Annotated in this window: 43 protein-coding genes, 2 rRNA genes and 1 pseudogene (1 of these 46 only partly in view); 21 read left to right on the plus strand and 25 right to left on the minus strand. The window is 70.5% G+C overall.

Annotated features, from left to right (window positions below):
• The 4 genes from smpB to ftsE all read right to left on the minus strand — a co-directional run.
• Positions 1 to 146 carry the beginning of an SsrA-binding protein SmpB gene (gene smpB, locus RNB18_RS32890; protein ID WP_311717787.1) on the minus strand. 403 nt of this gene lie to the left of the window's left edge, so 146 of the gene's 549 nt are visible here — the first part of the coding sequence; its start codon is at positions 144 to 146; the stop codon falls past the left edge of the window.
• 78 nt (positions 147 to 224) lie between these two features.
• Positions 225 to 1,397, minus strand: coding sequence for a S41 family peptidase (locus tag RNB18_RS32895; protein WP_311717752.1), 1,173 nt, complete (start codon positions 1,395 to 1,397; stop codon positions 225 to 227).
• A gap of 68 nt (positions 1,398 to 1,465) precedes the next feature.
• Positions 1,466 to 2,383: a permease-like cell division protein FtsX gene (ftsX, locus tag RNB18_RS32900; RefSeq protein WP_057610799.1), complete on the minus strand. Its 918-nt coding sequence runs from the start codon at positions 2,381 to 2,383 to the stop codon at positions 1,466 to 1,468.
• A gap of 42 nt (positions 2,384 to 2,425) precedes the next feature.
• Positions 2,426 to 3,115: a cell division ATP-binding protein FtsE gene (ftsE, locus tag RNB18_RS32905; protein ID WP_057610798.1), complete on the minus strand. Its 690-nt coding sequence runs from the start codon at positions 3,113 to 3,115 to the stop codon at positions 2,426 to 2,428.
• Between the two features lie 236 nt (positions 3,116 to 3,351).
• On the opposite strand from ftsE, the gene RNB18_RS32910 reads away from it, so the two are divergent.
• On the plus strand, positions 3,352 to 3,543 hold the full coding sequence (locus RNB18_RS32910) for a hypothetical protein (RefSeq protein WP_057610797.1): 192 nt from the start codon (positions 3,352 to 3,354) through the stop codon (positions 3,541 to 3,543).
• 131 nt (positions 3,544 to 3,674) lie between these two features.
• Here RNB18_RS32910 and RNB18_RS32915 read toward each other — a convergent pair whose 3' ends face one another.
• The 4 genes from RNB18_RS32915 to RNB18_RS32930 form a co-directional block, all read right to left on the minus strand.
• On the minus strand, positions 3,675 to 4,346 hold the full coding sequence (locus RNB18_RS32915; RefSeq protein ID WP_311717753.1) for a hypothetical protein: 672 nt from the start codon (positions 4,344 to 4,346) through the stop codon (positions 3,675 to 3,677).
• A 291-nt stretch (positions 4,347 to 4,637) separates the two neighbouring features.
• A complete protein-coding gene (gene prfB, locus RNB18_RS32920) occupies positions 4,638 to 5,744 on the minus strand; it encodes a peptide chain release factor 2 (protein WP_266528543.1) in 1,107 nt (368 codons plus the stop codon).
• Positions 5,745 to 5,820: 76 nt separating this feature from the next.
• Positions 5,821 to 7,077 carry a serine/threonine-protein kinase gene (locus RNB18_RS32925; RefSeq protein WP_311717754.1) on the minus strand — a complete coding sequence of 419 codons (1,257 nt, stop codon included), beginning with the start codon at positions 7,075 to 7,077 and terminating at the stop codon, positions 5,821 to 5,823.
• A gap of 141 nt (positions 7,078 to 7,218) precedes the next feature.
• Positions 7,219 to 8,940: a serine/threonine-protein kinase gene (locus RNB18_RS32930; RefSeq protein ID WP_311717755.1), complete on the minus strand. Its 1,722-nt coding sequence runs from the start codon at positions 8,938 to 8,940 to the stop codon at positions 7,219 to 7,221.
• 331 nt (positions 8,941 to 9,271) lie between these two features.
• Between RNB18_RS32930 and RNB18_RS32935 the strand changes: the two genes are divergently transcribed.
• The 5 genes from RNB18_RS32935 to RNB18_RS32955 all read left to right on the plus strand — a co-directional run bounded on the left by RNB18_RS32935 (position 9,272) and on the right by RNB18_RS32955 (position 19,337).
• Positions 9,272 to 13,105, plus strand: a complete 3,834-nt coding sequence (locus RNB18_RS32935) for an FHA domain-containing protein (RefSeq protein WP_311717788.1) — start codon at positions 9,272 to 9,274, stop codon at positions 13,103 to 13,105.
• Positions 13,106 to 13,293: 188 nt separating this feature from the next.
• Entirely contained in the window at positions 13,294 to 14,688 is a 1,395-nt protein-coding gene (locus tag RNB18_RS32940) for an ABC transporter substrate-binding protein (protein ID WP_311717756.1), read from the plus strand.
• 4 nt (positions 14,689 to 14,692) lie between these two features.
• Positions 14,693 to 16,036 (plus strand): carbohydrate ABC transporter permease, encoded by a 1,344-nt coding sequence (locus RNB18_RS32945; protein WP_311717757.1) that lies wholly within the window; start codon positions 14,693 to 14,695, stop codon positions 16,034 to 16,036.
• Positions 16,033 to 16,941 (plus strand): carbohydrate ABC transporter permease, encoded by a 909-nt coding sequence (locus RNB18_RS32950; protein WP_311717758.1) that lies wholly within the window; start codon positions 16,033 to 16,035, stop codon positions 16,939 to 16,941. The genes RNB18_RS32945 and RNB18_RS32950 overlap by 4 nt, the downstream gene beginning before the upstream one ends.
• 140 nt (positions 16,942 to 17,081) lie before the next feature.
• Positions 17,082 to 19,337 (plus strand): bifunctional glycosyltransferase/CDP-glycerol:glycerophosphate glycerophosphotransferase, encoded by a 2,256-nt coding sequence (locus RNB18_RS32955; RefSeq protein WP_311717759.1) that lies wholly within the window; start codon positions 17,082 to 17,084, stop codon positions 19,335 to 19,337.
• Between the two features lie 142 nt (positions 19,338 to 19,479).
• Here the strand turns inward: RNB18_RS32955 and galE are convergent, their stop codons facing one another.
• Positions 19,480 to 20,460, minus strand: a complete 981-nt coding sequence (gene galE, locus RNB18_RS32960) for a UDP-glucose 4-epimerase GalE (RefSeq protein ID WP_311717760.1) — start codon at positions 20,458 to 20,460, stop codon at positions 19,480 to 19,482.
• Between the two features lie 135 nt (positions 20,461 to 20,595).
• Positions 20,596 to 21,072: a MarR family winged helix-turn-helix transcriptional regulator gene (locus RNB18_RS32965; RefSeq protein WP_311717761.1), complete on the minus strand. Its 477-nt coding sequence runs from the start codon at positions 21,070 to 21,072 to the stop codon at positions 20,596 to 20,598.
• Positions 21,073 to 21,194: 122 nt separating this feature from the next.
• On the opposite strand from RNB18_RS32965, the gene RNB18_RS32970 reads away from it, so the two are divergent.
• The gene (locus RNB18_RS32970) at positions 21,195 to 21,608 is read left to right on the plus strand and encodes an organic hydroperoxide resistance protein (RefSeq protein ID WP_311717762.1); all 414 of its coding nucleotides are present in this window, start codon (positions 21,195 to 21,197) and stop codon (positions 21,606 to 21,608) included.
• Positions 21,609 to 21,711: 103 nt separating this feature from the next.
• Entirely contained in the window at positions 21,712 to 22,644 is a 933-nt protein-coding gene (locus RNB18_RS32975; RefSeq protein WP_311717763.1) for an ADP-ribosylglycohydrolase family protein, read from the plus strand.
• Positions 22,645 to 22,702: 58 nt separating this feature from the next.
• Here the strand turns inward: RNB18_RS32975 and RNB18_RS32980 are convergent, their stop codons facing one another.
• Positions 22,703 to 22,966, minus strand: a complete 264-nt coding sequence (locus RNB18_RS32980) for a YciI family protein (RefSeq protein ID WP_311717764.1) — start codon at positions 22,964 to 22,966, stop codon at positions 22,703 to 22,705.
• Between the two features lie 99 nt (positions 22,967 to 23,065).
• Between RNB18_RS32980 and RNB18_RS32985 the strand changes: the two genes are divergently transcribed.
• The gene (locus RNB18_RS32985; RefSeq protein ID WP_311717765.1) at positions 23,066 to 23,770 is read left to right on the plus strand and encodes a Crp/Fnr family transcriptional regulator; all 705 of its coding nucleotides are present in this window, start codon (positions 23,066 to 23,068) and stop codon (positions 23,768 to 23,770) included.
• Positions 23,771 to 23,777: 7 nt separating this feature from the next.
• Here the strand turns inward: RNB18_RS32985 and RNB18_RS32990 are convergent, their stop codons facing one another.
• Positions 23,778 to 24,416, minus strand: a complete 639-nt coding sequence (locus tag RNB18_RS32990; RefSeq protein WP_199873722.1) for a TetR/AcrR family transcriptional regulator — start codon at positions 24,414 to 24,416, stop codon at positions 23,778 to 23,780.
• Between the two features lie 280 nt (positions 24,417 to 24,696).
• Here RNB18_RS32990 and RNB18_RS32995 point away from each other — a divergent pair, with 280 nt between their 5' ends.
• A complete protein-coding gene (locus tag RNB18_RS32995) occupies positions 24,697 to 25,614 on the plus strand; it encodes an ABC transporter permease (RefSeq protein WP_311717766.1) in 918 nt (305 codons plus the stop codon).
• Positions 25,607 to 26,422 (plus strand): ABC transporter ATP-binding protein, encoded by an 816-nt coding sequence (locus RNB18_RS33000; RefSeq protein ID WP_311717767.1) that lies wholly within the window; start codon positions 25,607 to 25,609, stop codon positions 26,420 to 26,422. The genes RNB18_RS32995 and RNB18_RS33000 overlap by 8 nt, the downstream gene beginning before the upstream one ends.
• A gap of 73 nt (positions 26,423 to 26,495) precedes the next feature.
• Here the strand turns inward: RNB18_RS33000 and RNB18_RS33005 are convergent, their stop codons facing one another.
• Positions 26,496 to 31,445, minus strand: coding sequence for an NAD-glutamate dehydrogenase (locus tag RNB18_RS33005; protein WP_311717768.1), 4,950 nt, complete (start codon positions 31,443 to 31,445; stop codon positions 26,496 to 26,498).
• Between the two features lie 515 nt (positions 31,446 to 31,960).
• Here RNB18_RS33005 and RNB18_RS33010 point away from each other — a divergent pair.
• Positions 31,961 to 32,527: a DJ-1/PfpI family protein gene (locus tag RNB18_RS33010; RefSeq protein ID WP_266528590.1), complete on the plus strand. Its 567-nt coding sequence runs from the start codon at positions 31,961 to 31,963 to the stop codon at positions 32,525 to 32,527.
• 49 nt (positions 32,528 to 32,576) lie between these two features.
• Here RNB18_RS33010 and RNB18_RS33015 read toward each other — a convergent pair whose 3' ends face one another.
• Together RNB18_RS33015 and RNB18_RS33020 are read right to left on the minus strand one after the other, a co-directional pair.
• On the minus strand, positions 32,577 to 33,242 hold the full coding sequence (locus RNB18_RS33015; RefSeq protein WP_311717769.1) for an HAD family hydrolase: 666 nt from the start codon (positions 33,240 to 33,242) through the stop codon (positions 32,577 to 32,579).
• A gap of 88 nt (positions 33,243 to 33,330) precedes the next feature.
• Positions 33,331 to 33,846 (minus strand): DUF6912 family protein, encoded by a 516-nt coding sequence (locus RNB18_RS33020; RefSeq protein ID WP_311717770.1) that lies wholly within the window; start codon positions 33,844 to 33,846, stop codon positions 33,331 to 33,333.
• A 306-nt stretch (positions 33,847 to 34,152) separates the two neighbouring features.
• On the opposite strand from RNB18_RS33020, the gene RNB18_RS33025 reads away from it, so the two are divergent.
• Positions 34,153 to 34,905 (plus strand): Rv3235 family protein, encoded by a 753-nt coding sequence (locus RNB18_RS33025; RefSeq protein WP_311717771.1) that lies wholly within the window; start codon positions 34,153 to 34,155, stop codon positions 34,903 to 34,905.
• A gap of 137 nt (positions 34,906 to 35,042) precedes the next feature.
• Here RNB18_RS33025 and secA read toward each other — a convergent pair whose 3' ends face one another.
• Positions 35,043 to 37,883, minus strand: a complete 2,841-nt coding sequence (gene secA, locus RNB18_RS33030) for a preprotein translocase subunit SecA (protein WP_311717772.1) — start codon at positions 37,881 to 37,883, stop codon at positions 35,043 to 35,045.
• Positions 37,884 to 38,154: 271 nt separating this feature from the next.
• On the opposite strand from secA, the gene RNB18_RS33035 reads away from it, so the two are divergent.
• The gene (locus tag RNB18_RS33035) at positions 38,155 to 38,727 is read left to right on the plus strand and encodes a GNAT family N-acetyltransferase (RefSeq protein ID WP_311717773.1); all 573 of its coding nucleotides are present in this window, start codon (positions 38,155 to 38,157) and stop codon (positions 38,725 to 38,727) included.
• A gap of 50 nt (positions 38,728 to 38,777) precedes the next feature.
• Complete coding sequence (locus tag RNB18_RS33040; protein ID WP_311717774.1) at positions 38,778 to 39,962, plus strand: winged helix-turn-helix domain-containing protein; 1,185 nt, start codon at positions 38,778 to 38,780, stop codon at positions 39,960 to 39,962.
• A gap of 12 nt (positions 39,963 to 39,974) precedes the next feature.
• Here RNB18_RS33040 and RNB18_RS33045 read toward each other — a convergent pair whose 3' ends face one another.
• On the minus strand, positions 39,975 to 40,727 hold the full coding sequence (locus RNB18_RS33045) for a response regulator transcription factor (RefSeq protein ID WP_311717775.1): 753 nt from the start codon (positions 40,725 to 40,727) through the stop codon (positions 39,975 to 39,977).
• Between the two features lie 202 nt (positions 40,728 to 40,929).
• Positions 40,930 to 41,622, minus strand: a complete 693-nt coding sequence (gene hpf, locus RNB18_RS33050; protein WP_057610773.1) for a ribosome hibernation-promoting factor, HPF/YfiA family — start codon at positions 41,620 to 41,622, stop codon at positions 40,930 to 40,932.
• Between the two features lie 658 nt (positions 41,623 to 42,280).
• On the opposite strand from hpf, the gene RNB18_RS53835 reads away from it, so the two are divergent.
• Positions 42,281 to 42,847 carry a hypothetical protein gene (locus RNB18_RS53835; RefSeq protein ID WP_394817709.1) on the plus strand — a complete coding sequence of 189 codons (567 nt, stop codon included), beginning with the start codon at positions 42,281 to 42,283 and terminating at the stop codon, positions 42,845 to 42,847.
• 600 nt (positions 42,848 to 43,447) lie between these two features.
• Here RNB18_RS53835 and RNB18_RS54170 read toward each other — a convergent pair.
• From RNB18_RS54170 to mtnA, 5 genes and pseudogenes are all read right to left on the minus strand, one after another.
• A pseudogene (locus RNB18_RS54170) lies at positions 43,448 to 43,759 on the minus strand (ComF family protein); the annotation flags it as partial.
• A 318-nt stretch (positions 43,760 to 44,077) separates the two neighbouring features.
• On the minus strand, positions 44,078 to 45,922 hold the full coding sequence (locus tag RNB18_RS33065; RefSeq protein ID WP_311717776.1) for an LpqB family beta-propeller domain-containing protein: 1,845 nt from the start codon (positions 45,920 to 45,922) through the stop codon (positions 44,078 to 44,080).
• On the minus strand, positions 45,912 to 47,978 hold the full coding sequence (gene mtrB / locus RNB18_RS33070; protein ID WP_311717777.1) for an MtrAB system histidine kinase MtrB: 2,067 nt from the start codon (positions 47,976 to 47,978) through the stop codon (positions 45,912 to 45,914). The genes RNB18_RS33065 and mtrB overlap by 11 nt, the downstream gene beginning before the upstream one ends.
• Position 47,979: 1 nt before the next feature.
• Entirely contained in the window at positions 47,980 to 48,657 is a 678-nt protein-coding gene (gene mtrA, locus RNB18_RS33075; RefSeq protein ID WP_009333493.1) for a two-component system response regulator MtrA, read from the minus strand.
• A gap of 158 nt (positions 48,658 to 48,815) precedes the next feature.
• Positions 48,816 to 49,964 (minus strand): S-methyl-5-thioribose-1-phosphate isomerase, encoded by a 1,149-nt coding sequence (gene mtnA / locus RNB18_RS33080; protein ID WP_311717778.1) that lies wholly within the window; start codon positions 49,962 to 49,964, stop codon positions 48,816 to 48,818.
• 140 nt (positions 49,965 to 50,104) lie between these two features.
• On the opposite strand from mtnA, the gene RNB18_RS33085 reads away from it, so the two are divergent.
• From RNB18_RS33085 to RNB18_RS33105, 5 genes are read left to right on the plus strand one after another with little or no spacing between them, the layout of a single operon-like run.
• On the plus strand, positions 50,105 to 51,427 hold the full coding sequence (locus RNB18_RS33085; protein ID WP_311717779.1) for a glycerophosphoryl diester phosphodiesterase membrane domain-containing protein: 1,323 nt from the start codon (positions 50,105 to 50,107) through the stop codon (positions 51,425 to 51,427).
• A gap of 31 nt (positions 51,428 to 51,458) precedes the next feature.
• Positions 51,459 to 52,175 (plus strand): DUF4129 domain-containing protein, encoded by a 717-nt coding sequence (locus tag RNB18_RS33090; protein WP_311717789.1) that lies wholly within the window; start codon positions 51,459 to 51,461, stop codon positions 52,173 to 52,175.
• Positions 52,172 to 53,374: a DUF4350 domain-containing protein gene (locus RNB18_RS33095; protein WP_311717780.1), complete on the plus strand. Its 1,203-nt coding sequence runs from the start codon at positions 52,172 to 52,174 to the stop codon at positions 53,372 to 53,374. Before RNB18_RS33090 ends, RNB18_RS33095 begins: the two co-directional genes overlap by 4 nt.
• Positions 53,374 to 54,363 (plus strand): AAA family ATPase, encoded by a 990-nt coding sequence (locus tag RNB18_RS33100; RefSeq protein WP_311717781.1) that lies wholly within the window; start codon positions 53,374 to 53,376, stop codon positions 54,361 to 54,363. Before RNB18_RS33095 ends, RNB18_RS33100 begins: the two co-directional genes overlap by 1 nt.
• Positions 54,363 to 55,673 (plus strand): DUF58 domain-containing protein, encoded by a 1,311-nt coding sequence (locus RNB18_RS33105; RefSeq protein WP_311717782.1) that lies wholly within the window; start codon positions 54,363 to 54,365, stop codon positions 55,671 to 55,673. Before RNB18_RS33100 ends, RNB18_RS33105 begins: the two co-directional genes overlap by 1 nt.
• 100 nt (positions 55,674 to 55,773) lie before the next feature.
• Here the strand turns inward: RNB18_RS33105 and rrf are convergent.
• Positions 55,774 to 55,890 (minus strand): 5S ribosomal RNA (gene rrf / locus RNB18_RS33110).
• Positions 55,891 to 55,961: 71 nt separating this feature from the next.
• Positions 55,962 to 56,046: ribosomal RNA gene (locus RNB18_RS33115) — 23S ribosomal RNA — on the minus strand; the annotation flags it as partial.

Below are 56,046 nucleotides of genomic sequence, written 5' to 3' on the forward strand. Positions count from 1 at the left end.
CCGGCCTCGAAGGTGTCGATGATCGCGTAGTCGTGCCGGGCCTTCTTGTTCTGGGCGACGATCTTGCGCTTGCCGCCCTTCTCGCCGTCCTGGGCCTTGCCGCCCCCGCCACCCTGCTTCGGCTGGGACTCCTTCGGTACGTACATTCCCTTGCTCATAGTGCTGCCCATTTTCGCACTAGTAGGGGGCATGGAGACCAGTGCTTATCGGCGGGCGGGCAATCTCTAGTCGCCCAGCCCTCCCAGCACCGTCTCCGCCTGCCGAAGAGCCCCCTCATCGGCCTCGAGGTCAGGCGTGATCCCCCGCCCGTCGACCCCCCGCCCCGACGGAGTCCGATAGTGCCCCACGGTCAGTTCGGCCACCGCCCCGTCCGGCAGCCGGCTGGGCATCTGCACCGAACCCTTGCCGAAGGTGCGGGACCCCACGACCACCGCCCGCCCCCGGTCCTGCAGCGCCCCGGTCAGGAGCTCCGCCGCACTCATCGTCCCGCCGTCGACAAGAGCGACGAGCGCCCGGGTCGTATCCCCTCCGGGCTCCGCGTGCAGCGCCTGCTGCGACCCGTCGACGTCGTACGTCGCGACCAGCCCCCCGTCGAGAAAGACGGACGCCGTGGTCACGGCCTCGGTGACCAGCCCACCGGAGTTCCCCCGCAGGTCGAGAACGATCCCCCCGTCGGCCGGGGCCTCCCGCACGGCGTCCCGGACCTGGTCCCCGACACCCTTCGTGAACGAGTCGATCTTGATGACGGTGATCCCGCCGGCGAGCTCTCGAACGGTGACCGAGTCCGTGGACAGACGGGCACGCCGTACGGTCTTCGTCCACGCGCGCGTGCCGCGCTCGAGGCCCAGCCGGACCGTCGTACCGGCGGCCGCGTCCGTGGCGTCACCGCGCAGCAGGGAGACCACCTCGGTGACCGGATGCCCGTCGACCTTCTCCCCGTCGACGCTGCGCAGCCGGTCGCCCTTGCGGATCCCGGCGGACGCCGCGGGCGAGTCCGAGCTCACCTTGGTCACTTCGATCCGGCCGTCCCGCTCGCGCCGCGCCCACAGCCCGACGCCGGTGTACTGGCCGTCGAGGGCTTCCTCGAACTCCTCGTACTCGCCCCGGGAGTAGACGGCCCCCCAGCGGTCCCCGCTGCGGCTGACGGCACGCTCGGCGGCCTCCATGGGGGACGCGCCGTCCGCCTTGGCCTCCTCGGCCGCCTCGGCCACGTCCTCATGATGACTCGCGGGGGCGGCTGAACGGGCCGAGTCCGACGAGGACTTCCGGTCGCCGCGGTCGGCCTCGGGAAAGGAACCGGTCGCCGCACCGGCCACCAGCACGCTCGCGAACACCAATGTCAGGGCCGCCCCGCGGCGGATGCGGCGGGGCTGACAGAACAGGTTTCGACCTGACATGCCGGTGAGTCTAGGACAACGCAAGAGGGCCGCACGGCCGGTTGACCGTACGGCCCTCTTGGCATGCGTCACACCTTCAGGTACTTGCGCAGCGCGAAGAACGCGGCCAACGCGGGCATCAGCACACTCGCCGCGAGGATCAGCGGCAGCTTCGTCAGTACGGCGTCCCAGCCCACGAAGTTGATCAGGTTGAGCTTCGAGGACAGGGCCATGCCGTGATCGATGGTGAAGTACCGGCCGACGACCAGGAAGACACAGGCGAGCCCACCGCCGATCGCGCCGGCGACGGCGGCCTCCATGATGAACGGCGCCTGGATGTAGAAGCCCGAGGCGCCCACGAGCCGCATGATCCCGGTCTCCCGCCGACGGCTGAACGCCGAGACCCGCACCGTGTTGACGATCAGCAGCAGGGCGACGATCAGCATGAGCGCCATGACGCCCAGCGCGGCCCGGTTCATCAGGTTCAGCATCGTGAAGAGGTTGTCCAGGATGCCCTTCTGGTCCTGCACGGACTGCACACCGTCGCGCCCGTTGAACGCGGTCGCGATGACCTGGTACTTCTCCGGGTCCTTCAGCTTGATCCGGTACGACTCCTGCATCTGGTCCGGCGTGAGGGAGGCGGCCAGCGGGGAGTCGCCGAACTGCTCCTTGTAGTGCTTGTACGCCTCGTCCTGGGACTCGTGGGCGACCGTCTCGACGACCGACATCTTCTTCAGGTCGGAGAGGATGTCCTTCTTCTGGTCGTCGGTCACCGCGCCCTTGGCGCAGTTGGGGTCCGACTCGGCGTCGCTCTTGTTGCAGAGGAAGATCGAGACGTTGACCTTGTCGTACCAGTAGCCCTTCATGGCGCCGACCTGATCGCTCATCAGGAGCGAACCGCCGAACAGGGCGAGCGACAGGGCGACGGAGACGATGACGGCGAACGTCATCGTGAGGTTGCGACGGAGACCGACACCGATCTCGGAGAGTACGAACTGGGCGCGCATGGCGTCTTCTTCAGGCCTTTCCGGGGACTCTTCGAACGGCGGTCAGTGCTGGTAGCCGTAGACGCCGCGTGCCTGGTCGCGGACGAGACGGCCCTTCTCCAGCTCGATGACGCGCTTGCGCATCTGGTCCACGATGTTCTGGTCGTGGGTCGCCATCAGCACCGTCGTGCCCGTCCGGTTGATGCGGTCGAGCAGCTTCATGATGCCGACGGAGGTCTGCGGGTCGAGGTTGCCGGTGGGCTCGTCGGCGATCAGCAGCTTGGGCCGGTTGACGAAGGCCCGCGCGATGGCCACGCGCTGCTGCTCACCACCGGAGAGCTCGCCGGGCATCCGGTCCTCCTTGCCGCCCAGGCCGACGAGGTCGAGCACCTGGGGCACGGACTTGCGGATCTCGCCCTTCGACTTGCCGATGACCTCCTGCGCGAAGGCGACGTTCTCCGCCACCGTCTTGTTCGGCAGCAGCCGGAAGTCCTGGAAGACCGTCCCCAGCTGGCGGCGCATCTGCGGCACCTTCCAGTTGGAGAGGCGCGCGAGGTCCTTGCCCAGGACGTGCACCTGGCCCTGGCTGGTCCGCTCCTCGCGGAGCACCAGCCGCAGGAAGGTGGACTTTCCGGAGCCGGAGGACCCGACGAGGAACACGAACTCGCCCTTCTCCACTTCCAGGGAGACATCCCTGAGTGCGGGGCGGGTCTGCTTGGGGTAGACCTTGGATACGTTGTCGAATCGGATCACGGATGCACCACGGTAGGCCGGGGGTAGATGAGCGTGACCATACGCGAACCGGGTGCGGGAGCGCAGGCGCCGGTTCGGGTCGGGTATGGGATGGGTGGTTTTGTGCCGACCTGGAAACCCTCGCTTCGGCAGCGCCCAGGCGACCCTCGGTGGAACCTGGCACAGTAGGGAAGGGAACGTTCTGCTACCCGCGAGCGTTGTCCTGTATGGAACCGACAGCAAGAAGGGTGACGCGCATGACGTACGACCGCCTGGTGTGCGCAAACTGCGCGGCGCCCGTGAACGAGGGCCGGTGCCCCGTGTGCCGCGCCAACCGCGAGCGGCTGCAGCAGGACAACCTCTTCGCGGGCATGAACCCGATGGCCCTGATCGCCCTGCTCGCTGTGCTGATCGCGGCGGTGGCTCTGCTGGCACATCAGACCGCGTAGGCGGGCACCCCGAAGACATAACCTCGAAGACATACGCAGACATACGAAGGGCCCGGAGCGACACCCGCTCCGGGCCCTTCGTCGTAGCACACGCACACATCAAGCGAACGCGTGACTATCGAGAGTCACCTTCAGGCGGCAGCGCCACCGCGACCGCCCGCCAGGCGCGGCAGCAGGCGGAAGCCGACACCGCCGGCGATCATCGTGGCGGCACCGATGACCAGGAAGGCGGTCTGCCCGGCACCGGTCTCGGCGAGCTGCGCACCGCCCGTGCCCTGGGCCGCGGTGTCGGACGTGGTGTCCGTGCCGGTCTCGGTGAGGGCCGAGGAGCCCTCCTCCTGGGTGGAGGCGTTGGAGCCGCCGTCGGGGTCGGTGTTGCTGTTGCCGCCCCCGGCGTTGCCGTTCCCGTTGCCGTTGCCGTTTCCGTTGCCGTTCCCGTTGCCATTGCCGTTCCCGTTACCCGGGTCGGTCGGGTCCTCGGTGGGCTCGGTCGGCTCGTCGGTCGGGTCCTCGGTGACCGGCGGCTCCTCCGGGATCGTCGGGTCCTGGGTGACCGGCGGCTCCTCGGTGACCGGCGGCGAGTTGGGCGCGGTCGGGATGCCTCCGTCCGGAGGGGTCGGAGTGCCGTCGCCCGGGCCGTCGTCGCCGAGGCCGGTGTCGACGTTCACGCCGACCCCGCTCTCGTCCACGCTCACACCGATCTCCAGCGCGGAAGCAGCGCCGGCAGCAGTCAGCGAGGCACCGGCCGCGATCACGGCACCGGCTGCTATGCGCGCGATCCGGATGCGCGTCTTCTTCGTCATGTGGTTGCTACCCCCAGTAGCTCATCGTCAATGAGGCGGCGCTCGGGGCCGTGATCGACGGGAGAAGGTAGCTGTACTTGAGTCCCCCGGTTCACATGCGCCCCAGAGATACGCATGCCACGCTTTACCCTTCCCATTTTTCAAAGCAACGTCAAGGCCGTTGAGTGTGCGATGTCCTGGTAAGCGCCCTATGCCGGGGAAAGCGGTCTGTGAGTGTGATGTAAAACCCAGACATAAAGCAAACTGCCGCCCGGGGGCGGCAGTTGCGGAAGGATTACCAAGTCGACAAAGTTACTTCTCCTGCTGCTTGCGCCAGCGAATCCCGGCCTCCAGGAAGCCGTCGATCTCGCCGTTGAACACAGCCTCGGGGTTGCCGACTTCGAACTCGGTGCGCAGGTCCTTGACCATCTGGTACGGGTGCAGGACGTATGAACGCATCTGGTTGCCCCAGGAGTTGCCGCCGTCGCCCTTGAGGGCGTCCATCGCGGCCTGCTCCTCCTGGCGGCGCCGCTCGAGCAGCTTGGCCTGGAGGACGTTCATCGCGCTCGCCTTGTTCTGGATCTGCGAGCGTTCGTTCTGGCAGGAGACGACGATGCCGGTGGGGAGGTGGGTGAGGCGCACCGCGGAGTCGGTGGTGTTCACGCCCTGGCCGCCGGGCCCGGAGGAGCGGTAGACGTCCACCCGCAGTTCGGACTCGTCGATCTCGATGTGGTCGGTCTGCTCGACCACGGGGAGGATCTCGACGCCCGCGAAGGAGGTCTGGCGGCGCCCCTGGTTGTCGAAGGGCGAGATGCGCACGAGGCGGTGGGTGCCCTGCTCGACGGAGAGGGTGCCGTAGGCGTAGGGGATCTGCACGGCGAAGGTGGTCGACTTGATGCCGGCCTCTTCGGCGTACGACGTCTCGTAGATCTCGGTCTTGTAGCCGTGCTGCTCCGCCCAGCGCAGGTACATCCGCTGGAGCTTCTCGGCGAAGTCTGCCGCGTCGACGCCACCGGCCTCGGCGCGGATGTTGACGAGCGCCTCGCGGGAGTCGTACTCACCGCTGAGCAGCGTACGGACCTCCATCTCGTCGAGCGCCTTCTTGACGGAGGTGAGCTCCGCCTCGGCCTCGGCGAGGGTGTCGGGGTCGTCCTCCTCCTCGGCCATCTCGAACAGCACGGAGAGATCGTCGATCCGGCTGCGCAGCGCGTCGGCCTTCCTGACCTCGGCCTGGAGGTGGGACAGCTTGCTGGTGATCTTCTGCGCCTCGTCCGGGTTGTCCCACAGGGACGGCGCGGCCGCCTGCTCCTCGAGCACGGCGATGTCTGCCCTCAGCTTGTCGAGGTCCAGAACGGCCTCGATCGACTCCATGGTCGAGGAGAGGGACTTGAGCTCTTCGGATACATCGACGACTGCCACGCCCTCCAGCCTAACGGCTGTGGCAACCGACCTCGCCCGACCACCACCGTCACCGGGGGCCGCCGCCCCGGCTCCGTCATGGCGAGGCGGGCGCCGAGTTCTTCGTGTCCTGCGGTGACGCCCCCGCGTCGTCCCCCGACGTGGCCGCCCACACCCCGACCCCCGCCGCGGCCACCAGCACCACGGCGGCGGCCCCCACGGCCAGCCGACGCCGCCGCGTGGTCGCCCGATGCCGGGCCGAACCCGGACGGGGCGCACCAGCGGCCCGAGGCACCCGGGCGGTCCCCCGCGCGCCCCCGGCCAGCTCATCGGGCGCCGGCACCCTCATCGACGTGTGCGTGTCCCGGTTGGAGTCGGCGGGCTTCGCGCCCGGTACCAACGGCACGGCTCCGCGCCGCACCGGCCGGCCGGAGGACGCCGCGTCCCCGTCGGAAGCCGCCGTCGGCGCCTCCCCGTCCGGCTCCTCCTCTTCCTCCGCGTCCGGCTCGTCCACGTCCAGCGGTGGCATCCCGGCCAGCAACGGCAACAGCTCCCGCAGTCGCACCCCCAGCTCGGACGCCCGCAACCGAGAGGCCGGTGCCTTCGCCAGGCACTGCACGATCAGCTGCCACAGCTCGTCGGGGATACCCGGAAGCGGAACCACCGTCTCCGTGACATGCCGCCGCAGCACCGCCCCCGGATGCCCGCCGCCGAACGGCGTGAACCCGGCCAGCAGCTCGTACAGGACGGTAGCGAGCGCGTAGATGTCCACGGACGCCCGCGGCGGCAGCCCCTCGACAATCTCCGGCGCCAGATAGTCCGGCGTCCCGATGATCTTCGTGGCGCGGGTCCGCCGCGGCGAGTCGATCAGCTTCGCCACACCGAAATCGGTCAGGAGAGCGGGGTGCGAGCCCCCGGGGCCCAGCGGTCCCTGCATGTCCAGCAGGATGTTCTCCGGCTTCACGTCCCGGTGCACGACCCCCTTGGCGTGCGCCGCGGCCAGCCCGTCCGCGACATCGGCCACGATCGCCACCGCCGCCTCGGGCGCGAGCCGCTTCTCCCGGTCGAGCCGGGTGCGCAGATCCGTCCCCCGGACCAGGTCCATGACGAGCGCGAGGTCGTTGCCGTCGACCACGAGGTCGCGTACGGAGACCACGTGGGGGTGCTCCAGGCCGAGCAGCGCCGTGCGCTCCTGGACGAAGCGGCCCACGAGCTCCTGGTCGGACGCGAGATCCTCGCGCAGCAGCTTGACGGCGACGGGCCCCTCGGGTCCCTCGCCCAGCCACACCGTGCCGGCGCTGCCCCGCCCCAGGATCTGGTTGGCGGTGTACCGGCTGCCGATCTTCCGTGCCAAGACTGCTCCTACAGACGCGTGTTGTCGCTGCTGCGCCATCTGGGGGACGACCCCCAGCCGACAAAACTACGCGCCCGGAGAGGTCATGCTCACCGCGGAGACGGAAATCACCCGCCGGGTGTCGACAAATCTCCTGAGTCGCTACTGACCTGAGGAGTTACCGCCCAGATCGCTGATCCACCCGCTCACCGTGTCGATCATGTCGCCGAGCTGCTGCCAGTAGCTCTTGCCGGTGCCGATCCAGTCCTGGAGCGGGCTCAGCTCCCAGATCAGCCAGCTCGCGACGAACAGGATGACGATCGTGAACAGACAGCCCTTGAGGCAGCCCAGACCTGGGATCTTCATCGGGTTGGCGCTGCGCTGCCGCGGCTGCCGGGGTTCGCGCGCGGGGCGCTCGGGCTGCGGCGGGGGCGCGTACCGCTGCGGCTGCTGCTGCGGGGCGTGCTGCTGGGGCTGGGGCTGCTGCCGACGGCCGTAACCGCCGTCCTGCGGCGGCCGCTGCGGAGGCCGCTGCTGTCGCTGCGGCGGCTGTTGCTCCGGCCTGGCGACCTGCCGCTGCGGACGGCGGCGCAGCGGATCCTCGTTGGGATCGAGGTACTGGACCTGTGTCTGTTCGTTGCGGTCCCGGGCCGCGCGCAGCTGGTTCTGCCAGGGGTGCGGCTCCTCGGGGCCTCCGGGCTGCTGCCCTTGCTGCCCCTGCTGTCCTTGCTGCCCGTACTGCCCCTGTCCCGGCCGGCCGGGCGGTACCGGCGGCATGACGGCGGTCGGATCGGGCGCGCCACGGCTGGGGAGTACGGCGGTGGGGTCGGCGGCGCCGACGGAGTTCCCGGGGCCGGTGTGCGGCAGGAAGCTGGTCGCGGCGTTCGGGTCGAAGGCGCCCTGGGCGCCCGCGCCGTGCGGCAGCACCTGCGTCGGGTCGGCGGCGCCGGGCGCGTCCGGGACAGCCGCCGGCGCCGGGTCGGGCAGCAACAGTGCGCCGACGTTGTCCGCGGCGGCGATCTGCGCGGAGGTCGCGTGCACACCGATGCCCTCGGCGACGACCCGCAGCCCGCGCGCGAGGTTCTCGGCACTGGGACGCCGGTCGGGGTTCTTGCTCAGGCAGCGCTCTATGACCGTCCACAACGGGTCGGGGACCGTGGAGGGGCGGCGCGGTTCGGCGCTCAGGTGCTGGTGCAGGACTTCCAGGGCGGAGCCGCCGGAAAACGGCGGACGGCCGGTGACCAGCTCGTACAGCAGGATGCCGGCGCCGTAGATGTCGACCGCGGAGGTCTGCGGGCGGCCCTCGGCGGACTCGGGAGCGACGTACGCGGGCGTGCCGACGAATTCCTGCGTCCGGGTCAGGCCCGGGGAGTCCGCGAGACGCGCGATGCCGAAGTCGGTCAGGAGAGGGTGCATCTGGCCGCCGTACTGCCGCAGCAGCACGTTGGCGGGCTTGAGGTCGCGGTGGACCACCCCGTCGGCGTGGCTGGCGGCGAGGGCGTCGGCGATCTGGGCGGTGATCAGGGCGGCGCCGACGGGGCTGAAGGGGCCGTTCTCGCGCAGATAGCGGTGCAGGTCGGGGCCCTCGACGAGGTCCATGACCAGGGCGAGCAGATCGCCTTCGACGACCAGGTCACGCACCCGCACGATGTTCGGGTGGGTCAGCCGCAGCAGGACGGAGCGCTCGCGCAGAAACCGCATCACGATGTCCGGATCGCTCGCGAGCTCCTCCTTGAGGACCTTGATCGCGACGGTCTCGCCGGGCTGTCCCGGTACGGCGGCCTCGGCGCCCGCGGTCTCCCGCTGGCGGGCTCGCCACACGGTCCCCGTGGCACCGCGTCCGAGCGGCTCCTCGAGGAAGTACTTGCTGCCTACCGGCCGCACGTCATGCACTCCCTGCTGCTTGCTGTCGTTCCGACCCACTGTAGTGCCGCTCCCCAAGGCACTACGTAAGCGTTCCCGAGCGCGTTCGAAGGAAAGACGCTCCGGCCGGGTCCGCTGGTTGCGGGACATGGACGTGACCGATCTCAAGTGATCGTCGGCGCTGCACTGGTCAGGCACTTTTGGGGGCAGAGCTGACCAATCAAGATCACTTGCCCTCGGGCGGCGGGCGTGTTGTCAGTGGCAGGTGCGAGGATGCCTATCGTCAAGGCCGACGAACTTGGGCGCGTGCTTGTCCGCGAACTCGTCCGCGCAGAAGGGACCGCTGACGGCGATGCAGATCCGGCTGACCGTCGTAGACCCGCTGGGCCCGCCCGACCGCGCCCGGGGCCGCGCCGCGAGCTGCGACGTGCTGGTCACGGCTCCCGTCGGCACAGCGCTGGCCGCGGTGGCGACGGCGCTCGCCTCGGCGGTCCCGGCGGACGGGGGCACCTCCCGCGCGGGCGAAGCCGAGCGTGGGGGCGGCCCGGTCGTGCTGTACGCGGACGGGGAGCGGCTGGACACCCAGCGAGCCACCCTGGGCGAGCCACCGCTGATCGACGGCGCCGTGCTGTCCCTGGGCGCCCCTGCGGCTCCCGAGCCCCACCCCGAGCTCGACGACGCCCCCACCCAGCTCCACGTGGTCGCCGGCCCCGACGCCGGCGGCGTCCATCTGCTGCACGGCGGCCAGATCCACATCGGCCGCTCCGCCGACGCCGACGTCCCTCTGGACGACCCCGACGTCTCCCGGCTGCACTGCGCGATCACGGTCGCCGCCGACGGCCGCGTCTCGGTGGCCGACCTCGACTCCACGAACGGCACGACCCTGGACGGCACCCGCGTGGGCACCCGCCCGGTCCGGTTCCCTCCGGGGGCACTGCTGAGGATCGGCGAGTCGGTGCTCCGGCTGTCACCGAGCGCGGGGCGACGGCTCGGGACGGAACCTGACGGCGAGGGCCACGTGCGGGTGCCTTCCGGCGAGGCCGGGCTCGTGGCGGGCGCGGGCCGGGGCTCGGAGACCACTGCGGAGTCCGGCTCGGCCCCCGGACAGGCCGAGCGCTCGCCACGCGCGCGTGGCAGGGTGTCGGCGCGCGCCGCAGGGGCCGGGTCCGGCAGGTCCGTGCCGTCCTCGGACGCGGGGCCGGCCGAGGGCTCGGCACGCACGCGTGAAGGCCGTGGCAGTAGCGACACCTCACCCCGGTCGCCCACCGACCGGACCCACCACACCTACGGCTCCGCGGGCTGGGGCGCCTCGGGCGGAGGCCCCGAGGGCACCGGAGCGCAGGGCCACGGCCCCGCAGAGCCGCCGGTCGTCGTGCCGGAGCAGGGCGGTGCGCCTCGGATCGAGCGCCGGGACGGAACCGACGTCGGACGTCCTGACATCGACGACGACCTCCGGGGCAGGGACCCCGCCAGGGACACCCACGGCGGCCGGTCCGGAATGGGCTCCTTCGAAGTGACCCGCACCACCGCCGTCCCCCCGGCTCCCGCAACCGACCAGGACCTGCCCTCGGCACCCGACGCCCCCGCGACCGGCCGCCGCAAGGGAACCCCCCTGCGCGGAACCGACGTACCGCAAGGCGTGCGGCGCCGTGGTGGGCTGTCCGCGTGGGCCCGGCGGCTGGCCGGGGGGCGGAGCGAGCAGGAGACGCCCGGGCGGGACGAGGCGTACGACGAGGAGACCGCGCCCGTCACCGCGGTTCCGTCGCCCGCCGCGACCCAGGCGCCCGAGGCCTGGCCCGACCCGGCGGCCCTGCTGCTGACGGCGCTGGGTCCCGGCGCGCGTCTGTGGGAGCGCGGGCCCGGGCATCCGGAGGCCCTCACCGTGCGGCTCGGCACCGCCGACCGTGCGGCGCCCGACGGCTCGGGGCTGCTGCCGGCCGTTCCGGTCACCGCGGATCTGCGCGAGGCCGGTGCGCTGGGCCTCGCCGGTCCGCGCGCGCGGCTCGCCGGGCTGGCCCGCGCGGTGGTGGCCCAGCTCGCCACCCTGCACGCGCCCGAGACCCTGGAGATCGTCCTGATCAGCGCGGACCGCTCCCGGCCCGCGCGGGAGCGCACCGCCGAGTGGTCCTGGCTCGGCTGGCTCCCCCATGTCCGCCCGGGGCACGGCCAGGACTGCCGCCTCCTGCTCGCCCATGACCGCGAGCAGGCAGCGGCCCGCACCGACGAACTTCTGCGGCGCCTGGACGACCACCTGTCCGACGCGGAGGCCGCACCGGCCCGCAGGACGGTCCCGGCCGCCCGCTCCGCCGCCCCGCAGGACCGCCTCCGCAACACCGCCCACAGGCCCTCCTGGGCCCGGGACGACGCGGAGGACGAGACGAGCGGCGGTTTCCCGGGGCCGTACACCGTGGTCGTGGTGGACGGCGACCCCGGCGGCGCTGACCTGCGCAAGGCGGTGGCGCGGCTGGCGGCGGAGGGCCCCCGGGCCGGCATCCACGTCGTGTGCCTGGCCGAGACGGCCCCGGCCTCCCCGGCGTCCCCGGTGACGGACACGTACGAGGCGGCGTGCGCGGTGGCCCCGACGTTCCGCGAGTGCGGCGCGGTCGGCCTGCTCAGCGGGGACGTGGCGACGGCACTGCGGCTGGTGCGGGTGGCGCGGGCGGGGGTTCCGGCGCAGGCGGGCACCGGGCCCGACGGCACCGGTGCGGCCGCTTCCCGCAACCGCCCCGAGTCCGGACGCCCGGCCACCGGCACGCCCCACCCCGCAACCACCGCGTCCCCGGCCGACGCCCGCCGGGCGGACGCGTCCGGCACGGGCACTCGCACGGGCGCCGACGCCGACACCATCCACCTCACCGCCGACCCGACCCCCGCCCCCGTCGGCCACGGCACGGTCGCCGTCGTGGACGCCGTATCCGCGGCCTGGGCCGAGCGGTTCGCACGCGCGCTGGCGCCGTTGCGTACGGACGGCACCGCCGGTGGGGGGCACGCGCGTGTGTCCTCGCCGTTGCCCCAGGCGGCGCGGCTGCTGGACGAGTTGGGGCTGGCCCGGGCCACCCCGCCGTCGCTGATGACGCGCTGGGCGGACGCGGCCGACGACCCGGAGTCGCTCGGCGGCCGGGCGTGGGCGGTGCTGGGGGCCGGACCGCGCGGCCCGGTCTGCGCCGACCTCGTGGCCGAGGGCCCGCACCTGCTGATAGAGGGCGCCGCGGGCAGCGGCCGTACGGAACTGCTGCGGGCGGTCGTCGCCTCGCTCGCCGCGGCCGAGCGCCCCGACCGCCTGAGCATCGTCCTTATGGATGGCCGGGACAGCGTGAGCGCCGGGGGTACCTCCTCCGGGGGAGGCGGACACGGCGAAGGCCTGCGTGTGTGCACGGACGTGCCGCATGTGACCACCCACCTCACCGCCAACGACCCGGTCCGCATGCGGGAGTTCGCCCAGTCCCTGAGCGCCGAGCTGAAGCGGCGCGCGGAGCTGCTCGGCCGCTCCGACTTCGCGGAGTGGCACACCGGCCGGGAGCTGTCGGGCCGTATGGTCGCCCAGCGCACGGCATCCACGCGGGGCGCGACAGGCACCCCCGGCGACTCGGCCGCCGGTGACCTGGACTCCCCGCCCAGCTCCACCATCCGGCTGCGCCCGGCGGCGGCCCGCCGTCGGACGGAGACGGCACCCCCGCTCCCCCGTCTCGTCGTGATCGTGGACGACCTGGACGCCCTGGTCTCGCCGCCCCTGGGCTCCCCCGGCAGGCCGGCCGCCGGCTCCGTCATACGCGCGCTGGAGGCGGTGTCCCGCGAGGGCGAGCGCCTGGGCGTTCACCTGGTGGCCTCGACCGGCCCGGGCGGCCGTACGGCGGAGTCGGAAGCGGCCCGCCGGGCCACCCTCCGCGTCACCCTGGACACCCCGGTCACCGGGCCGGACGAACCGGCTCCCGGCCGCGGCCGGCTGACCTGGTCCGACGGCCGGGTCACGGCCTTCCAGGCCGGCCGGGTCACCGGCCGCATCCCCCGCACGGCCACCCTCCGCCCCACGGTCGTCCCCCTGGAATGGGAACGCATGGGCGACCCCCCGGCCCGCCGCCCGGTCCGGGAACTGGGCAACGGCCCGACGGATCTTGCCCTGCTGGCGAGTGCATTGGAACGGGCAGCGAGGGAAGTCGCAGCAGCAGAGGTCCCGTCGCTGCTCTAAGACGTGAAGGGATCCGGGGGCACCGCCCCGGGCGACGCGTGCCCCGACGCACCGGCACTGGTCACGACGGCATCACGATCTTCCGGTTGACAGCGGACGCCCACTTGCCGACCTCGTTCCCCCGGCGTAGACCAGTTCGCACGGGACAGCCCTCGAACGTTCGACGAGGAACGAAGAACGGGGTCGTGATGCGCAGCACGAGCAGCACCTACCGGAAGCCCAGGTCAGCGAACAGGGCTTCCGCGAAAACGGCGGCCGCCGCCCTCGCGGCAGCCCTCGCCCTGTCGCTCACCGCATGCGGCGGAGACGACGACAAGAGCAGCGACACGGGCGCGACAGGTGGCAAGGAGACGGGTACCAGCCTCACCCTGCCCAAGCTGAACGGTCAGAGCCTCCAGGTCGCCGCCGTCTGGAGCGGCGAGGAGCAGGCCAACTTCAAGAAGGTCCTCGCGGAGTTCGAGAAGCGCACCGGCGCAAAGGTGACCTTCGTGCCCGCCCAGGACCCGATCGTCAACTTCCTGGGTTCGAAGGTCGCGGGCGGCCAGCCGCCGGACATCGCGATGCTTCCGCAGCCGGGTGCCATCAAGCAGGCCGTGGACAAGAAGTGGGCCAAGCCCCTCGGCACCGAGGCCAAGGCCGAGCTCGCCAAGAACTACTCGCAGGGCTGGCAGGACATCGGCAAGATCGGCGGCACCCAGTACGGCGTCTACTACAAGGCCGCCAACAAGTCCCTGATCTGGTACAACGCCAAGGTCTTCGAGAACGCTGGCGCCACCGAGCCGAAGACCTGGGACGAACTGCTCACCACCGCCCAGACGGTCTACGACTCGGGTGTGACCCCGTTCTCCGTCGGCGGCGCCGAGGGCTGGACCCTGACGGACTGGTTCGAGAACATCTATCTCTCCCAGTCGGGCCCGGAGAAGTACGACCAGCTGGCCAAGCACGAGATCAAGTGGACGGACCCGTCCGTGAAGGACGCGCTGACCACGCTGGCCCAGGTGTGGGGCAAGAAGGACTATGTCGCGGGCGGCGCCAAGGGCGCGCTGCAGACGGACTTCCCGGCCTCGGTGACCCAGACCTTCACCGGCGGCGACCAGCCCAAGGCGGCGATGGTCTACGAGGGCGACTTCGCGCAGGTCAACATCCAGACGGCCAAGGCGAAGGTCGGCACGGACGCGAAGGTGTTCCCGTTCCCGAAGGTCGGTGACACCGCCCCCGTGGTCTCCGGCGGCGACGCGGCCGTGATCCTGAAGGACTCCAAGGCGTCGCAGGCGCTGGCGACCTTCCTGGCCTCGCCCGACGCGGCGACGATCCAGGCCAAGCTGGGCGGCTATCTCTCGCCGAACAAGAGCGTGGACATCTCCTCGTATCCGAACCCGGTGCAGCAGAAGATCGCCAAGGCGCTGATCGACTCCGGCGACGACTTCCGCTTCGACATGTCCGACCAGGCCCCGCAGGCCTTCGGCGGCACCCCCGGCAAGGGTGAGTGGAAGGCGCTCCAGGACTTCCTGACGAATCCGAAGGACATCGCGGGCACGCAGGCCAAGCTGGAGGCCGACGCGGCGGCCGCCTACGGGAACTGACGCGATGACCTCGGCCACCGAGGCAGGGGTCCCTCCGACCCCTGCCTCCCCCAAGTCGCGCAAGAGCGTGACCGGCACACGCAGGATCGTGGCAGCGATGTTCCTGCTGCCCGCCCTCGTGCTGCTGGGCGCGCTCGTGGTCTACCCGATCGGGTACTCGATCGTCCGCAGCTTCTACAACCAGTCCGGCGACGGATTCGCCGGAATCGACAACTACAAGGCCCTGTTCACCGACGACGGCATCCGCACGGCGCTGAAGAACAACATCATCTGGGTGGTGTTCGCTCCGACGATCGCCACCGCGCTCGGTCTCATCTTCGCGGTGCTGACCGAACGGGTGCGCTGGGGAACGGCGTTCAAGCTGGTCGTCTTCATGCCGATGGCGATCTCCATGCTGGCGGCGGGCATCATCTTCCGGCTCGTCTACGACCAGGACCCGGACAAGGGTTTCGCGAACGCGGTGTGGGTGGGCGTGCACGACACGTTCAGTCAGGCCTCGGCGTTCCCGAAGGCGCACCCGGGCCGTGAGTCGCCGCTGGTGGCCCAGGGGGGCGGGTTCATCACCAAGACGACCGTCCGCACCGGCGGCACGGTGACCCTGCCGCTGGTGGGTGTCGCCCCGGACCAGATGCCGGGTGACGCGAAGAAGGCCGTGGCCCCCCAGGCCGACCCGGGCAGGATCACCGGCACGACCTGGCAGGACTTCACCCGCGGCAAGGGCGTCGGCACGCTGGGCGGGGTCGACCCGAGCGAACTCGGCTACCCCGGCATGAAGATCGAGGCGGTCAAGGACGGCAAGGTCGTCGAGACGGCGAAGGCCGGGGAGGACGGCACGTTCTCCTTCTCGGAGAAGGCCGACGGGGCCCAACTGCGGCTTCCGGCGAGCAACTTCAAGGAGGCCTACAACGGGCTGGACTGGCTCGGACCGTCGCTGGTGACGCCGGCGATCATCGGGTCGTACATCTGGATGTGGGCCGGTTTCGCGATGGTGCTGATCGCGGCCGGGCTCGCGGGCATCCCCCGCGAACTCCTGGAGGCGGCCCGGGTCGACGGCGCGAGCGAGTGGCAGGTCTTCCGCAGGGTCACGGTCCCGCTCCTCGCGCCCGTTCTCGCGGTCGTCGCCGTGACCCTGATGATCAACGTCCTGAAGATCTTCGACCTCGTCTTCATCATCGCCCCGGGCTCCTCGCAGGACGACGCGAACGTCCTCGCCCTGGAGCTGTACCGCAAGGGCTTCGCCGAGGATCAGCCGGGCATCGCGAGCGCCATCTCGGTGTTCCTGCTGCTGCTGGTGATCCCGGTGATGTGGTTCAACATTCGTCGGCTCAGGCGGGAGGTACGGCGATGACCACTCAGGCCGAAAGGCTTCCCGAGACGGCAGCGGCCGACGGGGTGAAGGCGAAGCAGTCGCTCGGCTCACGGCTCGTCGAACGCGTCAGCGGCGGCCTGATCAGCGTCTTCCTCGTCCTCGTCGGCCTGTTCTGGCTGGTGCCGACGATCGGGCTGCTGATCTCCTCGCTGCGCACCCCGCAGGACCTCGCCGCGACCGGCTGGTGGAAGGTCTTCACCGAGCCGTCCCAGATGACCTTCGACAGCTACGACAAGTTGCTCCACAACAGCGACATCACCGGCTCCATCGTCAACACCGTGCTGATCACGGTCCCGGCGACGGTCCTGGTGATCGTCATCGGCGCGCTCGCGGGCTACGCGTTCGCGTGGATGGAATTCCCCGGCCGCGACTGGTGGTTCATGGGCGTGGTCGGTCTGCTGGTGGTGCCGGTGCAGGTGGCGCTGATCCCGATCGCCGAACTCTTCGGCAAACTGGGCCTGTTCGGCAACATCTTCGGGGTGATCCTCTTCCACACGGGCTTCGGTCTGCCCTTCGCGGTGTTCCTGCTGAGGAACTTCTTCGCGGAGATCCCCCGCGAACTCCTGGAGGCGGCGAGGCTCGACGGTGCGGGTGAACTGCGCCTGTTCGCCAGGGTGGTGATGCCGCTCGGCGCGCCCGCGATCGCGAGCCTGGGCATCTTCCAGTTCCTGTGGGTGTGGAACGACATGCTGATCGCCCTGGTGTTCACGGACGCCGACAGCCAGCCGATCACGGTCGCCCTGCAGACCCAGATGCGCGCCTTCGCCGACAACGTCGACGTCCTGGCGCCGGGCGCGTTCATCTCCATGGTGATCCCGCTGCTCGTGTTCTTCGCGTTCCAGCGGCAGTTCGTGTCCGGCGTGATGGCGGGCGCGGTCAAGTAGCCCGTACGACAGCCGACTTGAAGGGGCGGACCGACACCGGTCCGCCCCTTCGCGTTCGCCCGAATGCCGTACGGACCGTAACCAAGCTCCTCCATGGGGCGTTCCCGGGCAGAACTGCCGCGCCGACCCTTGGATGTGCCGTGCCCAGGTTCAGTGTCATCGTCCCCGCGTACAAGGTTCAGGCGTATCTGCCCGCATGCCTGGAATCGGTGCTGTCACAGTCGTACGAGGATCTGGAACTGATCGTGGTCGACGACGGCTCGCCGGACGCGTGCGGCGAGATCGCCGACGAGTTCGCGGCCCGCGATCCACGCGTCCGCGTGGTCCACCTGGCGCGGAACAAGGGGCTCGGTCCCGCCCGCAACGCGGGGATCTCGGAGGCGACGGGCGACTACCTGGTCTTCCTGGACGGCGACGACACCCTCACCCCGCACGCGCTGCGGGCGATCGCCGACCGGCTGAAGGAGACCGGCGAACCGGACGTCCTGCTCTACGACCACGCGCTCGTCCCCTGGTCGGGCGAGACCGTCCGCAACGCCGTCACGGGGCAGCTCAGCGAGCAGGGCCCGGCCCCCTTCCTCCTGGAGGACCGCCCGGGGCTGCTGCGGGCACCGACGGCGGCCTGGAACAAGGCGTACCGCAGGGAGTTCGTCGAAAGCGGGGGCTTCGCCTTCCCGCCCGGCCACCACGCGGACACGCCCTGGACCTACCCGGTCCTGATGACCGCCGAGTCGATCGCCACCCTGGACCGGGTCTGCGTCCACCACCGGCAGCGCCGACGGAGCCGGGCCCTCGGCACGGCCGGCCACTTCGACATCTTCGACCAGTACGACAGGGTCTTCGCCCACGTCGACTCGCGCCCCGAACTCGCGCAGTGGCGGCCGGTGTTGTTCCGCCGCATGGTGGACGACATCTGGGCGGTGTTCGCCGACCGGGACCGCCTCCCGCGCGGCAGCCGCGGCGAGTTCCTGCGGCGGGCCCGCGACCACTACCGCGCACATCGCACCCCGGGCCCGGTCCCGGGGCGCTCCTGGCTACGCCACAAGGTGATCCACCTGGGCCTGTACCGCACCTACCGGGTCGCGGAACTGGCCCAGCGTCTCAGGCGGCGGGCCACCAGGCCGGTCTTCCGCCTCGCCAAGGCCCTGCGCGCTGCGGCTCTCCGGCTCCACTACCGCGTCCAGCTGCGCCTCCCTCTGCGCGAGGACCGGGCCGTCTTCGCCGCGTACGGGGGTCGCGGTCATGGCTGCAACCCGGGCGCGCTGGAGGAGGCGTTCCGCACCTTCGCCCCGCACATCCGCACCGCGTGGATCGCCCGTCCCGAGCACCACCACACGATCCCGACCGCGACGCTCCGGCTGCGCCCCGGCACGGCCGCCTACTGGACGGCGCTCGCCCGCTCCAAGTACCTCGTGAACAACACCGACTTCGACCGCCGTCTGGTCAAGCGCCCCGGCCAGGTCCTCGTCCAGACCCAACACGGCACGCCCCTCAAGCACATGGGCCTGGATCTCCAGGAACGCCCGGCGGCGGCAGGGGACTTGGACTTTCACGAGATGCTGAGCGGCGTCGACCAGTGGGACCACCTCCTGTCCCCCAACCGCCACACCACGTTGACCTGGGAACGCGTCTACCCCGGCGGCTACACCGTGCTTCCCTACGGCTATCCCCGCAACGACGTGTTCCAGCGGGCGACTTCGGAGGACGTACGGCGACTGCGCGAGTCCCTCGGCATTCCGGAGGGGTCGGTCGCGATCCTGTACGCGCCGACCCACCGCGACTACCGCCGCACCCAGCGCACCACCCTCGACCTGGACCGCCTTCTGCGCCGTCTGGGCCCCCGCTTCGTCGTACTGGCCCGCGCCCACCACCGCCACGGCGGCCCGCTCGTCTCCCCCGCGACCGGCCGGGTCATCGACGTCAGCGACCACCCGAGCGTCGAGTCCCTGTGTCTGGCCTCGGATGCCCTGGTCACCGACTACTCGTCCCTGATGTTCGACTACGCCAACCTGGACCGCCCGATCGTGATCCACGCCGACGACCAGGAGGCGTACGAGGCGGCCCGCGGCACCTACTTCGACCTGCGGTCCATCGCGCCGGGCGCGGTCGCGCGCAGCGAGGACGAACTGACCGACATCTTCGCCACCGGCCACTGGCGCGGGTCCCGCTCCACCCAGCTGCGCTCGGCGTTCCGAGCGCGCTTCTGCCCGTACGACGACGGCCGCGCCGCCGAGCGGGTCGTACGCCATGTCGTCCTGGGCGAGACCGAGTTGCCACCGGTGATCCCGCTCGCCGAGCGCCACCCGGTGCCGTCGGCGGCGGCGGCGCTCGACCGCTTCCCGCTGGCCACCGTGCACCGCTCCGCGACGGACACGCCCGTCACCGAGACCCACTAGAAGGGGTCCCCATGCCGTCCAGCCCGTCCCGTCCCACACCGACCCGCCCGTCCACCAGGCGCCCGGTGGGACGACCGGGGCGCCGGCTCCGCTGCTGCCGGCCTGCGTCCGGCACTCGCTCCTGAGCGCCAGCCCCTAGGGCCTAGCCCCGGGCCGCCTCCGGATGCAGCCGTACCCATCCCTCCCAGGCCGACATGATCATGTCCTGCACGTCGAGTTTGGCCTTCCAGCCGAGTTCTGTGGCCGCCAGGTCGGCCGAGGCGACGACTCGGGCCGGGTCTCCGGGGCGGCGGGGGGTGACCGTCGGGGGGCGGTCGTAGCCGGTGATGGCGTTGATGTGGTCGATCATCTCGCGGACGGAGACGCCTTCGCCGCGGCCGATGTTGACGGTGAAGTCGCGGCCGGGGGAGGACTGCAGGGCGCGGGCCGCTGCCACATGGGCCTCGGCCAGGTCGGCGACGTGGATGTAGTCGCGGACGCAGGTGCCGTCGGGGGTGTCGTAGTCGTCGCCGAAGATGCGCGGGGCCGCGTTGGCCGTGAGCCTCTCGAAGACCATCGGGACGATGTTGAAGACGCCCGTGTCGGCCAGCTCGGGGCTCGCCGCTCCCGCCACGTTGAAGTAGCGGAGGCAGGCCGTGGAGAGGCCTGTCGCGCGGCCCGTCGCGCGGACCAGCCACTCACCGGCCAGCTTGGTCTCGCCGTACGGGGACATCGGCGCGCACGGGGTCTCCTCCGTCACCAGCGGGACGTCCGGCATGCCGTACACCGCCGCGGAGGAGGAGAAGACGAAGGAGGGGACCCCGGCCGCCGTCACCGCCTCCAGGAGGACGCGCAGGCCCTCGACGTTCTGTCGGTAGTAGTGCAGCGGCAGATCCACCGACTCGCCGACCTGCTTCTTGGCCGCGAGGTGGACCACGCCGGTGACCTCGTGGTCCGCCAGGGTGTGCGCGACCCGCTCGGCGTCCAGCGTGGAACCCACCACCAGCGGCACGTCGGCCGGCACGCGCTCGGCGACGCCGGTGGACAGGTCGTCGTACACGACCGCCCGCTCGCCCGCCTCGGTCATCGCCCTCACGACGTGCGCCCCGATGTAGCCGGCGCCGCCGGTGATCAGCCAGGTCATTACGGCCGTCCCCTCTTCGGTTGACCCGTGTCCGCGTCTCAGTGAACCAGGCGGTCGGGGCCGACGGGTGCCACCGTGGTGACCGCGGGTGAATGCCGGGACACGTGCGGTGCCGGAACTGATGTGCCGTAAGTGTCAGTCCTCGTCGGGCAGCTCGGCGTGCACCGCCGCGTCCAGGGCCGAGGTGAGCTGGTCCAGGCGGGCCCGCAGTTCGCGGATCTCGTCCACGTCGAAGCTGGTCGCCGAGACGATCCGGCGCGGCACCTGCACCGCGCGCTCGCGCAGGGCGACGCCCTGCTCGGTGAGCCGTACCTCCACCGAGCGCTCGTCGCGGGCACTGCGCTCGCGCCGGACCAGGCCGGCCGCCTCGAGTCGCTTGAGGAGCGGGGACAGGGTGCCCGAGTCGAGCCGCAGGTGCTCGCCGAGCTTCTTGACGGGCAGGTCGCCGTGCTCCCACAGCACCAGCAGCACCAGGTACTGCGGGTAGGTGATCCCCAGATCCTTGAGGATCACGCGGTAGACGCTGCCGAAGGCGCGGGAGGCCGCGTTCAGGGAGAAACAGATCTGCTGGTCGAGGCGGAGCCAGTCGGTGGCGGTCGGTGGCGTGGTCATGTCTCCAGGATAGCTCTTGCGGGCCATTTAGTTGTACACAACTAAATTGTGTGCTCTACTTGCAGCCGTGAGGCGGCCGCGGATGAGCCGCCGGAACAAGACTTCGAGAGGGATGGTCTTTCATGGACGCGCTCTACACCGCTGTCGCCACCGCCACCCACGGCCGCGACGGCCGGGCCTACACGAACGACGGCAAGATCGACGTCGCGCTGGCCCCGCCGGTGGAGATGGGCGGCAACGGACAGGGCACCAACCCGGAGCAGCTGTTCGCCGCCGGTTACGCCGCCTGTTTCGGCAGCGCCCTCGGTCTCGTCGGCCGCCAGGCCAAGGTGGACGTCAGCGACGCCGCCGTCACCGCCGAGGTCGGCATAGGCAAGCAGGGCGAGGGCTACGGCCTCAAGGTCACCCTCCGCGTCGAGCTGCCCGACTCCGTGGACGCGGAGACCGGCCGCAAGCTCGTCGAGACGGCCCACCAGGTCTGCCCCTACTCCAACGCCACCCGCGGCAACATCGAGGTCGACCTCGTCATCGAGTAGAGGTCGCACCGGGGTCGCACCAGGGCTCGCCTGCACGGGTTGCCGGCGGTTCCGGGCCGACCCGCGCGGCAGGCAGTCAACTGCTCACGGCTAGCCTGCGCGGATGGTCGTTCGCGCAGAGCGCGCCCTGGGCGCCGTCATCGGTTCTGCCGTGGGGGACGCGCTGGGCGCCCCCTTCGAGTTCGGGCCGGAGGGTGCCTTCTCGGACCGCTTTCCGGAGCCGGGGCACGGCAGCGAGATGTGCGGAGGCGGCGGCTGGGACCCGGGCGAGGCGACCGACGACACACAGATGGCGGTCCTGGTCGCCGAGTCCCTGGTGGAGTGCGACGGGCTCGAACTCCCTGACATCTTTCGGCGGTTCCAGCGGTGGGCGGCGGCGGAGCCGAAGGACATCGGTCTCCAGACCGAGGCCGTGCTGAGCAGCGGCGACCCTTGGGACATCGCCGCCGCACTCCACTTCCAGGTGAACCAGCGAGCCGCGGGGAACGGAGCGCTGATGCGAGCGGCCCCGTCCGCCGTGCACTTCGCCCCTCACGGCCGCGAGGCCACCATGGACGCCGCCCGCCGGCTCGCCGCCCTCACCCACGGCGACCGGGCCGCCTGGGAGGGCACGGCCGTCTTCCACGAGCTGATACGGGTGGCCCTCGCCGGTGACGACCCGCTGGACGCCGTGGCAGCCACCCTCGACGTGGTCCACCCGGAGCACCGCCGGCGCTACGCCACCGTCCTGGCCACCGACTGGCACCCCGACCAGGCCACGGAGTTCAACGGCGCCGTATGGCCCTGCCTGGGCTCCGCGGTCTGGGCCCTGCGCACGACGACCTCGTACGAGACGGCCGTACGCGCCGCGATCGACCTGGGCGGCGACACGGACACGGTGGCAGCGGTGACGGGTGGCCTGGCCGGAGCGGTGTACGGCCTCGCGGCCGTCCCGGAGCGCTGGACAGCACCCCTGCACGTACCACTGCCGGGCTTCGCCGACCGGGTGCTGAGGACGTCCGACTTGGCGAACCTCACTCGTCGGCTCACCGGCTGACAGAAGCGCCGGAGGGGGCACGGGGCTGTATCCGACATGCGGCTCCGCCGCGGGCCCCTCAGACGCCCACCAACAGCGCCCACTCGCGAATCGCGCGCACCTCGACCCCCGGCGTGTGCCGGTAGTACGGATCCGCCTCCAGAATCTCCTCCAGCTCTGCCCGCCCCACCGCGAACAGCAGCATCGCCCCCTGGTCGTCCTCCCACGGCCCCGCGGCAAACAGCTTCCCCTCGGCATGCAGACGGCCGAGCGTCTCGCGGTGAGCGGGGCGGGCGGCAAGGCGTTCGGGCGCGGGTGTGAAGGCGAGTTCCACGACAAGCACAAGGTCCCCCTTCGAGGGCAACAGGCCGACGCGACCGACGTTAGGCTCAGCCCGCCGCGCAGGTCTGTATCAGGCGATACAGCGAGGAGAGGAGCCGTCATGTCCGCACCCGACTGGCGGCGACTGCGGGGCGTCCCGCTGTTCGCCACACTCCCCGAAGCCGGCCTGCGCCGCCTGTGGGAGACCTCGGTCCCCCGCCACTACGCCCGCGGCGAGACCCTGCGCAGCCAAGGCACCCCCGCCGACCATCTGCTCGTCCTGCTCGACGGCACCGCGTCCGCGTCCGCCACGACCACCGCCGGACGCGTCGTACGGTTCGGGACGTGGGCCGGACCCTGCGCCCTCGACAAGGTCGCGCTGCTCGACGGGGCCGGCCACACGGCCACCGTCACCGCGCTCACCCCATGCGCCGTACGGGCCGTCCCGCGCGGCCGCTTCACGGCCCTGCTCGACGACTCCGCGACCGTACGCGCCCACGTCTTCCGGCTCCTCGCCACCCAGGCCCGCGCCCAGCAGGAACGGCTCACCGACACGGCCACCCTCCCCTGCGAGGCCCGTCTCGCGGCCTGGCTGCTGGACGGACTCGGCCGGGACGGAACCGACGGCCACGTCCCCCTCCCCGGCGGTCAGCGCGAACTCGCCGACCTGCTCGGAGTCACCCGCGTCACGGTCAACCGCGCGCTGTCCCGGCTCAGGCGGGACGGACTGATCGGCCCCACGGAGAACGGCGGCGGCCGGATCCGGGTGCTGGCACCGGAACTCCTCGCCCTGCGCGCAACGCAGTACACCCGCCACAGTCGCTGAGGCAGGCTCAGAGCGCCTTCAGCGCCTCCGTCGTCGCCCGCGCCAGTGCCGCGAGGTATCCCTTCGGCAGCTTCGGGCTGCGGATCACCACCGAGCGCCAGTACAGAGGGCCGGAGATCAGATCGAGGGCCAGCTCGTCGTTGAAGCCCGTGCGGAGCTCCCCCCGCTGCTCCGCCGCCGTGACGATCTTGCTGGCGACGCCCTCCTGGCCCTTCTGCAACGCGTTCTGCAGGGCCTCGGCGATCTCGGGGTTGCGGGCCGCCTCGGCCTGCAGGTCCGGGATGATCTGCGAGGCCACGGGGTGGCGCAGCGCCCGGGACGTCACCTCGTACAGCATCCGCAGGTCGTCCTCCAGCGAGCCCGTGTCCGGCACCGGCAGCCCCATCACCGCGATCTCCGAGACGACGTCGAGGACGAGGTGCAGCTTGGAACGCCAGCGGCGGTAGACCGCGGTCTTGCCGACGCCCGCGCGGCGCGCGATGCCCTCGATCGACATCCGTGCGTATCCGGCGGCCGCGAGCTCCTCGAAGACGGCTGCCCGAATGGCTTCCGTCACATCCTCACGGAGTACGGCGGCTCCTGCCGGGGCACGGCGGCGCGGACGGGTCGGCGGCGCGTCGGCGTTGGTCGTCATGCGGACCAGCATAGGGCGTAGCGACGAAACGGTCCCGTCCCGACGCGCGTCGCTACGACGGAACAGGCGCGTCCCGACGTGTGGCGCGTTACGACGATACGGTTACGTTCCATCGTCATCCGTCACGACGAAACGGTTGCGTTCCGACGCTCACTCGTCCTACGCTCACGTTGCGACGATACGGTCCCGTCCCGACGTAAGAGAACGTGAAGAGTCACGTAAGGAAACGTCGGATGACGGGCACGCCGGCCGCACGCGCACCACCCCCACCCCCCGAGTGAAAGCAGCGGATGTGAGCCAGGTCCTCGACACACCGCCCCCGACAGCGCCCCAGGCCGACGACGACCTCACGGCCCTGGCCGCCCGGCACGGCCTCGCGGTCAGCGGCGCCCGTCCCTCGCTGCCGGAGTACGTCCGCCAGTTGTGGGCGCGGCGCCACTTCATCACCGCGTTCTCGACCGCCAAGCTCACCGCGCAGTACAGCCAGGCGAAGCTGGGCCAGGTCTGGCAGGTCATGACCCCGCTGCTGAACGCGGCGGTGTACTACTTCATCTTCGGCGTGCTGCTGGGCACCAAGAGGAACGTGCCGGACTACGTCCCGTTCCTGGTCACGGGCGTGTTCATCTGGACGTTCACGCAGAGCTCGATCATGGCGGGCACCCGCGCGATCTCCGGCAACCTCGGCCTGGTGCGCGCCCTGCACTTCCCGCGGGCCGCGCTGCCGATCTCGTTCGCCCTCCAGCAGCTCCAGCAGCTGCTCTTCTCGATGGCCGCCCTGGTCGTCATCCTGCTCTGCTTCGGTGTGCCCATCGCCGCGTCCTGGCTGCTGGCGATCCCGGCGCTGGTCCTTCAGTCCACGTTCAACGCGGGCGTCTCGATGATCATGGCGCGGATGGGCGCCAAGACGCCGGACATCGCGCAGCTGATGCCGTTCGTCCTGCGCACCTGGATGTACGTCTCCGGCGTGATGTGGAGCATCGACAAGCTGGCCAAGGGTCACCACGACTGGCCGTCCTGGGTGGTCCCTGTCCTCCAGGCCAACCCGGCCGCCGTCTACATCGACCTGATGCGCTACTCCCTGATCGACAGCTTCCACGCGAGCCAACTGCCGCATCACGTGTGGGCGCTCGCGGTGGGCTGGGCGCTGGTCGCCGGCGTCGGCGGCTTCATCTACTTCTGGAAGGCTGAGGAGACGTACGGCCGTGGCTGACATCGAGAACGACAAGATCCCCACCGTCGTCGTCGACGGCGTGGACATCGTCTACCGCGTCAACGGCACCGGCGCGGGCAGGGGCTCCGCCACCGCCGCCCTCAACCGCATGATGCGCCGGGGCCAGGCCGAGAAGGCAGCGGGCGTACGCAAGGTGCACGCCGTCAAGAACGTGTCGTTCGTCGCCTACAAGGGCGAGGCGGTCGGACTGATCGGCACCAACGGCTCCGGCAAGTCGACCCTGCTCAAGGCGGTCGCGGGTCTGCTCCCGGTGGAGAACGGCCGCATCTACACCCACGGCCAGCCCTCCCTCCTCGGCGTCAACGCGGCCCTGATGAACGACCTCACCGGCGAGCGCAACGTCCACCTCGGCGGCCTCGCGATGGGCATGTCCCGCGAGCAGGTCAGGGACCGCTACGAGGAGATCGTCGACTTCTCGGGCATCAACGAGAAGGGCGACTTCATCACCCTGCCGATGCGCACCTACTCCTCCGGCATGGCGGCCCGCCTGCGTTTCTCCATCGCGGCCGCCAAGGACCACGACGTCCTGCTCATCGACGAGGCCCTCGCCACCGGCGACCGCTCCTTCCAGAAGCGCTCCGAGGCCCGCATCCGCGAGCTTCGGCAGACCGCGGGCACGGTGTTCCTGGTCAGCCACAGCAACAAGTCGATCCGCGACACCTGCGACCGGGTGCTCTGGCTGGAGCGCGGCGAACTGCGCATGGACGGCCCGACCGACGAGGTCCTGGCGGCCTACGAGGACTTCACGGGCGGCCCGGACAAGGCGAAGCCGAAGGTCGCGGCCTGACCCACGGCTTTCCCTCCACGACGACGAGGGCGCCGGAACCTCACGGTTCCGGGCGCCCTCGTCGTCGTATCACCTATGAATGCTGCCGCAGCAGCGTCCGCATGGTGCGCATCGCCACCGACAGGTTGGCCAGGTCGAACGCGTCCGAGCCCTGGATCTCGTCCAGCGTGGTGCGTGCCCGGCTCAGGATCGGGGCGTTCTTCTCCTCCCAGGCCTTGAAGCGCTGCTCGGGGGTCGAGGTGCCGTTGCCGACGGCCAGGACGTCCGCGGTGAGCGCCGAGTGGGCCGCGTAGAGGTCCTCGCGGATGGAGGCGCGGGCCATGGACTGCCAGCGGTCGGCGCGGGGCAGCTCGATGATGCGGTCCATGAGCTGGGTGATGTGGAGGCGGTCGGCGAGGTCGTAGTACACCTCGGCGACATCCATCGGGTCGCGGCCCATGCGGTCGGCCACCGAGACGATGTCCAGCGTCGGGAAGGCGGAGGAGAATCCGGCCACGCGCGTGGCGAGTTCGTCCGGGACGCCGACGCCGGTCAGCTCGTCGTAGATCTTCTGGTACCACTCCAGGTCGGCGCCCCGCAGCAGCTTCGGCAGCTGCGACCACACCTGTTCGACGCGGTCGCCGAAGAACTCGACGGTCTCGGCGAGCTGGAGCGGCTGCGGTCGGTTGTTGAGCAGCCAGCGTGTGCCGCGCTCGACCAGTCGGCGCGAGTGCAGCCGGATCCGGGTCAGTACGGCGGCCTCGACCTGGTTGTCGAGGGACTCGACCCCGTCCCACACCACGCCGGAGCGGAAGATGGCGCGGGCCACGGTCTGCGCCCGGACGATCTCCTCGAGCGAGGCGCCGGTCTCCTCGCGCAGGCGGTGCAGGTAGGTCGTACCACCGGTGTTGACCGTGTCGTTGACCAGGACGGTCGTGGTGATCTCGCGGTGCAGCGGGTGGTTGTCGATGTGCTCGGGGAACTTCTCGCGCAGCGCGGCCGGGAAGTACGTGTGCAGCAGGCCGTGCAGATAGGGGTCGTCCGGCAGCGAGGTGTGCAGCAGCTCCTCGGCGACCGTGATCTTCGTGTACGCCAGCAGGACGGCCGTCTCCGGGCTGGTCAGGCCCTGTGCCGCGCCGAGGCGCTCGCGGATCTGGCGGTCGGTGGGCAGGAACTCCAGGGCCCGGTCGAGGTGTCCCTCGCGCACCAGGTGGCGCATGAAGCGCTGCTGGGCGTGGAGCATGTCCTTGGACTGGGCGAGCGCGTTGGCGATGGCGGTGTTCTGCGCGTAGTTGTTGCGCAGGACCAGGCGGCCGACCTCGTCGGTCATCTCGGCGAGCAGCTTGTTGCGCTGCTTGACCGTCATGTCGCCCTCGGTGACCAGGCCGTTGAGCAGGATCTTGATGTTCACCTCGTGGTCGGAGGTGTCCACACCGGCGCTGTTGTCGATGGCGTCGGTGTTGATCTTCCCGCCGTGCAGCGCGAACTCGATCCGGCCCAGCTGGGTCAGGCCCAGGTTTCCGCCCTCGCCGACGACCCGCACCCGCAGGTCGGCGCCGTCGACTCGGATCGGGTCGTTGGCCTTGTCGCCGACGTCCGCGTGGGTCTCGGTGGAGGCCTTCACGTAGGTGCCGATGCCGCCGTTCCACAGCAGGTCCACCGGCGCCTTGAGGATCGCCTTCATCAGGTCGGCCGGGGTCATCTTGGTGACCTTGTCCTCGATGCCGAGGGCCTCGCGGATGTGGGCGTTGACCTGGATGGACTTGGCGGTACGGGGGAAGATGCCGCCGCCCGTCGAGATCAGCTCGGTGTTGTAGTCGGCCCAGCTGGAGCGCGGGAGCTCGAAGACGCGGCGGCGCTCGGCGTAGGACGTGGCCGCGTCGGGCTTCGGGTCGATGAAGATGTGCCGGTGGTCGAAGGCGGCGACCAGGCGGATGTGCTCGGAGAGCAGCATGCCGTTGCCGAACACGTCACCGGACATGTCGCCGATACCGACGACGGTGAAGTCCTCGGACTGGGTGTCGACGGCCAGTTCGCGGAAGTGCCGCTTGACGGACTCCCAGGCACCGCGGGCGGTGATGCCCATGCCCTTGTGGTCGTAGCCGGCCGAGCCACCGGAGGCGAAGGCGTCGCCGAGCCAGAAGTTGTACTGCTCGGCCACCCCGTTGGCGATGTCCGAGAAGGTCGCGGTGCCCTTGTCGGCGGCGACGACCAGGTAGGTGTCGTCCTCGTCGTGCCGTACGACGTCGGCGGGCGGGACGACGTCACCGGCCACCATGTTGTCGGTGATGTCGAGCAGCGCCGAGATGAACGTCTTGTAGCTGGCGATGCCCTCGGCCAGCCACGCGTCACGGTCGACGGCCGGGTCGGGCAGCTGCTTGGCGACGAAGCCGCCCTTGGCGCCGACCGGCACGATGACGGTGTTCTTCACCATCTGCGCCTTGACCAGGCCGAGGATCTCGGTGCGGAAGTCCTCACGCCGGTCGGACCAGCGCAGACCGCCGCGCGCGACCTTACCGAAGCGCAGGTGCACGCCTTCGACGCGCGGCGAGTAGACCCAGATCTCGAACGCCGGGCGCGGGGCCGGGAGGTCGGGGATGGCCTGCGGGTCGAACTTCATGGAGACGTAGTCGTGCGGCTTGCCGCCCGCGGCCTCCTGGAAGAAGTTGGTGCGCAGGGTCGCCTTGATGACGGTCAGGAAGGAGCGGAGAATCCTGTCCTCGTCCAGCGAAGCCACCTGGTCGAGGGCCGCGTCGAGCTCCTCCAGAAGGGCGTCCACGAGTTCGTGCCCGGCGCGCTGGCGGTCCGGCGACATCCGTGCCTCGAAGAGGGAGACGAGCAGCCGCGTGGTGTGAACGTTGTTGCGGAGGGTGTCCTCCATGTAGTCCTGGCTGAACGTCGAGCCCGCCTGGCGCAGGTACTTGGCGTACGCCCGCAGCACCATCGCCTGGCGCCAGCCCAGGCCGGCGCTCAGCACCAGGGCGTTGAAGCCGTCGTTCTCCGCCTTGCCGGTCCAGGTGGCGGCGAAGGCCTCCTGGAAGCGCTCGCGGCCGTCGTCACCGAGGTAGTCACCGCCGCCGTTCTGCGACTTGGGCATGCGCAGGCCGAAGTCGTAGATCCAGGCGTTACTGCGGTCCGAGCAGCGCAGTTCGTAGGGCCGCTCGTCCGTCACCTCGACGCCGAGCCGGCTGAGGACCGGCAGCACGGCGGACAGGGAGATGGCGTCGCCCTTGCGGTAGATCTTGAAGCGGCGCTCCTCGGGGGCGGCGCCCACCGGCTCGTAGAGGCTGAGCGCGAAGTCGTTCTCCTCGCCGAGCCGTTCGAGGTGGATGAGGTCGGCGACCGCGGAGCGCGGGGTGTGGTCGGCCTTGTAGCCCTCGGGGAAGGCGTTGCCGTAGCGGCGCGACAGCTCGGCGGCGTGCTCCTCGCCGAGCTCGGCGTTGAGCGCCTCGTTCCAGCCGTCGGCCCAGGAGCGGGCGGCCTCGACCAGGCGGGCCTCGATGCGCTCCTTGTCGCTGTCGCTGAGCTGCGGCAGCTCGGTGCCCTGCGGAACGCGGACCACGAAGTGCAGTCGGGACAGGATCGACTCGGTGTTCCAGGCGGTGAAGTCGACGCTGATGCCGTCGAGTTCCTCCTTCAGGATGTCGATGATCCTGAGGCGGACGCCGGTGGTGTAGCGGTCGCGGGGCAGGTAGACGAGGGCCGAGTAGTAGCGGCCGTACTCGTCCTGGCGCAGGTAGAGGCGCAGCCGCCGCCGCTCCTGGAGGTACAGGACGGAGGTGGCGATGGACTCCAGCTCGTCGGCGGGGGTCTGGAAGAGCTCGTCGCGCGGGTAGGTCTCCAGGATCTGGAGCAGGTCGCGGCCGTCGTGACTGTTGGGCGAGAACCCGGCCCTTTCGAGCACTTCGTCCACCTTGCGCCGAATGACCGGAACCCGGCGTACTGATTCGGTGTAGGCGGCGGAGGAGAACAGTCCGAGGAAACGCCGCTCGCCGACGACATTGCCGTCCGCGTCGAACTTCTTGACACCGATGTAGTCGAGGTACGACGGCCTGTGCACCGTCGCCCGGCTGTTGGCCTTGGTCAGCACGAGCAGCTTGTGCTCGCGGGCCTTGGCGCGGGCGTCGGCGGGCAGCCGCTCGAAGGACGGGCTGACCGGGTGGCCCTCCTCGCCGGCGTGGTGCGGGTCGGAGCGCAGGATGCCGAGGCCGGTGCCGGGGACTGCCGCGAGGGAGTCGTCCGCCCTGAGCTGGTACTCCCGGTAGCCGAGGAAGGTGAAGTGGTTGGCGGCCAGCCAGCGCAACAGTTCGCGGGCCTCGTCGATCTCCATGTCGCGCAGATCGGTGGCGACGGGCTCGGCGGGCAGTTCGTCGGCCATGCGCAGGGCCGCGTCCCGCATCTTCTCCCAGTCCTCGACGGCCTCCCGGACGTCGGACAGGACGCGCAGCAGGTCGGCGGTGATCTGCTTCAGGTCGCCGCGGTCGGTCTCGCGGTCGATCTCGACGTGGATCCAGGACTCGGTGTGCGCGTCGTGCGGCAGATCGCCGACGGGCGGGAGGGTGAGGACCTCGATCAGCTTGCCGGTGAGGTCACGGCGGACGACGACCTGGGGGTGGATGACGACATGGATGCCGCGCCCCTGCCGGGTCAGCTCATTGGTGACGGAGTCGACGAGGAAGGGCATGTCGTCGGTGACGACCTCGACGACCGTGTGGGTGCACGTCCATCCGTTCTCCTCCACCGTGGGCGTGTGCACCCGCACGTTGGCCGTGCCCTGAGGGCGCGTCTCGCCAAGCCGGAAGTGGGAGAGAGCGGCTCCGTAGATGTCGACCGGGTCACGGCCGGTGAGGTCCTCCGGGGCCGTGTGCAGGTAGTAGCGCTGGAGGAACGCGAGGACGGTCTCGCTGTCCGGGGTGTCCGGGGTGCGGGGGGTGTCCTCGTCGGTCGTCCCAGTCGGTAGGTGCACCCCGGCCGGGCTGTTCTCAGCTACCCGTGCGGCCCTCTCGAGCAGCTCGGCCTTGGCTTCGTCCAGCTTGGTCTGCATTGTCCTCTGACTCCTGTCGCGCGCCGTTGCGTGACGTAGAAGGAAGTACGGTCTCTTCCCCTGCGGCTCGACGCCACGGCCCGGGGTCTCCGGTCTGCTCCGACGCTATGCCGCAAGGTGAGATGAGCGGGGGTATATCAGCCATTCTCGACACGCCCGCCAGGTGTGACGCTGCTCTCTGCCGCGCTGCTGACGAGGGTGTACTCGGCGTCATGAGGGCCCCTACGGCCCCGTCCCGCCCGCGAGGACCAGCGACCGCCGCCCGGCCACGGAGGTGTTCCGTGCGCACCGGGCGCAGGGCGGGGGCCACAGCGCCCCCGCGAACTATCGCGCTGATCACGCCACCAAGGCTATCGCTCCTTACAGGGGGGTCGTCATGAGCCGTATGTGTACAAAACCGGGGGTGGAACTTTGACACTCTGCACAGTGCCCACATCGCATCCAGGCCATGACCTTCTTCCCTCCCCTTCGCGCGCCCCCTTGGCAAGCACGGCTCCGCGGTGCACGTTGCCGACATGACCGTAAAAATCCTCATCGTCACCGGCGACGCAGCAGAGTCGCTGGAGGTCCTGTACCCCTACCAGCGCCTCCGTGAGGAGGGCTACGAGGTCCACATCGCGGCCCCCGCCCGCAAGACGCTCCGCTTCGTCGTCCACGACTTCGAACCCGGCTTCGACACCTACACCGAGAAGCCTGGCTACACCTGGCCCGCCGACCTGGCCTTCGCCGAGGTCGACGCCGGTCAGTACGCCGCCCTCGTCATCCCCGGCGGCCGCGCCCCCGAGTACCTGCGCAACGATCCCGAGCTCCGCAAGATCCTCAAGTCCTTCTTCGACGCGGACAAGCCGGTCGCCCAGATCTGCCACGGCCCGCTGCTCACCGCCGCGATCGACGGTCTCCGCGGCCGCCGCGTCACGGCCTATCCGGCTCTGGAACCCGACATGCAGTCCGCCGGCGCCGCTTTCCAGGACGCAGAGGTGGTGGTCGACGGCACCCTGGTCTCCTCCCGCGCCTGGCCGGACCACTCGGGCTGGATGCGGGAGTTTTTGAAGGTGCTCGGGGCGAAGGCACCGGTGACGTAGCCGACGGGGCACCTGCGTGCCGCCGTGGTCGCGGAACCGGCAGGAACCGTCACGCCGCTATGCGCTCGGCCTCCGCCACCGCCTCCGCCAGGGTGTCCACCACCGGCACCCCCGCCACCTCGAGACTGGCCCGGCTGTGCGACCCCCCGGTGTAGAGCACGGCCCGGGCCCCCACCCGCATGGCCGCCACCGCGTCATCCGCGGCGTCCCCGATCACCACGGTCCGGGCCGCCTCGACCCCCGCCAGCGCGGCGAAATGCCGCTCCATGTGTTCCGACTTACTCCCCCCGGACGGCCCGGTCCGCCCGTCCACCCGCAGGAAGTGCGCCTCGATCCCGAACCCCCGCACCAACGGCAGCAGCTCGTCATGCACGTACATGCTGAGGATCGACTGACTGTGCCCGGCCGACCGCCATCCCACGAGCAGCTCCACCGCCCCTTCGGTGAGCCCGCACCCGACCCGATGCTCGGTGTAGTACCGATGGAAGGTCTCGTCCATGACCTCCCACTCCGCGTCGGTGGGCAGCCGGCCGAGCAGCCGCTCGTAGAACTTCGGCACCGGCACGCAGTACAGCGCCCGGTACTGCTCCATCGTGATCGGCGCGAGCCCCAGCTCGCCGAATGCCGCGTTCGTCGCCCCGATGATCGCGTCGTTGTCGTGGAACAGCGTGCCGTTCCAGTCCCAGACGATGTGCGCCCCTGTCAGCTTCCCCATGCCAAAAAAGTACCCGCCCCCACTGACAATCAAGAGACCAGCAGGTCAAAGAGGGTAAAGCGGCTGCCCGGCCGGCCGGATCACGGGCTCAGCCGCCCAGCCCCACCAGATTCGGGATCTCCTGCGTCGCGTACCACAGCAGCTCGTGGTCCTCGGCCCCGTCCACGACGAACTGCGCGTCGTCGTCCCCGGCGTCGGCCGCCTCCAGCGCGTCCGCGGCGGCGGTGACGTCCTCCTCCGCGTCGTCCGAATCGACGTGCACCGCGGCCGCCTTGGCCAGCCTCACCGTCCCGGTCACCCGTACCTCACCGAGCGCCGAGGGATCCAGCGCCCGGTCGGGATCGGCGCCCGCCGCCCCGTCGGCCACGTCCACGGCCACCACGACCCGTCGCCGGGCGGCCCCGGCGTCCGCCGCGAGCAGCCGCAGCGAGGCCAGTGCAGCCCGGTTCAGCGCCGCGTACTCCAGCTCCTCGATGTCGTCGGAGAGGTACCACTCGCGCAGGGCGGGCGTGACGGCGTAGGCGAGGAGCGGTCCGGCCCCCAGCTCACCCGTCTTGTACGCCTCGGCGAGACCGGAGAGGGTCAGGGGGACGTAGACGCGCATGGCTGGCCGCTTTCGTGGTCGGAGAACGTGATCGGAAGGGCTCCGCGAAGGCCTTCAGGATACGTGCGGGCGTCCCCTTTCGAGTCCCTGCCCACCCCTCGGCGGGCGTCCACCCCGGGCCCGGAATTCACCCGCCACGCCCCCGGGGCCACGGGGTTCCACCCTCTCCGATCACCCTGATAGGTGAACATTCCGGCCACCCGACGCGGCCCGTCGCTTCCTTGCCGCCGTGGTCCACGGACCCGTACAAGATCCCCAACGAAAGTTACCGCCCGGTACTTCCCGGGCTCGCAGAACGGGGATCCCATGAACAAGGTCATGACCAGGGCTCAGCACCACCCCGGCATCCGCCCGCCGGCTCGCCGCGACTCCCGCCGCCCGGGCGGCACGCCACCTCGTACTCCCGGCGGCAGCGCGCCGCGCACGGCCCCGGGCGACGGCCGCCCACCGGGCTCCCCCGGCAGCGCCCTCCGCGCCCGTACGCGCCCCACGGACACCCGCCCGCAAGGCACCCCGGGTCGGAACGACACGACCACCGGAGCTCCGAGGCGCAGCACCACGGCAGGCCCCAGGCCGGTCGGCACCACCGACACGGCCGCCACGGCAGGCTCTACGCCCTCCACCCGCGTCGCAGCAGCCCTCGCCGACGGACGCACCGCAGCCCCCGCAACCGCCCCCGTCGTACCGTCCCAGACCCCGCGCCGCCCCCGGGTCCCCCAGCCCCGCCCCACCGACCTCTTCGCAGATCTCCTCCTCGCCGTCCTGAGCGGTCAGCGCCCCGTCCACTCGATGCTCCGGCACACCGCGGGCCGCGCATACGACGAACTGGCCTGGCTCGCCGAACGCGGCCCCCTGCGCACCCACGGCACCCGCCCCGTCGTCCGGGACATCGGCTACTACGTCCCCCGGCCGGGCGCAGTGGAGGCCTTCGCCCGCATCGGTGCCGGCGACCAGCTGCGCGCCATGGCCTTCCGCCTGGAACAGGGCCAGGACCTCCGCTGGCGCTGCACCGCGGTCGAACTGGGCGGCTCCCGGGCACCTCGCCCGGACGACGACTGACAGGCCCGGAGAAGCCCGCTGGTCCGTCGCACGCCGAAGGGCCGGCCACCCCGAGGTGACCGGCCCTTCCTGTGCCACGGCGCCACAGGCACCGTCACATCGATCCGCTACGGCGCCCATCGCCCCGTAGGCAGTACCTACTTCTTGCGCCGCCCCCGACCACGGGACTGCTTGCGCCGCTCCGCGCGCGTGAGGCCGTCCGCCTCGGAGCGCACGGGCTCGTCGTCGTCGGCGAACTCGCCCTCGATGACACCGCCCTCGCCGTCCACGGTCGGCGCGGAGAAGTGCAGGTCCCTGCGCTGCGGGGCGTCGAGCCCCTTCGCGCGGATCTCGGGACGCGAGCCTGCCTGCGCCGGAACCGCGTCCTGCTTGGCGAGAGACGGCTTCTCGTCCTCGACCGGGACCTCCTCGACCTGCTGCTCGACCTGGACCTCCAGGTTGAACAGGTAGCCGACGGACTCCTCCTTGATGCCCTCCATCATGGCGGTGAACATGTCGAAGCCCTCGCGCTGGTACTCGACCAGCGGGTCCTTCTGCGCCATCGCGCGCAGGCCGATGCCCTCCTGGAGGTAGTCCATCTCGTAGAGGTGCTCGCGCCACTTGCGGTCCAGGACCGACAGCACGACCCGGCGCTCCAGCTCACGCATGATCTCGGAGCCGAGCTGCGCCTCACGCGCCTCGTACTGCTCGTGGATGTCGTCCTTGATCGACTCGGAGATGTACTCGGCAGTCAGGCCCGCGCGGTCACCCGCCGCCTCCTCCAGCTCCTCGACGGTGATCTTCACCGGGTAGAGCTGCTTGAACGCGCCCCACAGCCGGTCGAGGTCCCAGTCCTCCGCGAAGCCCTCGGCGGTCTCCGCCGCGATGTACTCGTCGATCGTGTCGTCCATGAAGTGCACGACCTGCTCCTGCAGGTCCTCGCCCTCCAGGACGCGGCGCCGCTCGCCGTAGATGACCTCGCGCTGGCGGTTGAGGACCTCGTCGTACTTCAGGACGTTCTTACGGGTCTCGAAGTTCTGCTGCTCGACCTGCGACTGCGCGGACGCGATCGCGCGCGTGACCATCTTGTTCTCGATCGGGACGTCGTCCGGGACGTTCGCCATCGACATCACGCGCTCGACCATCTGGGCCTTGAACAGCCGCATCAGGTCGTCGCCCAGGGAGAGGTAGAAGCGGGACTCGCCGGGGTCGCCCTGTCGGCCGGAACGACCGCGCAGCTGGTTGTCGATACGGCGCGACTCGTGCCGCTCGGTACCCAGGACGTAGAGCCCGCCGAGGTCCTTGACCTCCTCGAACTCCGCCTTGACCGCCTGCTCGGCCTTCTCCAGGGCGGCGGGCAGGGCCGCGGCCCACTCCTCGATGTGCTCCTCGGGGTCGAGGCCGCGCTGGCGCAGCTCCGCCTCGGCGAGGTCCTCGGGGTTGCCGCCGAGCTTGATGTCGGTACCACGTCCGGCCATGTTGGTGGCGACGGTGACGGCGCCCCTGCGGCCGGCCTGGGCGACGATCGTCGCCTCACGGTCGTGCTGCTTGGCGTTCAGCACTTCGTGCTGGACGCCGCGCTTGCTGAGCTGCTGGGAGAGGTACTCGGACTTCTCGACCGACGTCGTACCGACGAGGATCGGCTGGCCCTTCTCGTGCTTCTCGACGATGTCGTCGACGACCGCCTCGAACTTCGCGACCTCGGTGCGGTAGATCAGGTCCGACTGGTCCTTGCGGACCATGGGCCGGTTGGTCGGGATCGGGACGACGCCGAGCTTGTAGATCTGGTGGAACTCGGCGGCCTCGGTCATCGCCGTACCGGTCATGCCGCAGAGGCCCGGCTGTTCCTTGCCGTTGTGGTCGTGGCGCTTGTAGAGGCGGAAGAAGTTCTGGAGGGTGATCGTGGCAAGGGTCTGGTTCTCGTCCTTGATGTCCACCCCTTCCTTCGCCTCGATCGCCTGGTGCATGCCCTCGTTGTAGCGGCGGCCGGCGAGGATACGGCCGGTGTGCTCGTCGACGATCATGACTTCGCCGTCCATGACGACGTAGTCCTTGTCCTTCTTGAAGAGCTCCTTCGCCTTGATGGCGTTGTTCAGGTAGCCCACCAGAGGGGTGTTGACCGACTCGTAGAGGTTGTCGATGCCCAGCCAGTCCTCGACCTTGCTGACACCGGACTCGTGGATGGCGACCGTGCGCTTCTTCTCGTCGACCTCGTAGTCGCCGGTCTCCTCGATGCCCTTGAGCGGGTTTCCGGCCTCGCCCTTCTTCAGGCGGGTGACCAGCTTGGCGAAGTCGCCGTACCACTTGGTGGCCTGGTCGGCCGGACCGGAGATGATCAGCGGCGTACGGGCCTCGTCGACGAGGATGGAGTCGACCTCGTCGACAATGGCGAAGTTGTGGCCGCGCTGGACTAGTTCGTCCTGGGACCACGCCATGTTGTCGCGCAGGTAGTCGAAGCCGAACTCGTTGTTCGTGCCGTACGTGATGTCGCACGCGTACTGCTCGCGGCGCTGGGCCGGCGTCATGTTGGCGAGGATGCAACCGACGCTCAGGCCGAGGAACTTGTGGACGCGGCCCATCATCTCGGAGTCGCGCTCGGCCAGGTAGTCGTTGACCGTGATCAGGTGCACGCCATTGCCGGACAGCGCGTTCAGATACGCCGGCAGAGTGCCGACGAGGGTCTTGCCCTCACCGGTCTTCATCTCGGCCACATAGCCGAGGTGGAGGGCGGCGCCGCCCATGATCTGCACGTCGTAGTGACGCTGGCCGAGGGCGCGCTTGGCACCCTCGCGAACGGTGGCGAACGCCTCGGGCAGCAGGTCGTCCAGACTCTCACCGTCGGCGTACCGCTGCTTGTACTCATCGGTGAGGGCCCGCAGCTCGGCGTCGGAGAGGTCGACGAAGTCCTCTTCGATGGAGTTGACCTGGTCCGCGATGCGGTGCAGCTTGCGCAGGATCTTGCCTTCGCCTGCACGCATGATCTTCGAGAGGACGGACACGGGGGTTGGTCTCCTTGCCGGTCGGGCCTGGGACGGTCGGTTTCCATTTGACTTACTGAGCAACGGCCATCGTATGCGAGGACCCCGCCGCGTCGGGAGGCCTGCCGGGTACGCCGACTGTCAGCTCCTTCAAATCTGTTTCAAAGGGAACAACGGACGGGGAACACCGATGGTGCCGCACCCCGCCCACGAATTGCGCGAATTGTGATCGCCTGCTCACTCACAGCAAAAACGATGGCGCCTTCACCGAACACCTGAGCAGAATCGGCTGATGGAACCCGTCACCCTGACAACAGCCCGTCTCCTGCTGCGCACGCCCACCCCGCGGGACACCGAGACGGTCCTCGTGGCCGTGCAGGACCCCGACATCCTGCGCTGGACCACGATCCCCTCGCCGTACCTGCCCGAGCACGCACAGGGTTTCACGGAGCAGCTGGTCCCGGAAGGCTGGGCGAACGGCACGATGTTCACGTGGGGCCTCTTCCTTCCCGAAGGAGAGGAGCTGGTGGGCATGCTCAGCCTCACCAAGCGCTCCGCGGGCACGGCCGAGATCGGTTACTGGAGCACCAAGGAACAGCGCGGCAACGGCTACGTCACCGAGGCCGTCGAGGCCGCCGCCCGCTGGGCCTTCGGCGAGTGGTCGATCGACCGCGTCGAATGGCGGGCGGAGGTCGGCAACCACGCCTCGCGCGCGGTGGCGGAGCGCGCCGGCTTCACCATCGAGGGCGTACTGCGTTCCTCGCTCGTCCACCAGGGCGTACGCCGGGACTGCTGGGTGGGCGCGTTGCTGCCCTCGGACCTGGGCCTGCCGTCGACGGCGCAGTATCTTCCCGCCTCTCAGTAGATCCGCAGGTCACCTCGCATTGTCAGTGCCGGGCCCTATCGTTCGGACCCATGACGACCGTGCCTCCCACCACCGACCTCTCGGCCGACGAGGCCCGCCGCATCGTGCTGCGCGCGCAGGGCTTCCTCGGCACCCCCGACCGCCGGGCCGGAGTCCGCGGCGTCCTCCGTCACCTCGGGGCGGTCCAACTCGACACCATCTCGGTACTCGCCCGCTCCCACGAGCTGATCCCGTACGCCCGCCTCGGCGCGGTGGGCCGCAAGAAGGTGGACAGCGCCTACTGGACTGACAGGCACGCTTTTGAGTACTGGTCGCACGCGGCGTGCATCCTCCCCATCGAGGAATGGCCCCACTTCGCCTTCCGCCGCCGCGCCTACCGCAGCCGCCCGCATTGGAACCACCAGCTGCCGGACGGCACCTACGACCAGGTCATCAAACAGCTCCGCACCGAAGGACCCCTCACCGCCACGGAGTTGGGCGGCGCGAAGAAAACCAGCGAGTGGTGGGACTGGTCGGGCACCAAGGTCGCCGTCGAGCGCGCCCTGATGTACGGCGAGGTGGTCTGCGTGGAGCGCCGTGGCTGGAAGCGTGTGTACGACCTCGCCGAGCGCGCCGTCCCCGCCGATCTGCTCCACGACGAGCTGGACGACGCCGAGTGCCTGCGCCGCCTGGTCCGACTCGCGGGCCAGTCCCTGGGGGTCGGCACCCGCGCGGACATCGCCGACTATCACCGTCTCAAGGGCGAGCAGGTCGACGCGGTGATCGCCGATTCCGGCCTGGTGCCGGTCACGGTCGAGGGCTGGGGCAAGCCTGCCTGGGCCGACCCGGCGGCCCTGGAGACACCCCCGCGCGGCCGCCATCGCACCACCCTGCTGTCCCCGTTCGACTCCCTGATCTGGGACCGCGCACGCACGGAGCGGATCTTCGGCTTCACCCACCGACTGGAGGCCTATGTCCCCAAGCCCAAGCGGGTCTACGGCTACTTCGCGATGCCGGTGCTGGCCGGTGGGCGTCTTGTGGGCCGCGTGGACCCGGCCCGGGAGGGGAGCACGCTGGTGGCCAGGCAGGTCACTCTGGACGGCCCGAAGGCGGTCCCGGCGGTGGCCCAGGCACTGGTCGAGGCGGCGAGCTGGGTGGACTGCACGGACATCCGGGTCGAGCGGGTGGACACGCCGGACCTGCGCGAGTCCCTCGCCAAGGAAGTCACCGGAGCGCTGACGACGGCCCTGCGCTGACCGGGAGCCGAATCAGCGGATCTCGAGGATCTTCTCCCGCATCGCGTAGACCACCGCTTCCATCCTGGAGTGCAGCTGCAGCTTCTCCAGGATGTTGCGCACATGGTTCTTCACGGTGTTCTCGGAGATGAACAACTCCTTTGCGATATCGCGGTTGTTCATCCCGGTGGCGACGAGCTTGAGGACTTCCAGCTCACGGTCGGTCAGCCGCGGGGCGGGCACGAGACGTCGCTCGTCCGTCCGCTGGATCATCGACTTGAACTCGGTGAGCAGTTTCGACGCCATGGAGGGGCTGATCTGCGACTGTCCGTCGGCCACCGCGCGAATGGCGGTCGCCACCTCGTCCGTGGAGATCTCCTTGAGGAGATATCCGGTCGCGCCGGCCTTGATCGCGTCGTAGAGATCGGCTTCCTCGTCGCTGATCGTCAACATGATGATCTTGGCGCTGGGTGCCACTTCCTTGATGGAGGTGCAGGCCTCGATCCCGCCCCGCTTGGGCATCCGCACGTCCATCAGAACGATGTCCGGCAGCAGGTCGGCGGCCTTGTCGACGGCCTCCGCGCCGTCGCCCGCCTCCCCCACGACCTGGATGTCCTCCTCGGCCGCGAGCACGATCTCCAGTCCGCGCCGGAAGAGGGCATGGTCGTCCACGACGAGAACCCGGATCGGCTCCTTGCGTGGAGAGCCCGTGTCCGTGTCCGTGCCCATGCTGACGACGCCGTCGCCGGCGTCTTCGCCGTGCAGCGGTCCGAAGCTGTCCGCCATCGTTCCTCCCCCTGAAGGCTGTGGCTGGTCCTGTGCCATCGCCAACCCAAGGCAACGACCCACCGGTTGGGCCGGTGTGGCCATGATTTCATGCCCGGACGACAGTGAGGTGACAGAGCGGGACGCGAAATGGTCGCACGCGGGTGCCCCTGGGGGCGCACAAGCGCTCCAGGGGCACCGGCTCAGCTGTCATCCGGGAGGGTCAGCCACCCATCGTGTCTCCGGCCGCGGGAGAGTGCGCCCGGGCGACCATCGGATCCGTGCTCAGGTGAATGACGCCGTAGTCGTAGGCGTGCCGCCGGTAGACGACACTCGGTTCTTTGGTCTCGGAGTCGACGAACAGATAGAAGTCGTGCCCGACCAGTTCCATCTCGTAGAGCGCCTGGTCGAGGGTCATCGGGGAGGCAACGTGGGTCTTCTCGCGGACCACGAGGGGGCCTTCACCCTTGATCTCCAGCGAGCCGATCTTCTTGGTGGGCACACCGTCCGACTCTTCCTCGTGAACGGCCTGCCCATTGCCGTTGAGCGTCGCCGCGCCCGGAACGTGGTCGGCGACCTCGGCAGCCGTGAGTCGCCGTGCGCCCCTGCGTGTGTGGCGCTTGTCGTGCTCCTTGCGCAGCCGGGCGTCCAGCTTCTCCGCCGCCAGGTCGAGTGCCGCGTACGGGTCGCTGGCTGCCGCTTCCGCCCGGATCACCGGACCGCGGGAGCGGAGCGTGATCTCCACTCGGTCACAACGGTCGGCCTGTCGGGGGTTCGGCTCCTTGGACACCTCGACGTCGAGGCTGATCACCTTGCCATCGAGCTTCTGGATCTTCTCCAGCTTCAGCTTCTCGGCCACGTGCTTGCGGAACCGCTCGGGCACCTCGGTCTTGCGGCCCTTGACGACGATGTCCACGCAGAACTCCGTTCCCGGATCGCTCCGCCTCGATGCGGAGCGTCTCCCTTTTGCACCAGGCTCCGGTGAGCCCCGGAACCTCGGACTCGGTGACTTCCACCTCCTCCCCCGCGGGCAAGATCTCCATTCCACCGTCGCGGGTGATGGTGGAAATCCCGCGGGCACGGCATTCGGTTTTGCGAGGTGTGGCCTGCGCCTTTTCTCTCACAACCGAACATATCTCGCCTGGACGGATGTCGTCACCCTCTACTGCGGCGTACCTCCGTTCAGGTGAATTTACCCTCTCGTAACCTGCAACGATGCAACTGCGCAGTCAGTTCCGGTTTATTTCGAAGGAATCCGGTGGGGCCGCGACCACAGCTGCGCAGATCAGGTCACGGACGCCACCGACGCCCGCTGCTGTCACCGAGCAGCGCTCCCGGTCCGTGTCCTCCTCCGTCACTGTGACCAACCGTTCCCCCATGCTTTCCCGAGTTGCAGCGGTGTACACGAAGCCCGTCCCTCCACCGTCGCATCCGGCCACCAGCCGTCCACCACGGCGCCCGCTCACGTCCTGCCGTTGTCCTGCTGTCCCCGGCTGCCGACGGCCTTGCCGTGCACCCGCGTCCAGCGGCCGACAGCCCCTGCGCCCTCCCGCCCCCTGTTGCCGTTGATCACGGTGTCCGGCCCTCATCTGTTCACCGCGGTTCCCGATGTTCTCCCGAGCCCGCGCCTCCCGAACGGCCCGCGCAGCCTCGGTGAGGGACGCGCCTGTCGTCATCAGGTCGTCGACCAGCACGACCAGTCCTTCGGCCAGCAGACGTCCGCCGCCGGGAACCACGGTCAGCGCGCCCGCGAGGTTGTCCAGCCGCTGCCGGGAGTTGAGCCCCGACTGGTCGGCCACCCGCCGTCGCTGCCGCAGTACGGCCACCACCCGCGCCGGCATCCCCGCCCGCCGCAGCTCCCCCGCTGCCGCGAGCGCGATCCGCCGCGCCGGATCATGCCCCCGAGCCCGAACCGCCCGCCGCGCGGACGGCACGGGAACGAGCAGCACCGGCACACCGGGCCCCTCCCCCCTCCACCGGCCCTCGACAAACGCCCCCGCTTGCAGGCCACCGCCCCGGGAGGCCTCACCACCCAGCACGGCACCCACGGCGAGAACTTCTGTTCCTGGCGCGTCTTCACCCCTGGCCAGAGGTTCTACTCCTGGCACGTCACGGCCCCGGCCCAGAGCCTCCGCTCCTGACACGTCACCCCACCTGGCCGAGACTCCAGCCCCCAGCACATATCCGCTCAGGCCCAAGGCCTCCGCACCCGGCACGTCACCGCACCGGCCCAGAGCCTGGACCCCTGACGAATCACGGCCCCTCACCAGAGCCCCTGTTCCCGGCACGTCAGCATCCCCGGCCAAAACTCCAGCCCCCGGCACATCCCCGCCCCAGCCCAAGGCCTCCGCACCCGGCACGTCACCACCCCTGGCCGAGACCTCGGCCCCTGACCCGCCCCGGTCCCGGGCCAACGCTGCTTCACCTGTGCCGCCGACCCCCCACAACCACCCCGCCCCACCGGCTCGGGCCACGGACGCCCCCGCAGCGGCATCCCGACCCCCGCACTCACCCGCCGCGCCACCCTGACGCACGGACACACCTACCGCGCCATCCCGCCCACCGCACGCACCCACTGCGCCAACCCGCCCCACAGACGCACCCATCTCCCCGGCCCAACCCCCGTCAAGGCCGCCCCCCGTCACCCGACCGGAAGACGCACTCCCCACCTCTCCACCGGGCCCGACCAAAGCCCCAAAGCCCCCCTCCCGAGGCCCCCGAGACCGCCCGGACGCACCCCCACCGCCCGGCTCACATACCTCCCGCACCGCCGCCCATACCGCCCCCGCCAGAGCCGTACCGAGCGGCCCGGCGAGGCCCAGCGCCCCCCGCTCCTTGTGGGCCAGCAACACCGCCCGTACCGAGTCCGCATACCGAGCCGCCGCGTGCACGACCGGCAGTCCGGGCGGCTCCGGCGCCGGTCGCACCCGGCCCGGCGCGGCCCCGGCCAGCGCGGCACGGCACTCCGGACAGAGCACCGTGCGCGGCCTCCCACAGCCTCCGCACTCGGCCGGCAACACCAGATCGGTCAGGTCCTGCCACCACCCCCGCATGCCCACCACTGTGCCAACGCCGAACCCGACCGGCCACCCCTGTGGATAACTCCCTGTGGAAAACCCGCCCTCCGACACGAACAACAGTTCCCACCGCAATCGCCGGCCGCCGATACAGCCAATCGGTCGGCCGAACACAGCCCGCGAATCAGTTCCTCGTACAACGAATCCGTACACCGAATCCGCCCCGTCCCCCAGCGAATCCAGCGCCCCCGACCAGCCGCGAATCCCCACCGGCCCCGGAAACAAAAGCGGCCACCCCCACCAGGTCCTCACCCCGGCAAAAGCGGCCGCCAACGACAGCGCGGTCCCGTCACCTCACCCCGGATAGACCGGCGCCGTCCCGTCCGCGTCCACCTTCTGCCACTGCGCCCCGGAGGGCAGCCGTACGATCCCGTCCTCCGAGTAGGCCACCAACGGCATCTCGTCATCCTCGGACGCGGCGATCTCCTTCACACCCGTGAGCGCGGCCGGCGGCGGCCCCTCCGGAGTGGAGCCGTCGACCTGGACGTACCGCGTCTGCTGCACACCACCCTGCTCACGTCCGACCACCACGAGCCTGCTGTCGCCGGCCCAGGACATGGTCGTGACCTCCTCCAGATCCGGTGTCGTGGAGCGCAGTTCCCGCACCGAGACGCTCTGCGGGTCCCCGGTCCTGCCCTCCCGCTCGATGCGCCCGACGAACAGAGACTGCTTGCCGGCCTTCTCGACGACGAGCGCGATCCGCACCCCGTCGGCGGCCACCCGCAGGTCCCTGATACGCCCGTCCAGCCCGGGCGTCGCCACCTCCAGCGGCTTGCCCGCGCCCTCCTTGAACAGCAGCAGCCGCGGATCGGCGGGGTTCCGGTCGGCCACCCACAGATCGCCCTCGGTGTCCCAGCTCGGCGTGGTCAGCCGGTCCTCGGCCGTCTTGCCATTGCTGACCAGCACCGGATCCCCGAGTGACCCGCCCGACACCAGCGACCCGACGTACAGCGCCTTGCGGTCCATGCCGACACCGGCAGCCGTGTGCTCGTCACGCGAGACGGCCACCGACCGCAGATCCTTGTCGCCGTCGCCCAGCGCTCCGGGCACCGGCACCGGCTCGGCCTTCGTACCGCCGGCATCCGCTTCGGCCGAAATCCGCACCAGCCGGTGCCGGCCGTCCACGAAGTACAGGTACGCGGGATTCTCGACCGAACCGCGGGTGGCGGCGCCGTTGGCCTCGTTCTCCTTCACGGAACACAACTGCTTGCCGCCCGCCTGAAGTTCCACCGTGTCCACCGCGGGGGTGAGGTTCTGCACGGTGAACAGCAGCTGGCTCGCCATCGCCTCGCACTGGTCCAAACCGACGTGCCCGGCCTTGGCATTGAGCGGCACCGTCAACATGTTCTGGTCGTCGGGAGTCAGCGAGGAGACCCCGTCCTTCAGCGCGGTACCGGTCGGGAAGCGCGTCCTGACGACAGGGTCGAGCCAGCTCGTCGGCCCGCTCAGCAGGGATCGCACCAGCTGCGTCATGGGGTCCACGCGTTCGCGCACATACACGGGATCGGCGACCGCCACGGTCTGCGGAGCCGTCGCCGCCCGCGTGTTCGAGGCGAAGTAGTACTTGTTGACGGACACGTAGTTGCGCTGGAAGTCCGACTTACCCATGACGACACCCGGCGGAGGGCTGTCGATCCGCCACTGCTTGGTCTTCTTGTCGTGCACGAGGTGCACGGTCTCCCGGTACTCACCGGAAGCCGGCGCGTACGACTGCTGTGCGTCGACCACGGCCACCTTGGTGCCGGTCAGCGTGAACGACGTGTCTTCGCCCTGCTCCCGGCCCACGGGAGGCACGACGTCGGCGCCGGGCCCGTCGTCGAGCACGGTGGTGGACAGCCCCGGCTGCCACTGCTTCGCCGCACTCCGGGTCAGGTACTTGCGGGCCGTCTCGTAGTCCGGATCGTCGCTGGTCAGCGCCTCCAGAAAGCCCTGCACGATGTCCAGGGGCTCGGCGTCCTCCTGCGGCGGCATCGCGTAGACCCGCACCTGGGTGTCCTGTCGCGGGGTGGCGTCGACCCCGCGCAGATCCCCGCTGTCCGGCATGGAGGCACATCCCGCCAGCAGTACGACGCCACAGGCGACGTACGCCACCGCCCGCCCTGGCGTGCGCCGGCCGCCCCCCTCGCGGTCAGCGTCCACGGAATGCCTCCCCCTGCTGTTCGTACGACTCCCGCGCCCCTGAGTCCGGGCGGCTCACCGTCTCACCGGACCTGTCCCCGGCGGACGTGCTGTCCGGCCGTGGCGCACCGGACGTCGGCCTGGGCACCACGCGCGCGCCATTGCCGGGCAGCGCCGTCGGATCGGCCGTGGGTGTCACCGAGGCCGACCTGGGCGCTATCGGGTCCCGCGAGGTCACCTGGTCACCCGTCGGCTGAACCGGCACGGTGGCCGCCTTGTCGCCGCCCCCACGCGGCAGACCGGCGTCATCGAGTCCACGATTGCGGCGCGAGTCCTTGGGCTCCAGCGGTATCGGCGAGCCCCGCAGCGGCTCGTCGGCCGTCCTCGGCAACGTCAGCCGGAACTGCGAACCGCCGCCCGGCTCGCCCCACGCCTGCAGCCAGCCGCCGTGCAGCCGCGCGTCCTCCAGGGCGATGGACAGCCCCAGTCCCGTACCGCCGGTGGTACGCGCGCGTGCCGGGTCGGCCCGCCAGAAACGGCTGAACACGCGCGTGGCCTCGCCCGGCTTCAGCCCGACGCCGTAGTCGCGCACTGCGATCGCCACCGCCCCGCCCGCCGAAGCCAGCTTGACCACGACGTCCTTGCCCTCGCCGTGCTCGACGGCGTTGACGACGAGATTGCGCAGCACCCGCTCCACGCGCCGGGCGTCGGCCTCGGCTACGACGGGCTGCTGATCGCCCACGACCCGGACCGTGGTGCCCTTGCGCTCGGCCAGTGGCGCGGCCCCGCCCACCACGCGCCGTACGACCTCCCTGAGGTCTATCGGCTCCGCCTCCAGCGCCGCCGCACCCGCATCGAAGCGGCTGATCTCCAGCAGGTCCGCGAGCAGCGTCTCGAAGCGGTCCAGCTGGTCGGCGAGCAGCTCGGCCGACCGCGCGGTCATCGGATCGAAGTCCTCGCGCGCGTCATGGATGACGTCGGCGGCCATCCGTACGGTCGTCAGCGGCGTCCGCAGCTCATGCGACACGTCCGACACGAACCGCCGCTGCATCCGCGACAGGTCCTCCAGCTGCTGGATCTTCAGCTGAAGGTTCTGCGCCATCTTGTTGAAGGCTTCACCGAGCCGCGCGATGTCGTCCTCACCGGTGACCTTCATCCGCTCCTGGAGCCGCCCGGCGGACAGCCGCTCCGCGATCCCGGCAGCCATCCGCACCGGCGTGACGACCTGCCGCACCACCAGCCAGGCGATCGCGCCGAGGAGTACGACGACGAAGAGCCCGGCGGTCGCCAGGGTGCCCTTGACCAGGCTGAGCGACTTCTCCTCCTGAGTGAGCGGGAAGAGGTAGTACAGCTGGTACGGATCGCCGTTGGGGTCGTTGACCTGCTTGCCGATGACCAGGGCCGGCTGGGGCTCCTGATAGGGGTCGTAGACGATGCGGGTGTAGCTCTGGGCGGCCGTCGTACTCTCGTCGATCTTCTCGCGCAGAGCCTCGGGGACGCTGGCCGTCGGGTCGACGTCGCCCGAGGCACGCGGCCCGCGCCCGCTGCCGCTGTCGCCACCCACGGGCAGGGACACCACGTCAAAGGCGCCCTGACCACCGCTGGAGAGCGAATAGACGAGATTGCTCATCCACTCGATGACGAACTGGTCGGACTGACCCTCCGCCGGGGCCGCTTCGTCGGTCCCGGCACCGGCCTCGTCCGCCTTTTGCTTAGCCACCGCGAACCCACCGGTGGCCTGGCTCTGCGACGCCTTGACCTTGGCGTCGAGGAGCCCGTTGCGTACCTGCCCGATGACGACGAAACCCAGCAGAAGCACCACACCGAGCGACATCAGCAGGGTCGTGGCGACGACCTTGAGCTGGATGTTGCGCCGCCACAGCCGCATCACGGGCAGCAGAGGCCGGCGCACCCAGCGCATGAAGAGCCTGAGGACCGGGCTGCCCTGGACTCCACCCTGAAGCAGTCCACCCTCGATGAAACGTCCCCAGCGGGAACCCGCCGACTTCCGCCCGACAGGCCGCCCCGCACCCGCCCCGGTCCGTCCCGGCGACGAAGCAGCACTGTCTCCGGACATGTCAGCTGGGCCCTGCCTTGTAACCCACACCACGGACGGTCACCACGATCTCCGGCCGCTCCGGGTCCTTCTCGACCTTGGAGCGCAGCCGCTGCACATGCACATTGACGAGCCTGGTGTCGGCGGCGTGCCGGTAGCCCCACACCTGCTCGAGGAGCACCTCACGCGTGAACACCTGCCACGGCTTGCGCGCGAGCGCCACCAGCAGGTCGAACTCCAACGGCGTCAACGCGATCGACTGCCCGTCCCGCTTCACGGAGTGCCCGGCCACGTCGATGACCAGGTCACCGATGGCGAGCTGCTCGGGAGCCGGCTCCTCCGACCTCCGAAGCCGCGCCCGGATCCGGGCCACGAGCTCCTTCGGCTTGAACGGCTTCACGATGTAGTCGTCGGCACCGGACTCCAGGCCCACGACCACATCGACGGTGTCGCTCTTCGCCGTGAGCATCACGATCGGCACGCCGGACTCCGCCCTGATCAGGCGGCACACCTCGATGCCGTCCCGCCCGGGCAGCATCAGATCCAGCAGCACCAGATCCGGCTTGGCCTCACGGAACGCGGCCAGCGCCTTGTCACCGTCGGCTACGAAAGACGGCTCAAAACCTTCACCACGCAGCACAATGCCCAGCATCTCGGCAAGTGCGGTGTCGTCGTCGACGACAAGGACTCGTCCCTTCATAAAGACATCATCCCATTCTCATAACAGTGGTGAAGGCAGTGGTGAGACAGCTCACCGACCAGTGACCTTAGTCGTACTGGACCGTCACTGTCTGCCTCGGCCGCCGCCGCGAAGGTCCGCCGTGGATTCAGGCGGAATACGTGGCCACCGCATCCGGATCAGCTGATCGTCACCTCCCGGGACCTCGCACACAGCTCGGCAAGAGCCTCGGCCGTCACCGGCGACACCACGCCCTCCTCCGTGACGATCGCCGTCACCAGCTCGGGCGGCGTCACATCGAAGGCCGGGTTGTACGCCTGGGTCCCCAGCGGCGCCACCGGAATCCCACTGCCCGCCTCGGTTCCCGCCACCGGCACCTGGGGCGCCGCGATCTCGGTCACCTCGTGCCCGGGCCGCTGCTCCACCTCGATCGACGCCCCGTCCGGCGTGTCCGGGTCAACCGTGGTCACCGGCGCCACCACGATGAACGGCACATGGTGGTACCGCGCGAGCACCGCGAGCGGATAGCTCCCCACCTTGTTCGCCACCGAACCGTCGGCCGCGATCCGGTCGGCCCCGATCAGCACCGCGTCCACCTCCCCGGCCGCGAACAGCGAGCCCGCCGCGTTGTCGGTCAGCAAGGTGTACGCCATCCCGCTGCGCGCCGCCTCGTACGCCGTCAGCCGGGCCCCCTGGAGCAGCGGACGCGTCTCGTCCACCCACAGCCGCCGCAGCCGCCCCGCCCGGTGAGCCGCGAGCGCCACCGCGAACGCCGTCCCCTCGCCGCCCGACACCAGCGAACCGGTGTTGCAGTGCGTCAGGATCCGGTGCCCGCCGCCCGGCAGCAGTTCGTCCAGCAGAGCCAGGCCACGCTCGGCCATCGCGGCACTGGCCGCCGCGTCCTCGCGGTGCAGCCCGCGCGCCGCCGCCAGCGCAGCCCCGGCCGCCAGCTCCTGGTCACCGCTCTTGCCGAGCTCGGCCCGGTACGCGGCCTCGGCCCTGCGCACCCCGACGGCGAGATTCACCGCGGTCGGACGCGCGCCCGCCAGCACGGCCGCCGCCTCATCCACGTCGAACCCCCGCGCGGCGGCGAGCGCGACCCCGTACGCCCCCGCGATGCCGAGCAACGGCGCCCCGCGCACGGCGAGCGAACGGATCGCCTCCACCAGCGCGGACGCGTCCGTACAGACCAGTTCGACCTCCTCGGCCGGCAGCCTCGTCTGGTCGAGAAGCACCAGGACGGGGCCTTCGGGTGGCTCCTCCCAGCGGATCGCCGGTAGCTCGGTGGACTTGCTGTCCTCGCCGGTTTGCGCGTACTGATCAGCCATGTCGTCAGTCTGCCCCTTGTGCGCCGGAGTATTGAAGGTGCGCAGCCCATACCGCGGCTGGTCCTTCGCCGACCACCCCATGGCACGATGGCTGCCAACTTGCCGCCGCGACCGCGGACGGGCACCGTGAAGGAGCGACGATGAACGACACTCCGGGCTGGGCCTCGCCCGGATCCGCCCCGCCCGACGGGCACAAGCCCGGCACGCCCGATCCCGCCGAGCCCGCCGACCGGCCCGAGACTTCGAACCCCGTGCAAGAGCCGCAGGACAATCCGCAGGACGCCGACTCGAAGTGGTCCCAGGAACAGCCGCCCCCCGGTCAGTGGTCCGCCCCCACAGGCCCCGCCGCTCCCGGCCAGACGCCTCCGCCCCCGCCGCCCGGCCCGGGCTGGGGATCCCAGCCCCCCACCGCCCCGCCCGGAGGCTACGGCCCTCCCCCGGGCTGGGGCGGCGGCTACCACGGCTGGGGCGGCCCCCCGCCCGCGGCCAAGCCCGGCGTGATCCCCCTGCGCCCGCTCGGCGTGGGCGAGATCCTCGACGGCGCGGTTTCCACCATGCGCACCTACTGGCGTACGGTCCTCGGCATCTCGCTGACCGTCGCGGTCGTGACCGAGGTCCTCGTCATCCTGCTCCAGGGCTTCGTCCTGAACGACAGCGCAGGGACCGAGGCCCTCAACGACCCCAGCGCCAGCGCCGACGAGCTGACCCGCGCCCTGGGCGAGACCATGGTCGGCAGCACCGTCGTCTTCCTGATCTCCCTGATCGGCACGGTCGCCGCGACCGCGCTGCTGACAACGGTCACCAGTCGGGCCGTGCTCGGCAAGCCGGTCACCACCGGTGAGGCCTGGCGCGACGCCCGCCCGCAGGTACCGAGGCTGTTCGGCCTGATCTTCCTGCTGCTGCTCATCACCTTCGGTGTGCTCGCCGTCGGCGCACTGCCCGGCATCCTCGTGGCCGCCGCGGGCTCGAACGGCGGCGGCATCGCCCTCGTCATCCTGGGCGTCCTCGGCGCCGGCGTCGTCGCGCTGTGGCTGATGATCCGCTTCTCGCTGGCCTCGCCCGCGCTGATGCTGGAGAAGCAGAGCATCGTGAAGTCGATGAGCCGCTCCACGAAGCTGGTCCGCGGTTCCTGGTGGCGAGTCCTCGGCATTCAGCTGCTGGCCGGGATCATCGCGAACATCATCGCGGCGATCGTGGTCATCCCCTTCACCTTCCTCGCCGCAGCGCTCAGCGGTGAGGGTGTCGGAGGCTTCGTCAACGGCACCGGCGACCTCGGCTGGACGTTCCTCATCATCAGCGGCATCGGCTCGGTGATCGGCTCCATGATCACCTTCCCGATCACGGCGGGCGTCACCGTGCTCCTCTACATCGACCAGCGCATCCGCCGCGAGGGCCTCGACCTCGAACTGGCCCGCGCAGCCGGCGTCCAGGGCTACGGCACCGGCTCCACTCCCGGGAGCTGATGCGGTGAACCTGCCGGGGGGAGTGCTCACCATGCTGCGCGCCGGCGACACATCCGTGCTGTCACTGGCACGGTCCGCCGACGAACCGCCGCTGACGATCCCGCGCGATCCCGCGCGGGAGGCGGCCCGTCGCGAGCTGTCCAAGCGCATGTACCACGAGAACGATCCCAGCTGGTTCCAGCGCGCCCTCAACGCGTTCTGGGACTGGGTCGACAAGCTGTTCAACACCGCCTCGTCCGCGACGCCAGGGGGACCACTCGGCCTCGTCGTCGTCATCGCCGCCGTCCTCCTGGTCGTCGGCGCGCTGTGGTGGCGCCTGGGCACTCCGCGCCGCGGGCCGGCCTCCTCCGCCGCCCTGTTCGACGACCGCCCACGCAGCGCCGCCGACCATCGCGCGGCCGCCGAGGCACACGCCGCGCAGGGCCACTGGAACCAGGCCGTCCAGGAACGCATGCGGGCCATCGTGCGCTCCCTGGAGGAACGCACCCTCCTCGACATCCGCCCCGGCCGCACCGCGGACGAGGCGGCCGCGGAAGCGGGCCGCGCCCTGCCCTCCCACACGGACCGGCTGCGCTCCGCGGCCCGGGACTTCGACGACGTCACGTACGGCGGCCGGACCGCAACCGAGCAGTCGTACCACCGCATCGCCGAACTCGACCGCGACCTGGAACGCACCAAGCCGGTGCTCGCGGCCAGTGCGAGCAGCCACAGCGCGGCCCACAACGCCCGCCAGGGAGCCGCCGAATGACCACCGAGGTCACGCTCCCGTCCACCTCGGCCTCGCCTACCGCCCGCCAGGTGTGGACCCGCGCGCGAGGCATCGTGCTCGCCCTCGTGCTTCTCCTCGTCGCGGCCGTGGCGATCGCGGCGATCCGTTCCACCGAACGCCACGGCGGCCTCGACCCGCGCTCCGCGGACCCCTACGGCAGCCGCGCCGTCGCCGAACTCCTCGCCGACCGAGGCGTCGACACCCGAGTGGTCACCACCCTCGACGAAGCGCGCGCCGCGGCCGGCCCCGACACAACGCTCCTGATAGCCGTACCCGACCTCCTGACGCACCGCCAGCAGACCCAACTGCACTCCGCGGCCGCCGACTCCGAGGGCCGCACCCTCCTCGTCGCCCCCGGCAGCTGGTCCGTGGAACGGCTGGCCCCCGGCGTCGTCGCGGACCCCGCCACCAGCCTCGACTCGACGCTCTCCCCCGACTGCGCCCTGCCCGCGGCCCAGCGCGCGGGCACCGCCGACACCGGCGGTATCCGCTACACCGTCACAGTCCCCGGCTACGACGAGTGCTACCCCAGCGAGCGCCTGCCCACCCTGGTGCGCGTCCCGGCGGCCTCCGGGAACGGTGACACCGTCGTGCTCGGCGCCCCCGACATCCTCTACAACGACACCCTCGACGAGCGGGGCAACGCCTCGCTCGCCCTCCAACTCCTCGGCTCCCGCCCCCATCTGGTCTGGTACCTCCCCTCGCTCTCCGACCCCTCCGCCACCGACCCGAACGAGGAAAAGGGCTTCCTCGACCTGCTCCCCTCGGGCTGGCTGTGGGGCACACTCCAGCTCTTCTTCGCGGCAGCACTCGCCGCCCTGTGGAGGGCACGCCGACTGGGCCCGCTCGTGCCCGAGAGACTCCCCGTGGCGATCCGCGCCTCCGAAACCGTCGAAGGCCGCGCCCGCCTTTACCGCAAAGCCAACGCCCGCGACCGCGCGGCCACCGCTCTTCGCTCCACCATCCGCACCCGCCTCGCCCCCCTCGTAGGCGTCCCCGTCACCCAGGCACACGCGCCCGAAGCACTGCTCCCCGCCTTGTCCGCCCATCTCCACAGAGACGGAGACGGACAGTCCCTGCAGCCCCTCCTCTTCGGCCCGCCGCCCAGCGACGACGCAGCACTCATCTCCCTAGCCGACCAACTCGACGCCCTCGAAAGAGAGGTACGCCGTTCATGATGGACCCGACCACTGACAACGCCGGGACCGCCGGGGACCCGGGCCCCGCCAGGGCCTCCCTGGAAGCCCTGCGCGCCGAGATCGCCAAAGCCGTGGTCGGCCAGGACCCCGCCGTGACCGGCCTCGTCGTCGCCCTCCTCTGCCGCGGACACGTACTACTGGAAGGAGTCCCTGGGGTCGCCAAAACGTTGCTCGTCCGCGCCCTCGCATCCGCACTCGAACTCGACACCAAGCGCGTCCAGTTCACCCCCGACCTCATGCCGAGCGATGTGACGGGCTCCCTGGTCTACGACACCCGCTCCGCCGAGTTCTCCTTCCAGCCCGGCCCGGTCTTCACCAACCTCCTCCTCGCGGACGAGATCAACCGCACCCCGCCCAAGACCCAGTCGTCCCTCCTGGAGGCCATGGAGGAACGCCAGGTGACCGTCGACGGCACCCCGCGCCTCCTCCCCGACCCGTTCCTGGTGGCCGCGACCCAGAACCCGGTGGAATACGAGGGCACCTACCCCCTCCCAGAAGCCCAGCTGGACCGTTTCCTCCTCAAGCTGACGATCCCGCTCCCCTCCCGCCAGGACGAGATCGACGTCCTCACCCGCCACGCCGAGGGCTTCAACCCGCGCGACCTGCGCGCCGCCGGCGTACGCCCCGTGGCGGGCCCCGCCGACCTCGAAGCCGCACGCGCCGCGGTCGCCAAGACCACGATCTCCCCCGAGATCACCGCCTACGTCGTCGACATCTGCCGCGCCACACGCGAGTCCCCTTCCCTCACCCTGGGCGTGTCCCCGCGCGGCGCCACGGCCCTCCTGGCCACCTCGCGCGCATGGGCGTGGCTGACCGGCCGCGACTACGTGATCCCCGACGACGTGAAGGCTCTGGCCCTTCCCACCCTCCGCCACCGCGTACAACTGCGCCCGGAGGCCGAGATGGAGGGCGTCACGGCCGACTCCGTCATCAACGCGATCCTCGCCCACGTCCCGGTCCCCCGCTGATGGCCCTCACCGGACGAGCCGCACTCCTCGCAGCCCTGGGTTCTCTCCCTGTCGGCATCTGGGAACCCAGCTGGACGGGCATCCTCGCCGTCAACGCCCCCCTGGCAGTGGCGTGCGCCTGCGACTTCGCCTTGGCGGCACCCGTACGACGACTCGGCCTGGCCCGCTCCGGTGACACCTCCGCCCGCCTGGGCGAGGCCGCTGACGTCACCCTCACAGTCACCAACCCGTCCGGCCGCCCCCTCCGCGCCCACGTGCGCGACGCCTGGCCCCCCAGCAGCTGGCAGCCCGGCACGGAAGTGGAAGCCTCCCGCCACCAGCTGACCGTCCCCGCCGGCGAACGCCGACGCCTCACCACTCGCCTACGCCCCACCCGCCGCGGCGACCGCCAGGCCGACCGAGTGACGATTCGCTCCTACGGCCCCCTACGGCTCTTCTGCCGCCAGGGCACCCACAAGGCTCCCTGGACGGTCCGCGTCCTGCCCCCGTTCACCAGCCGCAAGCACCTCCCCTCGAAGCTCGCCCGCCTGCGCGAACTCGACGGCCGCACCAGCGTCCTCACCCGCGGCGAAGGCACGGAATTCGACAGCCTGCGCGAGTACGTCCCCGGCGACGACACCCGTTCCATCGACTGGCGAGCCACCGCCCGCCAGACGTCCGTCGCCGTCCGCACCTGGCGCCCCGAACGCGACCGCCACATCCTCGTGGTCCTCGACACCGGCCGAACCTCGGCAGGCCGCGTGGGCGACGCCCCCCGCCTTGACGCCTCCATGGACGCGGCACTGCTCCTGGCCGCCCTCGCCTCCCGCGCCGGCGATCGCGTGGACCTCCTCGCATACGACCGCCGAGTACGCGCCCTGGTCCAAGGCCGAACGGCCAAGGACCTGCTCCCCTCCCTTGTCGACGCGATGGCCTCCCTCGAACCCGAACTCGTCGAGACGAACGCTCGGGGCCTCACAGCCACAGCCCTGCGTACGGCCCCTCGCCGCTCCCTGATCGTGCTGCTCACGAGCCTCGACGCCGCGCCGATCGAGGAGGGCCTGCTGCCAGTCCTTCCTCAGCTGACCCAACGGCACACGGTCCTTCTGGCCTCAGTGGCGGATCCCCATATCGCCCGCATGGCCACGGCCCGCGGAAACACCGATGCGGTCTACGAGGCCGCAGCAGCTGCCCAGGCACAGACGGAACGCGATCGCACGGCGGAACAGCTCCGCCGCCATGGAGTGACTGTCGTCGACGCGACACCGGACGATCTGGCTCCAGCGCTGGCCGATGCCTACCTGGCATTGAAGGCGGCAGGCCGCCTGTAGACGAAAAAAAAGGGGGGCGCGAAGCGCCCCCTTGAGGAAACCGAACCTGAAATGCAGAAAGGCCCACACCATAAGGTGTGGGCCTTTCTGTCTAAAAGGAGTTCGGCGGTGTCCTACTCTCCCACAGGGTCCCCCCTGCAGTACCATCGGCGCTGTAAGGCTTAGCTTCCGGGTTCGGAATGTAACCGGGCGTTTCCCTCACGCTATGACCACCGAAACACTATGAAGTTAGACCGGAAACACAACACGGTCGTTGCCTCAGAACTAACACAGTGGACGCGAGCAAATATGGACAAGCCCTCGGCCTATTAGTACCGGTCACCTCCACCCATTACTGGGCTTCCAGATCCGGCCTATCAACCCAGTCGTCTAC

The organism is Streptomyces doebereineriae (assembly GCF_031845645.1).
Lineage (GTDB): Bacteria > Actinomycetota > Actinomycetes > Streptomycetales > Streptomycetaceae > Streptomyces > Streptomyces canus.

Excerpts from the sequence above, each read along its gene's own strand:
- mtnA (WP_311717778.1), bottom strand. The coding sequence starts at position 49,964 with ATGGCTGATCAGTACGCGCAAACCGGCGAGGACAGCAAGTCCACCGAG.
- RNB18_RS32945 (WP_311717757.1), top strand. The coding sequence starts at position 14,693 with ATGACCTCGGCCACCGAGGCAGGGGTCCCTCCGACCCCTGCCTCCCCC.
- RNB18_RS33005 (WP_311717768.1), bottom strand. The coding sequence starts at position 31,445 with ATGCAGACCAAGCTGGACGAAGCCAAGGCCGAGCTGCTCGAGAGGGCC.
- RNB18_RS33090 (WP_311717789.1), top strand. The coding sequence starts at position 51,459 with ATGCTGCGCGCCGGCGACACATCCGTGCTGTCACTGGCACGGTCCGCC.
- mtrB (WP_311717777.1), bottom strand. The coding sequence starts at position 47,978 with ATGTCCGGAGACAGTGCTGCTTCGTCGCCGGGACGGACCGGGGCGGGT.
- RNB18_RS33045 (WP_311717775.1), bottom strand. The coding sequence starts at position 40,727 with ATGGCGGACAGCTTCGGACCGCTGCACGGCGAAGACGCCGGCGACGGC.
- ftsX (WP_057610799.1), bottom strand. The coding sequence starts at position 2,383 with ATGCGCGCCCAGTTCGTACTCTCCGAGATCGGTGTCGGTCTCCGTCGC.
- RNB18_RS32935 (WP_311717788.1), top strand. The coding sequence starts at position 9,272 with ATGCAGATCCGGCTGACCGTCGTAGACCCGCTGGGCCCGCCCGACCGC.
- RNB18_RS32940 (WP_311717756.1), top strand. The coding sequence starts at position 13,294 with ATGCGCAGCACGAGCAGCACCTACCGGAAGCCCAGGTCAGCGAACAGG.
- RNB18_RS32975 (WP_311717763.1), top strand. The coding sequence starts at position 21,712 with ATGGTCGTTCGCGCAGAGCGCGCCCTGGGCGCCGTCATCGGTTCTGCC.
- RNB18_RS32915 (WP_311717753.1), bottom strand. The coding sequence starts at position 4,346 with ATGACGAAGAAGACGCGCATCCGGATCGCGCGCATAGCAGCCGGTGCC.
- RNB18_RS33100 (WP_311717781.1), top strand. The coding sequence starts at position 53,374 with ATGGACCCGACCACTGACAACGCCGGGACCGCCGGGGACCCGGGCCCC.
- RNB18_RS32970 (WP_311717762.1), top strand. The coding sequence starts at position 21,195 with ATGGACGCGCTCTACACCGCTGTCGCCACCGCCACCCACGGCCGCGAC.
- RNB18_RS32910 (WP_057610797.1), top strand. The coding sequence starts at position 3,352 with ATGACGTACGACCGCCTGGTGTGCGCAAACTGCGCGGCGCCCGTGAAC.
- RNB18_RS32985 (WP_311717765.1), top strand. The coding sequence starts at position 23,066 with ATGTCCGCACCCGACTGGCGGCGACTGCGGGGCGTCCCGCTGTTCGCC.
- RNB18_RS33095 (WP_311717780.1), top strand. The coding sequence starts at position 52,172 with ATGACCACCGAGGTCACGCTCCCGTCCACCTCGGCCTCGCCTACCGCC.
- RNB18_RS33025 (WP_311717771.1), top strand. The coding sequence starts at position 34,153 with ATGAACAAGGTCATGACCAGGGCTCAGCACCACCCCGGCATCCGCCCG.
- RNB18_RS33015 (WP_311717769.1), bottom strand. The coding sequence starts at position 33,242 with ATGGGGAAGCTGACAGGGGCGCACATCGTCTGGGACTGGAACGGCACG.
- RNB18_RS33040 (WP_311717774.1), top strand. The coding sequence starts at position 38,778 with ATGACGACCGTGCCTCCCACCACCGACCTCTCGGCCGACGAGGCCCGC.
- mtrA (WP_009333493.1), bottom strand. The coding sequence starts at position 48,657 with ATGAAGGGACGAGTCCTTGTCGTCGACGACGACACCGCACTTGCCGAG.
- RNB18_RS33035 (WP_311717773.1), top strand. The coding sequence starts at position 38,155 with ATGGAACCCGTCACCCTGACAACAGCCCGTCTCCTGCTGCGCACGCCC.
- RNB18_RS33085 (WP_311717779.1), top strand. The coding sequence starts at position 50,105 with ATGAACGACACTCCGGGCTGGGCCTCGCCCGGATCCGCCCCGCCCGAC.
- RNB18_RS33020 (WP_311717770.1), bottom strand. The coding sequence starts at position 33,846 with ATGCGCGTCTACGTCCCCCTGACCCTCTCCGGTCTCGCCGAGGCGTAC.
- RNB18_RS33105 (WP_311717782.1), top strand. The coding sequence starts at position 54,363 with ATGGCCCTCACCGGACGAGCCGCACTCCTCGCAGCCCTGGGTTCTCTC.
- RNB18_RS32895 (WP_311717752.1), bottom strand. The coding sequence starts at position 1,397 with ATGTCAGGTCGAAACCTGTTCTGTCAGCCCCGCCGCATCCGCCGCGGG.
- RNB18_RS32965 (WP_311717761.1), bottom strand. The coding sequence starts at position 21,072 with ATGACCACGCCACCGACCGCCACCGACTGGCTCCGCCTCGACCAGCAG.
- RNB18_RS32950 (WP_311717758.1), top strand. The coding sequence starts at position 16,033 with ATGACCACTCAGGCCGAAAGGCTTCCCGAGACGGCAGCGGCCGACGGG.
- galE (WP_311717760.1), bottom strand. The coding sequence starts at position 20,460 with ATGACCTGGCTGATCACCGGCGGCGCCGGCTACATCGGGGCGCACGTC.
- RNB18_RS32990 (WP_199873722.1), bottom strand. The coding sequence starts at position 24,416 with ATGCTGGTCCGCATGACGACCAACGCCGACGCGCCGCCGACCCGTCCG.
- RNB18_RS33010 (WP_266528590.1), top strand. The coding sequence starts at position 31,961 with ATGACCGTAAAAATCCTCATCGTCACCGGCGACGCAGCAGAGTCGCTG.